Origin of the sequence: Glutamicibacter ardleyensis (assembly GCF_014644555.1) — a bacterium.
Classification (GTDB): domain Bacteria; phylum Actinomycetota; class Actinomycetes; order Actinomycetales; family Micrococcaceae; genus Glutamicibacter; species Glutamicibacter bergerei.
Genome location: NZ_BMKX01000001.1, coordinates 894650 through 952320 on the forward strand (window position 1 = coordinate 894650; position 57671 = coordinate 952320).

The window sequence follows — 57671 nt, forward strand, 5'->3', positions numbered from 1 at the left end:
GGGCGAAGCAGGCTTGTGTTCGTCGGTACCGTACCGGATACGTGCGGATCCCGGATCTCGAAGAAGAATGGCAGCAAGCCGTCGATAAGCCGATGGGTCAGCACAAACTATTGCGTAAATATGCCAATTACAGTGTTCTGGCGTTGGATGAATGGTTGCTGGATCCGCCTACAGGTGAGTTCTTAAGGTTCATTTTCGAGTTCATGGAGCGAAGGTATGACGCCGGGTCGACTATTTTCTGCACACAGTACTAGCAGTCGGACTGGCATGCCTGGCTGGGTGCTGGTGCGTTGGCTGACGCGATCATGGATCGCATTGTTCACAACACGATCTGGGTTGAGACCGGTGGGTTCAACATGCGTAAGGCGTATTCCAGTTCCGGGCAGTAGGAACGGGTCGCCGTTACGGTGAGATATGGGTTCAGAGCCGCCGGTTCACCGCGAGGGAAGCCGGTGGCTCTGAACGTGAATATTGGGTTGCTCTGAACCGCAAGAACGGGTGGCTCTGAACCGCAAGAACGGGTGGCTCTGATCGGGTCAAATATTCACTTTGGCCCCGCTTCAAAGCTGAATTCAGGGCTTACGGTGACCGTCGACTGACTTAGGATATGCGCTCAAGACCAACTGGATTAATTCATAGTCAGCCTTAGCGAACAGATCTTCAAGTTTGCTCCCCATCTTTTACGCATCCAGTGGTAGCTGCGCGATCAACGGTCACTGGCATTTTGAACGAAGATATTCTTCACGTCTCGCCTCCAATATTGCTCATGTCGGATGCGCTGACGGGCTTACTCGCACAAAGCCTTGGAATCAGTTTCGACCCACTAGGTTGGATTCAAGACCTACATAACAAGATACAGCCTTTCACAAGTTCAACTTTGAACCCATTGAGTCATCCGGTTCCGGCACTTCAATGTCCTCCTGACGCTGCTCTTCTTGCTCATCCAACCAAGCCCTGGGTACTGGTCTTGACCAAGAGGCAACGATATCTAGAAAACATGCCGTTTCGTTGTCCGCTTTATATACAAGGTTTCCGATACACCGGGGTACTTCGTTCCGGTATTGGTAGACCAACAATTAGGCTGTCAGTTCTATCTTCCCCACTCCGATGAACCTCCTTGGGCTCTTGCTTTAAAGCACTGACTCTCAGCTAGGAGAACCTCATCGTAGATTTTCTAATAACTATGAATCCATCAGCAACCAGTGCTTCCGATAGGCGGAACCGGACCCGCTGGCGATTAGGTCGTTGGCAATCGTGATGAATCAAGAATTTGACGGTAGTCCGACAGACAAAGAGTCAGTGGCTAGGACGACGGCTTCTCACAATCACCTAAGAATTCCCAATTGTTCCCTCACCCCCGGTCCATAGGTATGGATTAGTGATTTGGCAACGGGTATCGGCTTCGACCCTTCACTGGTTTTGTCCCTTCTAGGTAGATCCCGCCCCCACGGTTCGCGAATGACACAAGATCTGTCGCGGTAGAAAGAGAGAACGGTTCAAAGTAGAGGTCTTTAGAATTAGTTAGTGCTGCGACTACCATTCTTCGCCAAGACCTCAACTTTCTTGTCCTTTGGCAACTTCCACGGGACACGGACCGTCTGCTTCCCTGCGTTCCCCCTGATTCTTGCAAATTCACGTGACTCGTACTTACGAAGTCGACATGTACGAGCGTCGACGCCAGAATGATTCTTCAACGGCTTCAGCAGACCACCACAGTGAAAGTGACTGAGTATCAATTATTCCTGCACCTAAGTCTCACCCGTGTGGTGACTTCGACGGTTTCAGCGCAGACACGGTTCCACACGATGCTCCCCGAAATCGTCGAACGTATCGTCCCTACCACGAGCGATAAATCAGTGTTGCAGTCATAACACCAGCAGCAGACAGACAACACAATCGCTCCCGTTCCTGGACTGAACGACGTCTCAGAGTTCACCAGCGGCCTAGCCGGTGGTGTTTTGACCCTGGGTAAAAGAGGCTGCTGGCAAGGTGTCCAGAGTGAACGTCAATGGACGTCAGAGAATGTAGCCGACGTGGGGCTGGAGAATTCGCTTTGGCTCTTTGTATTAGATATGTTTCACGTGAAACAGAGACAGGAACAGTCGGTGCGTGGCTACGAGAATGCCAGCGGCCATACAAATCCAATCTACGTGGCTGAGGTTACCTACATAAAATTCAACTACGAAGAGCACTCCAAAGACCCCCACGCATCCTGAGGAGTTATTTAATATGCCGATGCCACTCGTCTCCCCGGTGAAGCCCAATACTGCACTTCTGCCCATTCGTTCTTGCCACGGGTAGATCAGTTTCGACAAATGGAAAATACGAACTGGCATATCCTCGATAGTTCTTTGCTCAACGAATGGTCAGCGAGGATCGCTCCCATTCACGTTGGAATCATCCCCACCCGGTTTGGTTGCAACAACTGAGATGAACCTGTGACTGCACCACGACAACGGTGATTATTCGGAGGAGTCAGAGTCAATTAGTACCCGCATTGAGGGCCGCCCATTAGCCTCATTTATAACTGTCGCTTCTTCAAGCCACGATGGACGGTAGCTCGAGGGAAATTACCCTGTCGAGGTAGCGCTTCAGGAGCAAGGCCTCCTGCTCGAAACTCTCACGCATATAATGCACTGATGGCTCCAGCACAGATCTAGTTCGAAACGATATGGTGCGTACACGTCAGTTATATCGTCGCTAACACGAGCGGGTATGCCAGGACGGTTGCGCGTGCTGTTTACTTACGATGGTCGAGTCCGTTGATTATTTGCCTCCTTGGTAGCCACCAAGATTGCAATTCAGCGCCATATGGTCACCACAGCGATATTCGGTCGCAGAGCCGCTTGGTATTCCCTGTTGGAGCCACCCTACGATCTGTTTCCGTCCGGTCAGCGGCACGCAACTATGACAAGTTGGCAGTTGTGCTTCTTGCACATCTAAATCGTACGGAGGGCTGTACAGAAACCTCATGCTGAATAGGTATCGGCGGCATGTGCTGTCGCATCGAGCCTAGGTTCTTACTGACCATTGCCCGTCAACTCGCCGTCGCAGCAATGACAGGATAGCTGGCAACAGGCTGATTAGTGGTCAAACCCAACTAGCAGGCCAATTATTCTTCTTGTCAATGCATCTTGAGTGCCTGTCCACGCAATGGCTAGCGGTTTCTCGGCATGAGGCACTCGTCAGAAACCAAGACGAGAGTGATGTTCCTGCAACACATGTACGCCGGGAGGGCTCTCTAGCTATGACAATCAATCCGGGAATCACCATAGATTGAGCATGAGAGTGATGCCCGGGCTATATCGCTTGAGCCAGGTCAGATCGTGCCCCCAAGCGAAACGGTGATGTTTGAGGGGGTACGGATGCGTATGTGTTTGCGATTTGCCGGTCATTCTACGACCTCCTCTCTTTGATCCCATCGATAAGGTGTATCTAGATGCGAGCCGTCCTCGACGGGTGCACTGCAGCTTGGTGGCTCTGATCTGCAATAACGGGTGGCGCTCAACCACAATATTGGTAGCTCTAAAACTTGCGCATATTCACCCACGTTTTCCACTGCATCAAAAGTCATGGCGATGCCCGCCAAACTACTGATCCATGACTAGGCGGCTACCCGCGCAACGGTACAATCCCGATATTTCCAAAGCATGTATCGTCCTCCCCGATCACCAACTGTGTGCCACCAACGATCACGTGTTGACATGATTATTAGACCCGCTGACAGGGACCATTTTGAGCTTCAGAGCCACACCAGATCTTCATTTAGATCCACTTTGTCTGTCTCCACTCCCCCACGCAGCAATATCTCAAGAGAGGAGCCGGCCACCAGATAGACAACAAATCGAGGCGAGGAGCATACTCCAATACCGCCTGAACGGGATGCCCGGACAGTATGGCCAGCCTCCCTAAGCATCTTGTCCCAAGGCGCTGTATCTTTGAAAGCCGCAACACAGTTACTAAGGACTCTGACGATTTCTGGAATGTGTCGTTGCATCCAGAAACTAAGAAATGAGAAGGCGACGACCACCGTCAGTAAACAGTACGAGCAACAGGACGCTTACCCACTCGCGTCGTCTACGTTACGAGTTAGGATGGCGTTCGATATCGGCTGGGCTCAAATATGCGGCGGACCAGTAGGTGCACCAAACGTGCGAATTTTTCGTGCATTAGCCTTTGCTCCAGAAAACAGCACCGTGGCCAAGTTCGTGCCTCCAAACCACTGACCATCATATCTAGATTATTGGTGCCCTGAACGAGAATTATGGTGGCTCTGGTATGCAGTAACTGGTGACAATGAAACCTTTGAAAATTTCGTCAATGGTAAAGAAACAACTTCGGCAAGAGAGGTAGTAGTTTCTGACCTCTTGAATAAAAATTGAAGTTTCTGGTCCAACCATTTATATGATTCCAACTGGAATCTTCTTCTACGGGCCTTTCTGTAGGTGGCAGACGTTTATTCGCAGGGCGCAAAAAAATAGCACCGACTTGACGGCCTCCTTGAGAGAGCCTCTGTGAAGAATCTTGAAGCAGTAAACGTGTCAGCAAGAGCTTCTTGAAAGCGGTCTAAACGGAGAACCCGAGCACCTTCTATTCCTTTCACGACCCAAGCATAGAAAACTAGAGCACCCTGGTCGCGCTACAGCGACCTTACGGGCCACCAGTGGGACGAGACCCTCCCCCTGAGCCTAGAAGCGGCTCAGTGACTCCTTAGGTGCCGATTCAGCAACTTTTTTGGTCGCAATCATTCTCCAGTAGAATCCGCAGTGGAACCCACGCACTATCGTTGCCAGCCAGAACCTACTTCACTTTTCCTTACTGATCTTGAACTCAGTTTTTAAACAAAGGCGGTCATGTTTCACGTGAAACATGACCATCATTGTTAGCTGAAGCCTATGATTTCTTAAGGTCCGGATCTAGAACTTCCATGATTCTGTTCAGGTCTTCAACGGACGCGAATTCGATACTAACTTTACCTTTTCGAGAGCCCAACTGAATCTTCACGCTAGTATCCAGTCGATCGGCCAGAGATGTAGCTAGGAAATCAAGCCGTTCGTTTCGCTGGGTTTCTCGTGGTTTGGCATTCTTCTTGACCGGCTTATCGCCACTGAGTGCTACGGCTTCTTCTGTAGCGCGAACCGACAGGCCTTCATTGACGATGCGTTGAGCGAGTTGTTCTATCGCTTCCCCATTGGACAGGCCGAGCAAAGCTCTTGCGTGCCCCGCAGAGAGGACTCCCGCCGCAACTCGTCGTTGAACCAAAGCTGGTAGCTTCATGAGCCGAATAGTGTTCGAAATCTGTGACCGCGAACGACCGATACGATCAGATAAGACCTCTTGTGTGCAGTTGAACTCTTCGAGTAACTGCTGGTAAGCAGCCGCTTCTTCCAGCGGGTTGAGTTCCGACCGATGTAGATTTTCAAGCAGCGCGTCACGTAAAAGGTCGTTATCTTGAGTGTCGCGGATAATGGCTGGAATCGTAGACAGGCCCGCGGCTTGAGTAGCGCGCCAACGACGCTCACCCATGACCAGTTCGTATGGGGCCTCATTTTCTTCTCTCGAAGGCCGAACAACGATCGGCTGAAGCAACCCGATTTCCCGGATGGAATGGATGAGTTCATCCAGTTGTTCCTGATCGAAGTTAGTTCTTGGCTGCTTACGGTTCGGATGGATCTGGTTAACATTGAGTTCAGCAAAACTTGCACCAGGAACGTCAACTAGTCCTGGAGAAGATTCTTCAATGTTAGGAATAGTCGCCTTCTTCGAGACAGCTGGTTCAGTTTCTCTTGGAGCCACAGACGAAGTTAAACCAGGCATGGCCGCACGAGTTTTTTTGCCATTTTTTGCAGGGGTGATCTTAGAGGCAGAAGACGAAGATTTCCGCCCCGGTTCAAAGAACATATCCACAGGGCGTGCAGATTTGGTTTTGCTTACTTGCGGTTCAGTAGAAGATGTTTCACGTGAAACTTCCTCAACAGTCTCAGGTGCAGCGCCTGTTGGTGAACTGGAAATCAGGGCACCTAGTCCCCTGCCTAAGCCACGCTTTTTCTCAGCCATTTGCCGGCACTCCTTCTCATCCAAATACTCAGCCATGACTAGTCTACTGTTTACTCGACAAACAAGGGGGATGTTGCTCGCCTTGATTGTAAGAAGTCTCGAAGAGTACAAATACAAAATTTTCTCGTTAAACAACAATAAGCGGGTTATTTCCCGCTTAAGTTGGCTCAAAAGCTTTCGGTTAGACCCGAACGGCTCTTTCCGCAATCTCTATGGCTGCCTCCATGTAAGACAGAGCACCTGTAGAGCTTGGATCGTAAGTAATGACCGTTTGTTGGTAACTAGGTGCTTCAGAGATGCGCACGGAACGTGGAATCACGGCTCCTAAAACTTGCTCCGGAAAATGTTCCCGAACTTCGTTAGCAACTTGAGCTGCAAGGTTCGTTCGTCCGTCATACATGGTCAGCAGAATCGTAGATACTGTCAACTTTGAATTCAAGTGCTTCTGAATCATTTCAATGTTCTTCAACAGCTGACTGAGACCTTCCAGCGCGTAATATTCGCACTGAATCGGAATCAGAACTTCTCTGGCAGCCACAAACGCATTAACTGTCAACAGGCCGAGGCTCGGCGGACAGTCAATGAAAACATAATCCAACCGCGGAAGGCCCTCGCGCTGTCGGGTTCGCGCGTAGTCGTCCAATGCTCGTTGCAACCGCTGTTCACGGGCAACCAGAGATACCAACTCAATCTCTGCGCCGGCCAGGTGAATGGTTGCAGGTGCAACTTGCAATAAAGGTAGTTCAGGGCATGTCGCGATGACGTCAGCCAACGGAAGATCGTTGATTAGAACATCGTAGATGCTATCCACTTCCGAATGATGCTCAATGCCGAGCGCAGTTGATGCATTACCCTGTGGATCAATATCGATCACAAGAACATTCAAACCGCTCTTTGCCAGCGCAGCCGCCAAATTAACCGTCGTCGTCGTTTTACCGACGCCACCCTTTTGATTCGAAATGGTCAGGTAACGAGTCTTCGGAGGAGTGGGAACCTTACGCTCAGAAATTGCTTCGCGTCGGCGGTGCTCGCTAGCCAATTGACTAGCAAGGGGCGAAGAAGAGTCATTAAAGTCAAAAACGTTACTCGACGAACCTTTAGCCTTGGACAAAGGTGAAACTCCTCCTCGTAATTTGATGCGTGCAATTTTCGCAGATAGTTAGACTTTGTTTCACGTGAAACACTCGAAAACAAACGTCTTAGCGTGTGTTCAATTTAGATGTCAAAAGACTTCAAAATTTTGCATCGTGCCGCATCGAAAGCTACTTAAAGACTAACGCCTAAGCCTTAGCCAACCTTGATTCGAACCACCGTGGTGACTTCTTCAAGAATGTCTTCACCCACAGTCAAAACCTCGGTTTTGGTGCCACCGAGCTTACGAATGACTTTTTGAGCCTTGTCGATTTCTTCTGCAGCCGAACGACCCTTGATCGCGATCAAGTCGCCCTTGCCATGCAGTAGTGGAATGGTCAAGCCTGCCAAGTTGCTCAGGGCTGATACAGCACGAGCCGTAACGTATCGAGCGTTGATCGTCTCGACCATCTGTTCTGCGCGTCCACGCATCACAGTAACGTTATCTAGCCCAAGATCATCAATAACCTCTGTCAGCCAGATGCAGCGACGCTCTAGCGGCTCAATCAGAGTTAGTTTCAAGTCTGGACGTGCGATGGCAAGGCATAGCCCAGGAAGCCCTGCGCCACTGCCTACGTCGGCCACTTCAGCGTCCTGCTCCATAAGCGATTCGATGATCGCACAGTTCAATACGTGGCGTGACCAGAGGCGTGGAACTTCACGTGGGCCAAGTAAGCCCCGTTCAATTCCGGAGGTCGCTAGGTGCGTTACATAACGCTTGGCAAGATCCAGTCGGTCGCCGAAAATTTTCTCGGCGGCTACGGTCTCCGCAGCTGTCAGGCTGAGGTCCTCAGTCATTGCATTGGTCCTTAGAACGTTCGAAACCGCGAATAGCGATGTACTTAGTTAGCTAGCGTCGAAACGACGATGTGGCGACGAGCGGATTCGCCCTCGGATTCCGAGTGCAAGCCGGCATCAGCGATTACATCATGAACAAGCTTGCGCTCATATGCGCTCATCGGTTCAAGATGTACAGCTTCTCCACTTTTGCGAGCTTGCTCGATGGCCTGTGCTGCAATCTCCTGCAGTTCCTCGGCACGGTTAGCGCGGTAACCAGCTATGTCCAGGACGAGCCGTGAGCGCTCACCTGTAGCGTTCAGGACGGCCAAACGGGTGAGTTCCTGTAGTGCATCAAGGACTTCACCGTCCTTGCCTACCAGGCTGTTCAGGTCAGTGGTTGCTTCTTCGGCAACGATCGAAATGTAGGTACGCCCACCACGAATTTCGATGTCAATGTCGCCATCAAGATCGGCAATATCGAGCAGTTCTTCGAGGTAATCCGCGGCAACATCGCCTTCGTCAATTACCTCGTCTGCTTGCTCATGCTGATCCTCTAGCTCTGTTGCTTCAGGATTTTCAGTTGCAGTCATGACTACCTCTTCTTGCGGTTCTTGCGCTTAGGCTGCTCGCGCTGGCCTTTAGGCTCTTCAATGGCTGGGGTCTCGGACTCGTCAACCTTCTTCTGCCCCACAGGAGGCAGGCCCTTCTCCGCACGGCGAGCGTTTAGTTCACGTTCTGCCTGGGAGCCCGGGGTTGGGTTGTTACGAATAACCCAGAACTGCTGTCCCAGGGTCCACAAGTTCGATGCGGTCCAGTAGATCAGAACACCGATTGGGAAGTTGATGCCACCGATACCGAAGACCAAAGGCAGGATGTAGAGCATCATCTTCTGCTGCTGCATGAATGGGCCCTGAAGAGCTTCTGCGCTCATGTTCTTCGTCATCAGCTGACGCTGGGTGAAGAACTGCGAGGCTGTCATTGCAAGGATCATGATGACAGCAACAACGATTACGGCCCAGTTGATAGCGCCGGAGTTAATGGTGCCCAAGAACGTCTCGGACAGGGGTGCTCCGAGAATCGAGGACTGGTCGAAGCTGCGGATGTGGTCAGCGGACAAGGCGCCGATTGAACGGCCGTCATCGCTGGCACGGGATGCTTCGTTGAGCACGCGGAACAGTGCAAAGAAGAACGGCATCTGCACGAGTAGTGGCAAGCACGAGGAAAGTGGATTGGTCTTGTGCTTTTTGAACAGCGCCTGCTGCTCTTGCACCATGGCCTGACGCGACATTTGGTCGGTCTTGCCCTTGTACTTTGCCTGGAGCTTACGAAGGTCAGGCTGTAGCGCCTGCATCGCTCGCTGACTCTTGATCTGCTTGACGAAGACCGGGATCAACAAGGTACGAATAAGCAGCACAAGGAAGATGATGGACAAGGTCCAGGTCACACCCGAGCCTTCATCCATACCAAGAATTGTGAACAGTTCGTGGAAGGCCCACAGGACCCACGACACGGCATACGTGAACGGAGTCAATATCGTGTCTAGAAAGTTCATTAGCGGTCAAGCTCCTTGTGGCCGCTATCCGCGGCGTCTTCATCGTCGGGAATCACAGGATGATTCAGAACTATGATCCTCGGCAGTTTACCTTCAGGCCAAATCCTTGGTCCTTCAGGCACTTGGTCTACACCGCCGTGGGAAAATGGATTGCACCTCAGAACCCGCCAAGCGGTCAAGACGATGCCTTTGATAGCGCCGTGTTGAGTCACCGCTTCGAGCCCATAGGCAGAACAGCTAGGAAAGTATCGGCATACATCGCCGTAAATTGGCGAGATGATTTTGCGGTAGATCTTAAGAAATCCAATTAGCAGGTTGCGTGGAATATCAATGATGAACCACAGCACCCCAGTACGCGGAGTTAAGTCCTTACGCATCAGCGAACTTCTGCTTTACGCTGTACAGATGCAAAGGCGGCAGTAACCTGGGTCCGTAGTTCGTCCCAAGTGAGCTCTGCAGCTCCGGGTAAAGCACGAACAACGATGTCCAGGTTCCCATCCACGCGCCTGAGCTCGTGGGCAACTTCGCGCATACGGCGTTTAGTCAGATTTCGCTTAACTGCAATTCCCACTGCCTTGGAGACAATAAATCCAAACCGGTCCCCCGCGGCCCCTTCGGGACGAGGACGTGCATATAGCACGACGTTCCGGCGTCCGCTTCGGGCGCCGGAACGTACAGTGACTGTAAGGTCTTGCGCTAGGCGCAATCGCTGATTCTTTGGCAACATTTTTGTTCTAGCCAGATCTAGTAGATTCCGCCAGAACTACGCAGCCAAAAGCTGTTTCGCAAATTTATGCGGAAAGCTCGGTACGGCTCTTGCCGCGACGTGCGGACAAGATTGCGCGACCTGCACGGGTACGCATACGAAGACGGAAACCGTGCTTCTTGGCACGACGACGGTTATTAGGCTGAAAAGTCCGCTTGCTCACGGTGACACTCCAAGAAATTTAAGTGATGCGCCGGACCCGCTACTAGCTAGCTGGATAACAACAGGCTGACGCTCGTTCTTTAAAAAATGTGTAATTTTGCGGGCTCTTCTAAAAACTGAGCAGGTCACAAAACGCACACATAGGACTAAATAACGATAGGAAAAATTCCGCCATAGGTCAAATTGGCGCGATTTTCAAGGACCCCTGTGCATATCAGAGCCCTACCTGTGAATAATCTACCCCAAAGTTGTGGATTACTTCATCGTTTATCGAAAGACAACTCACAATCTGGGATGAAAATCCATGTCACAACGCCCATAAAAACGGTATATTTCAAGGGGAAAGGCGTTTTCCACAGGCAATCAGCTAACTTTTTCCACCTGACTGTGCATAACCATGTGGATAGTGGTTAGAATCAGTGGAGATAACGTCGCCAAAACCGCGAAAGCGGGGCCCGAAACAGGGCTTTGTGTGATCAACATTGCATTAAATGATGGAAGTGGGGCGCCCTTAGTGAGCAGCGACGAGACCAATAGTATTGGGAGCTCCTGGCGTCAGGTCATTCGTAAGATCGAAGATGATGATCGAGTCAAGGCCCGTCATCGTCCATTTGTGTCCCTTGCTAAACCCCAGGGACTCATTGGTAGTACCCTGCTTGTTGCCGTACCTAACGACCTCACCCGCGATATTTTGCAAACTCAGCTACGCGAACCTCTCGATCAGGCGTTGCGTGAGGTCTTCCAAGACGATATCCGCTGCGCCGTCAGCGTCGATCTGTCCTTGGCTGAGGATGTCGAACAGCCAGCCGAACAAAAGGTCTCTCCAGCTCCGGTCCCAGCTCCAGTTCCAGAAACCCCTGGACCGCGACCGCAGCCTGCACCACAACCGACGCCACCATCAAACTCCCAAGAGTTTGGCCGGCTCAATCCAAAATACATTTTTGACACTTTTGTCATTGGGTCATCGAACCGATTCGCTCACGCGGCCGCGGTTGCCGTCGCTGAAGCGCCGGCCAAAGCCTACAACCCGCTATTTATCTATGGCGATTCCGGGCTAGGTAAAACTCACCTGCTTCACGCCATTGGACACTACGCGCGTCATCTCTACAAGGGGATCCGAGTGCGTTATGTGAACTCCGAAGAGTTCACCAATGACTTCATCAACTCAATCCGTGATGACGAAGGTGCCAGCTTCAAGCAGACCTATCGTAATGTCGATATTTTGCTCATCGACGATATTCAATTCTTGGCCAATAAAGATGCAACGCAGGAAGAGTTCTTCCATACCTTCAATGCATTGCACAATCACAACAAGCAGGTAGTGATTACCTCTGACTTGCCGCCTAAACAGCTGCAAGGATTTGAAGATCGCATGCGTTCGCGCTTTGAGTGGGGTTTGCTCACCGATATTCAGCCCCCTGAATTGGAAACCCGTATTGCGATCCTGCGCAAGAAAGCTGACGCCGAGAATCTTTCAGCTCCAGGCGATGTCATGGAATATATCGCCTCTAGAATCTCGACGAATATCCGTGAACTTGAGGGTGCACTCATCCGAGTGACCGCTTTTGCCTCATTGAATAACCAACATGTTGATCTGGCCCTGGCAGAAACCGTGCTCAAGGATTTGATCAGTGCTGACGGTGCTCAGGAAATCACGCCTTCAACCATCATCAAGCAAACTGCTGAGTACTTTGGGCTGTCTATTGACGAGCTCAACAGTAAATCTCGCACTCGAACCCTGGTGACGGCACGTCAGATCGCGATGTATCTGCTGCGTGAGCTGACGGATATGTCATTGCCGAAGATCGGCGCAGAACTTGGCGGGCGAGACCACACCACGGTTATCCATGCGGATCGAAAGATCCGTGAGTTGATGGCCGAGCGTCGCGCAATCTTCAACCAAGTGACAGAACTGACAAACCGGATTAAACAGAGTCAGCGCGAGCATTAAACCGGTAAATCACAGCTGTGGATAAGGCTGTGGATTACATGAAGACAACCTGAGTATAACTAGCACCTCGCGTGTGGACTCAGAAAAGCGTGACACTGAGTATCAACAGGACCATGGAACTCAGTGTCACTGCCAGTCACAGTTTGTTCACATGCACAATTGGTTCAAACTATGGGCTCGAGGGGCTTATCCACAGTATCCACAGGGGTTATTAACACTACTTCCTTTAAACACTTATTCATCCAAATAACGAGACCTCTCCCCCAGCGCTGGTTTTGAACTGCTTTTTGTTCATAAGCTCGTGGTTACACACACTTGGAAAGTTCCATGAGGGCTATTCGAAGAAGACGTGGCAAGATTAAGTGGAGATATCGTGTAGCTACCTGCTCTATGCTTAAGAACTTGGCGGGAAACAACCTTCTTGGCCTCACTTAAGACTTATGGGTTCCGAAAGGCGGATTTTTCGTGAAGTTCAGCGTTGAAAAGGATGTATTGGCAGATGCCGTTTCTTGGACCGCAAGGTCTCTAGCGCAGCGTCCACCATCTCCAGTACTTGCTGGCATTTTGATCACTACCCATGAAGGCATCGTTCGCCTTGAGGGATTTGATTACGAAATTTCATCCCACATCGAGATTCCTGCTGATATTGGAGAACAAGGCAAGGTCTTAATTTCTGGCAAGCTGCTTGCGGAAATTACACGTTCATTGCCAAATTCAACGGTGACCCTCGAAACTGATGGAACAAAGATCACCGTCTCCTGCGGTCGTTCACGATTCCACTTAGCGACCATGCCAGTTGAGGAATACCCTTCTTTGCCAGCGCTTCCAGAAGTTGCAGGCACCATCAATGGCCAGGCTTTCTCTGAAGCTGTATCTCAGGTCATTGTCGCGGCATCGAAGGATGACACCCTGCCAGTGTTGACTGGCATCAAGGTTGAAATTGAAAATGACCTGATCACTTTCCTTGCCACGGACCGCTACCGTTTGGCGATGCGTGAACTGAATTGGACTCCAAACCAGCCAGAAATTTCTACTTCCTTCTTGGTCAAAGCCAAAACCCTGAACGAAGTAGCTAAAACACTTTCTAGTTCTGGCGACCTGAAGCTTGCAATCAGCCCTACCGGGGAAATGATCGGTTTCGAAAGTGCTAACCGTCGGACAACCTCGTTGCTTATCAATGGCGATTACCCAAAGATTCGTTCGTTGTTCCCGGATAACACTCCAATTCACGCTACTGTCCGTTCTAGCGATCTGATTGAAGCGGTACGTCGCGTTTCTGTTGTTGCTGAACGAAACACGCCAGTACGTATGGCATTCACCGATGGACAGCTGACCCTTGACGCAGGCACCGGTGAGGACGCCCAGGCCGAAGAATCAATTGTTGCTTCATTGCGCGGAGAAGACATTACGGTTGCATTCAACCCAACCTTCCTCAGTGAAGGATTGAGCTCGTTCAATACTGATTTTGTTCGTTTTTCCTTCACCAGCGCTCCAAAGCCAGCAATGGTCACTGGTCAGAAGAAAATTGATGAAGACGACCAGGACCAATACCGGTACCTCGTTATGCCAGTTCGACTCCCAAACTCGAACTAGCAACAAGTTAGTGGTGGAATGCTAAATATTCCACTGCTTCGTAGCTTTCAGGATTCTCGGTGTATATCTCGCAGCTTTCCCTCACGAGCTTTCGCTCGTACGTGCAGGCCGACGTACAACTAGCCCCGGGCATCAACGTACTGGTTGGACCCAACGGCGTCGGTAAAACGAACATCGTTGAAGCCATCGGATATCTAGCGAACCTCTCCTCGCACCGAGTCAGCAACGATGCTCCGCTGCTTCACTTCGGTTCCGAACGTGCGCTGATCCGCGGCACGTTACACCGTGGAGCTCAGTCCACCTCCCTCGAGGTGGAAATTACTAGCGGAAAAATCAACAGGGCGCGGATTAACCGGGCCAATCCGGTACGCGCACGAGAGATTCTTGGGCTCGTGCGAACGGTACTCTTCGCTCCCGAAGATCTGTCCTTGATCAAGGGCGATCCATCTAATCGACGTCGTTTCCTCGATGAAATGCTGATCTCCTTAAGACCTATCGAAGCCGGCACCAAAAACGACTACGAGCGAATCGTGAAACAACGAAATGCGTTGTTGAAATCGATCAGAGGCAAATCAAAACTTAATTCTTCACAAGAGAACACCTTGCAGGCATGGGACATGCAACTGGCCACTTGCGGGGCCCGCCTCATTCGTGGCCGATTGATGGTACTTGCCCTACTGAGGCCCTATATGGAAGCGGCCTACGCAGATCTTGCCGATGGTAAGAAGCATGCCGATGCGGTTTATCGCTCATCGCTTGAAGGTGAGATTGACGAAAATTCTTTGCCGGTGAAAAATCTGCAGGGGTTGACCCAAGACGAAATTCGCGATTTGCTGCTCAGCGCCATCGAGGCAAACCGGGCACGCGAACTAGATCGCGGAATTTCACTATTTGGTCCACATCGTGATGATTTGACCCTGACTTTAGGGGCAACTCCTGCAAAAGGCTACGCCTCGCATGGAGAAACCTGGTCCTTTGCGCTCGCATTACGCCTGGCTGCTTACCGCGTCTTTGGTGATGACGATCCGCGAACTGGGTCCGGACCGATTTTGATCCTCGATGATGTTTTTGCAGAACTTGACGCTACCCGGCGGGACCGATTGGCGCATATTGTTGCCGGTGCAGAACAAGTATTGGTGACCGCGGCGGTGGCTGCCGATGTGCCTGAGGCCTTAAAAGGACATTTTTTCATGGTGAGCCCTGGTCAGGTCAGCGATGTCTGAGGAAGAACTCGACTCGGCCAAGGCGTTGCTCAATCGCATGCGCAAACTTGCCGAAGAGCGTGGTGAAACCAGAATTGACGCTGCCCGCATGGACCGCGTCAAAAAGCGTCAAGCAACGCGTCGCGGATTCGCTGCGCCGCAGGGTAAACCCGTTGAAGGATCCGCACGCGACCCACATGCTATCGGTGAAATCGTATCGAGAATGTCCAAATCTCGTGGCTGGAATACTCAAGTTGCGGTTGGATCCGTACTGGGCCGCTGGACAGAATTGGTCGGCGAAGACGTGGCAGCACATTGCAAGCCCGAGTCTTTTGAAGACACCGTCGTGGTTGTACGCTGCGATTCAACTTCCTGGGCTACACAATTACGCCTACTCAGCCATCAAATTTTGAAGAAAATTGATGCAGAGTTAGGTTCGGGAATCGTCACGGTTATCAAGGTTTTGGGCCCCAACGCACCCTCCTGGCGCCACGGCCTGCGTTCGGTTGCCGGACGAGGCCCGCGAGATACCTACGGATAAAATTGCTGGCACGGCATATGGCGCTGTAACGGAGCCGCTGGCTGGATCCCCCCTTACTGCTCCGCCAGTAACCGCTCTAAGTGATGATTCTGTGCCTACTACAGCCGATTTGATGCTCAGGATCCCTATATATTTCGCTAAACGCGGTAGAATTAGAGGCAGTGAGTGCGCGTCGTGTAGGTATCCCCCACGCACGTTGCACCAGACCATGGTTTTTTGTTGGCCCGCACGCAGGGGCGGCAGGGAATCGCGCACCAAATTCGAGGAGTTCGTAGCACAAGTGTCTACCGAAAACGCTTCACCGCAGGAGCCGGCCGAAAGCCAAGTACCCGCGGAATCGATGACTTCAAAAGTCGAACACACCTATGGCGCCCAGGACATTACCGTCCTCGAAGGACTCGAAGCGGTACGCAAACGCCCGGGCATGTATATCGGTTCAACCGGACCGCGCGGCCTGCACCACCTGGTCTATGAAGTTGTTGATAACTCCGTTGATGAGGCTCTTGCAGGCTACTGCGACACTATCGACATCACCTTGCAGAATGACGGCGCTGTCCGAGTTCAGGACAACGGGCGTGGCATCCCCACAGATATGCACCCGACAGAGGGTAAGCCAGCGGTAGAGGTCGTCATGACGATCCTGCACGCCGGCGGTAAGTTCGGCGGCGGCGGTTATGCGGTCTCCGGCGGTCTGCACGGCGTAGGTATTTCGGTAGTTAACGCGCTATCTAGCCGCGTGGACACCATCGTTCGGCAAAAGGGTTACGCCTGGCGGATCTCCTTCGGCAATGGCGGCATGACTACCTCCCCATTAACCCGTGGCGAAGAAACCGAAGAAACCGGCACCACCCAGACGTTCTACCCGGACGCCGGAATCTTTGAAACCACAGTATTTGATTTCGAAACCCTGCGTGCGCGTTTCCAGCAGATGGCCTTCCTGAACAAGGGCCTGCGCATCCGTTTGACCGACGAGCGTGTGGTTGAAGAGGTTGAGGCTGAGGTCGAAGACGAGCGCGAAAATCAGGTTGTTAAACCACGCGTGGTCGACTACCTGTACAAGGACGGACTGCTCGATTACGTCAAGCACCTGAACTCCGCGAAAAAAGTGGAATTGGTACATGACGAGGTCATTGCCTTCGAGGCCGAGGACACCACTCGCGGTATCAGCGTTGAAGTTGCTATGCAGTGGACCAATGCATACTCGGAGTCTGTGCACACCTACGCAAACACCATCAACACCCACGAGGGTGGTACCCACGAAGAGGGGTTCCGCGCCGCATTGACCGGCTTGCTTAACCGCTACGCCCGCGATAATAAGATCCTGCGCGAAAAGGATGACAACCTCTCCGGTGATGATGTCCGCGAGGGTCTGACCGCAGTTCTTTCGGTCAAGCTCTCCGAACCACAGTTTGAAGGCCAGACTAAAACCAAGCTGGGTAACTCGATGGCCCGTGGTTTCGTGCACGGTGTGGTCAACGAGGAACTTGGCGACTGGTTCGAGCGCAACCCGAACGTCGCCAAAGACATTATTCGCAAGGCAATGCTTGCCTCCCAAGCCCGAATGGCGGCCCGCAAGGCGCGTGACAACGCGCGCCGTAAGTCGCCGATGGAATCCTTCGGCATGCCGGGTAAGCTCTCGGACTGTTCCTCAAAGAACCCTGCCGAGTGTGAGGTTTTCATCGTCGAGGGTGACTCCGCAGGCGGCTCGGCCAAGCGCGGACGCGACCCACACACGCAGGCGATCCTGCCGCTACGCGGAAAGATCCTGAACGTGGAACGTGCGCGTTTGGACCGTGCGCTGGGCAATGCCGAAGTACAGGCGATGATCACCGCCTTCGGCACCGGCATCGGTGAAGAATTCGACATGGCTAAGCTGCGCTATCACAAGATCGTGTTGATGGCGGACGCCGACGTGGACGGCCAGCACATCACCACGCTATTGCTCACGCTGATCTTCCGCTTCATGCGTCCACTGATCGAACAGGGCTATGTGTACCTTGCAAGCCCACCGCTGTACCGCATCAAGTGGACTAACGCCGCTCACGAATACGTCTTCACAGACCGTGAACGCGACGAAGCGCTGGTCAAGGGTGCCGCGTCGAACAAGCGTATTCCTAAGGAAAACGGCATTCAGCGTTACAAGGGTCTGGGCGAGATGGACTACTCGGAACTGTGGGACACCACGATGGATCCGGCTCACCGCATTCTGCGACAGGTGGCCATGGATGACGCGGCCGCAGCCGATGAGGTCTTCTCCGTGCTGATGGGCGAGGACGTCGAATCACGCCGAACCTTTATTCAGCAAAATGCCAAGGACGTGCGCTTCCTGGATATCTAACGCGCCAACCGCAGCGAAACGATAACCAGCAACGAATTTTAGACTTGTAAGGGATGAAATGAGCGACGAGCAAACCCCGGGGAACGAACCGTTGGACGGGGAGATCGTGCCCGCACTTGAGGGACACGACAAGATCGACCAGATCGATCTGCAGACCGAAATGCAGCGGTCCTACCTTGACTACGCCATGGCGGTCATCGTGGGCCGTGCACTACCTGACGTGCGCGATGGACTGAAGCCAGTGCACCGCCGCGTGCTGTACGCAATGTACGACGGTGGCTACCGCCCGGAGCGCTCCTACAATAAGTGTGCCCGCGTGGTCGGCGAAGTGATGGGTCAGTACCACCCGCACGGTGACACCGCGATTTATGATGCGCTGGTCCGCCTGATTCAGGACTGGGTCATGCGTTATCCGCTGGCGCTAGGCCAGGGTAACTTCGGTTCCCCAGGTAATGATGGCGCTGCCGCCCAGCGTTACACGGAAACCAAGATGGCCCCGTTGGCCATGGAAATGGTCCGTGACATCAACGAGGATACCGTTGATTTTAAGGACAACTACGACGGCAAAAACCAAGAACCAACCGTGTTGCCGGCGCGTTTCCCGAACCTGTTGGTCAATGGTTCCTCGGGCATCGCGGTGGGTATGGCTACCAACATTCCGCCACATAACCTGCGCGAAGTCGCCGAGGGTGTGCAGTGGTACCTGGAGAACCCAGAAGTTACCCGCGAGGAACTACTTGCCGCGTTAATGCAGCGCGTCAAGGGCCCAGATTTCCCTTCTGGTGCCATGATTCTTGGCACCAAGGGCATCTCCGATGCCTACCGTACCGGCCGTGGCTCAATCACCATGCGCGCGGTAGTGAATGTGGAAGAAATTCAGGGCCGCTCCTGCCTGGTAGTCACCGAGCTGCCATATATGGCTAACCCGGATAACCTCGCGGTAAAGATCGCCGAGCTGGTCCGCGATGGCAAGGTCGCCGGCATCGCCGACATGCGCGATGAGACCTCGGGCCGTACCGGCCAGCGTCTGGTGATCGTGCTTAAGCGCGACGCCGTGGCCAAGGTGGTACTGAACAACCTCTACAAGCACACCGAACTGCAGTCCAACTTCTCCGCGAATATGCTCGCGATCGTTGATGGAGTGCCGCGCACCCTGCCACTGGATGGTTTCATCCGCCACTGGGTGACCCACCAGATCGAAGTGATTGTTCGCCGCACCAAATTCCGTCTGAAGAAGGCCGAAGCCGAGGCTCACATCTTGCGCGGCCTGCTCAAGGCCTTGGATGCTTTGGACGAGGTCATCGCATTGATCCGCCGTTCTTCGACCACCGAAGCGGCCCGCGACGGGTTGATGGAACTGCTAGATATTGACGAGGATCAGGCACGCGCCATTCTCGACATGCAGCTACGTCGACTTGCCGCCCTAGAACGCCAGAAGATTCAGGATCGTCACGCGGAATTGGCGGTGATGATTGCCGAGTTTAAGGAGATCATCGCCGATCCGCAGCGCCAGCGCACCATCGTCTCGGAAGAACTCGCCGAGATCGTGGAAAAGCATGGAGATGACCGTCGCACCAATATCCTCATGGGCTTTGATGGCGACATGAACGTCGAAGATCTCATTCCCGAAGAGGAAATGGTCGTCACCATCACCCGTGGCGGCTACGTCAAGCGCACCCGTATTGATAACTACCGTTCGCAGCAGCGCGGCGGTAAGGGTATCAAGGGAGCCAACTTGCGCGGAGACGATGTGGTGGAACACTTCTTCGTCACCTCCACACACAACTACCTGCTGTTCTTCACCAACCACGGCCGCGTCTACCGCACCAAGTGCTACGAATTGGCCGAGGCCGGACGCGATGCCAAGGGACAACACGTAGCCAACGTGATGGCTTTCCAGCCGGATGAGCACATCGCTCAGGTGCTAGATCTGCGCACCTACCAGGACGCGCAGTACCTAATGCTTGCTACTCGCAATGGTTTGGTCAAGAAAACGCGCTTGGAAGACTATGACACCAACCGTACCGCCGGAGTGATCGCGATCAACCTGCGCGAAGACGACGAGCTAGTCTCCGCACAGCTGGTCAGTGAATCCGATGATGTGATGCTGGTCTCGCGTAAGGGGCAATCGGTACGCTTCACCGCGACCGACACCGCCTTGCGTCCGATGGGGCGCGCTACCAGTGGCGTGACCGGCATGAAGTTCCGCGAGGGTGACGAACTGTTGGCCGCCGAGGTGGTACGTCCCGAAGCGTTCGTTTTCACCGTGACAAATGAGGGCTACGCGAAGCGCACTACGGTTGATGAATACCGTGTGCAATCCCGTGGTGGCTTGGGCATTAAGGTTGCGAAGCTCAACGAGGAACGTGGCGAACTGGTGGGTGCGCTAATCGTTGATGAAACCGACGAGGTACTCGTGGTGATGGCCTCGGGCAAGGTTGTTCGTTCTGCCGTCTCGCAGGTTCCTTCCAAGGGCCGTGACACCATGGGTGTCATCTTCGCAAAGCCGGATAAGAAGGACCACATTATTGCGGTGGCCAAGAACTCGGAGACCGAGCTCGAAGAGAATTCGGAGGAAGATGGCGTAACGTTGGACGCAGAAAACATGACAGATGAGTCATCTGCTGCGCCGGAAATCGCTTCGGACGTCCAAAACGATGACACCAATAACGGAGGTAACGCATGAGCACGCCCTCGACGCCTCGCCCAAGTGGCAGCGCCCCGAAGAGCGCAGCGCCGCGACCTACCCAGGTAAAGCGCCCAGCGCCAACCTCGAATGGTAACCGCCCAACTGGTGCCCGACCGGCGCCAACCGGACAGCCACGTCCTACCGGCGGGCCTGCCCGGCCTAGTGCAGGTGCACCGCGTCCCACCGGACAGCGGCCGCCACAGTCACAGGATCGCCTGGTTCGCCCGGCGCCTAAGGCTAAGGTCCGTAAAGCTCGACTGTTAGCGTCGAAGGTAGAGCCGTTCTCAGTCTTGAAGCTTGCCTTCTTGCTGTCGGTCGCCTTTGGTGTCATTACCGTGGTGGCTTCGGTAGCTATCTGGGCCCTGTTGGACCTGACCGGCACCTTTGACTCCTTCAACCAGTTGATGCGTGACGCGATTGGTGCCGAAGGCACTTTTGACCTGCGTGATGTGCTCTCGCTGGGCCAGGTTGCCTCGTACGCGACAATCATTGCGGTAGTCAACGTCGTGGTAATTTCGGTACTCTCGATGCTCGGAGCGGTGTTGTATAACATTGCCGCTTCGCTCGTCGGTGGCGTCGGAGTGACCCTCACAGACGACTAAGAACGTGCTAGTCGAGCCCGGGATTCATGCTGTGATGCATGACACCCGGGCTCGATTTGTATCTTCTTGCAAACCCCGGTAAAGTTTTATTTCGTTCCGAAGGGAACAAAAAAGGTAAGGGCGTATAGCTCAGGCGGTTAGAGCGCTTCGCTGATAACGAAGAGGTCCCTGGTTCAAGTCCAGGTACGCCCACTGAATCCTTACCAATGAGAAAGAGGGTAGAATGAAAAAGCTCCTGATTCTCGGGACTGTTGTGGCTGCTGCGGTAGTCATAATCAAGAAGGTAAAGGGTTCAACGGAAATCAAGGAAACCTGGCAACAGGTTACCGACAAAGTTTCCTAACGCTTTTCGGGGCCTTAGCTCAGTTGGTAGAGCGCCTGCTTTGCAAGCAGGATGTCAGGAGTTCGAATCTCCTAGGCTCCACAGAATAGATTGGCGGAAAGCAGCAGCTTTCCGCCTATTCTTTTCCAAAGGGTGAGCGTTGCTCATTATCGGAAGTGAAAGTCTTCCACAATTGAATACGGGGCCTTAGCTCAGTTGGTAGAGCGCCTGCTTTGCAAGCAGGATGTCAGGAGTTCGAATCTCCTAGGCTCCACATTTGAAGCAGTTCTAAGAGCGGTGATCGACTCAATGAGTCAGATCGCCGCTCTTTTTCATTTACGCTGTTGCGCCCTTAATCCGCAGGATCGCATCTGTTACGCCGTCAATAAATTGTTGTACTTCCGAAAGCTCGGATCAGGCTAACCAATCCCCAGTGCGCCAACTCGATCCGCCCTGCGACTTGAAGCACCCCGAAGATAGCGTCAATCGCCGCGCCAACTGCGCGGTATGCGGTGCGGCGTTCACGGTCCAAAGGCTGACAGACTCCGACCGACTCCGCCTCGAGCACACGTGCTTCGCGCTCATCAGACAGAATCGGCTCCAGAGCTGCCATGACCATCCTTTGCACACTCTGTCTGACGGACGTCAAAGGGATCAATGTCGAAGCCGGCGAAGCCCTGCAGCACCTTAGAGTAGCTCAGATTTGTCGGCATAGAGTTCATAGAATGACCTCGTTGAGACGTGCGCCTGACGGCGCACTTCCTGCACCGTCGCAGCGCTGTAGCCCGTCGTTGCATAAGCCTGAAGCGCAGTATCCGATAGTTGACGCCGACGCTGTTTATCGCGTTCGCTTTGGTCGCTACCGCGCCACAGTGGAACCTCGTCAGTTAAGTTCTCCATTCGGCAATCGTTTCAATGCAATACTCTTCGCATGGCTTACTTCGTGAAACCCGTGCACCGCAGCGCCGCGGTCATGGCACCCATCGCGTGCGATGAATCTTTGCCCAAAACGTGCGTGATTGGAGCCGGCTCTTCCGGCCTAGCGGCCGCCAAAGCGCTTTACCTTGCAGGTATTCCCTTCGACTGCTTTGAAAAGGGTAGTGAGATCGGTGGCAACTGGCTCTTGGATAATCCCAACGGTCAGTCTGCTTGCTATCAAAGCCTGGAGATCAATACCTCCTGTCCACGTATGGCATTCTCCGATTTTCCGATGCCAGCGGACTATCCCGCCTACGCCCGGCATGATCAGGTCCACGCCTACTTCGAGCAGTATGCGGCGCATTTTGGTTTCCGGCATACGATCACTTTCCGCACGAACGTAGTTGCGGTAACTAGGACTGAGGATGGACGCTGGAAGGTCGACATTGAGGGGCCCGAAGGCGCCCAGAGTCGTATCTACGAAGCGATACTCGTGGCAAATGGCCACCATTGGGACCCGCACTGGCCAGAACCCTCCTACCCCGGAACATTTACCGGCGAGCAGATCCATGCCCATGACTACCGCAGCGGCGATCAGCTAGAGGGCCGTGACCTACTTGTTGTCGGCGCAGGTAACTCGGCGATGGATATTACCGTTGCAGGGGCAGACCGGGCCAAGAGTGCCACACTGTCGATTCGCCGTGGTCAGTGGGTGATGCGCAAATTTTTGTTTGGCAAGGCAACCGATCAGATTGCGTTTCCGGGATGGATTCCTTGGTGGGCGACGAGATTACGTTTGCGTGTTGGGGCACTGGCTTCAGGTGGGCTGAAAAAGTATGGGTTGCCGAAACCGGCGCATGCCCCAGGCCAATCCCACCCCGTGCAATCTGAAGAAATCCGCACGCAGATTGCCGCCGGGAAGATTACGGTGCGCCCCGGCATCCGCCGCTTCGATGCGGATCACGTTGAGTTCACCGATGGCACGCGCACTCGAGCGGATTTGATCGTGTGGGCCATCGGCTATAAGGTCACTTTCCCATTCCTTGATTTCACGGTGATTAACCCCGAAGAAAATGAGCTTGCGCTGTGGAAACGTACGGTGCATCCGGACCTGCCAGGACTTTACTTCATTGGGCTGTTACAGCCGGTGGGCGCGGTCATGCCGCTAGCCGAGGCCCAGTCCGCGTGGATTGCTGATCTACTCAGTGGCGGATATTTCCCGCCCACTGAGGCGCAGATCCGTAAACAGATGATGACCGATCATGAGCGCAACAAATCCCGATTCTATGAGTCACCGCGGCACACCATGGAAGTCGACTTTGATTACTTCTTGTGGGATTTAGCCCGCGAGCGTAAGGCAGGCGCGAAGCGTGCGGAAGATAGGAGCAAACACCATGAGTTCGTTTCAACTAAATAACCGCGTTGTCGCAATCACCGGGGGCGCAAACGGCATCGGCCGGGCGACCGCGAAACTTCTCGCCGAGGCAGGAGCGCGGATTGCCATCGGAGACTATGACGTCGAAGCCGCGCGAGCTACGGCCAAGGAGCTCGGTGGAGCCGGTTTCTTTCTGGACGTCACCGATGCGCAATCCTTCACCGCATTCCTAGCCGATGTGCAAGGACAGTACGGACCAATCGACATCCTGATCAACAGTGCCGGAGTCATGTGGGTCGGAGAGTTTGAGCAAGAGCCGGAGTCGGCGTCCAGACGTCAACTCGAGGTGAACCTATTGGGAGTCATCCACGGCATCAAGCTGGCCACTCCAGGCATGCGTGCGCGCGGATCCGGTCACCTCGTTACCATCGCTTCGGCGGCCTCACTGCTGCCGACCCCCGGAGAGGCGACCTATGCGGCGAGCAAACACGGCGTGCTCGGCTACCTGAAGACAGTACGTGCAGAGCTACGCGGTAGCGGTATCCATGTTTCGGTGATCATGCCTACCGTCGTTGATACGGCGCTGGCCGCCGGCACAAGCACTGGATCAGCAGCGATGCTTCAATCTAGCGATATCGCACGAGCTGTCGCCCAAGTCATTGCCCGCCCACGATTTGAGGTCACCGTACCCGGGTACGTCGGTATCCTCCATCGCCTCTTAAGCCTGTTGCCACAGAGAATGCGAGACCTAATCTTAGGAAAGATGGTCCCTGATCAGGTTGCCTCGGTGGACCGCAAGGCTCGCTCGGACTACGAAGAGATTTTCCGACCGGGCCAACCGCCAGCCTGATGGCCACTGCGGACGCGTTCAGAACGCACCGTCCAGTAGCTCTGCAGTAGTTCCTCGCCGATCCGAAACCATGATCGGTCTTGAACCTGAGCATGTGCCGCGGAGGCAAAGGCTAGACGCTTGGCGTCATCGTAGATCAGGTCACTGACTCGATCACGAAGCTCGTTGAGGTCGCCCGGGGCATACAGCCAGCCTGTGCGCGAGGAATCCACCAGATCTAGCGGTCCTCCCCTGCCAACTGCAACGACCGGCACAGCGCAAGCCATGGCTTCCTGAATGGTTTGGCAGAACGTTTCCGAGGCGCCTGGATGAACAAAAACATCAAACGAGGCAATAACTTCCGCTAACCGGGTTCCGGAAAGGAAGCCGGTGAAGTGTGCGGTGGGCAAAATGCTACGCAATTCGTCTTCCAGCGGGCCCGAACCCACGATCACAAGTCTTGTATTCGGCAGTGAGCTCAAGACTCGTAGGTCAGCGACCTGCTTTTCGGCAGCAAGTCGGCCCACATATCCAATAATGCGTTCACCGGTGGGGGCAATAGCCTCGCGGAACTTTGCGTCACGCCGTTGTGGGGTGAATTGCACGGTGTCCACTCCCCTGCCGCTCAAAACAAGGCGCGTAACGCCCAGAGATTCGAGCTGGCGGCGCGAAAAAGTACTTGGCACCAACGTTAGGTCTGCAGTCGTGTGAATGGCTCTCACGTGATCCCAAAGCTTTTCGGTTAGCCACGGCATTTTATAGCGCGCGGCATAGGTCGGAACCTCGGTTTGATACATGGCAACGGAGGGTATGTTCAGTTCTTGAGCCGCACGTAGGGCACGCCAGCCTAATAAGAATGGGCTAGCCAGGTGCACCACGTCGGGTGCCTCTCTGGCCAAGATTCTTTTGAGACGGCCAACCCCTCCGGCAGCCAAGCGAACCTCCGGGTAATTAACCATTGCCACAGAGGGAACGGTAATGATCGGAAATCCCTTATATGAGCGGGGTACGCTGTGGCCCTTGAGCTCACCGGCCAACGAGGCTGCGGGAGTGATGACCACGGCGCTATGGCCGGTCAGCTCAAGATGATCAAGGGTCCTTAGGACCGAATTTGTAACCCCATTTACGTGGGGTAGGAACGATTCAGCAACGATGGCAACCTTCACAACTTCATGATGCGTGCCGCGGGTAACGCCGAGCTTAACAAGGCATACTGCGTTCATTAACTTCTCACAACGGAACCGACAAGTCCGTCGAAGAATGAACCAAACCCGGGATCAGATGTTTGTTCTCGAAGGATTCTCGGGAAGCCAATGTTAGTTCCTCAGGAGGCATAGAATCAATATAAAAAATTACAATAAACTGAATTTGACCAGCATGTATGTCGCTACGAGGATGTATATCTATAACTTGAGCTTACGCGCTCAGAGGCCCAGTTCAGGCAAGTCACGTAGAGCTTGTAAACTTAGCCGGTGACGTTCTTGTTAGCCGCGTTGGGAATACTCGGCATTTCAGCTTCTGGACCAATTATTGCGGCGTTTCCCGGCGTCCCGGTGATGTCCATGGCGTTTTGGCGCAATGGCGCAGCGGCCTTGCTCCTCGCAGGCCCGGCGATTAAGGAAAACCCGCGGCAGTACTTACGCTTCACTCGGCGAGAATGGTTTTACATTCTGGTTGCCGGTGGGGCGCTCGCCTTGCACTTCGTCTGTTTCATGTTTGCGGTCCGAATGACCAGTGTTGCGGCGGCTACCGCCTTGGTTTGTATCCAAGGCGTGTGGATTGCATTGTTTCAAGCGCTGCGCGGGGTGAGATATCGGTCCCCCGTGATAATCGGAATGAGCACCGCTATCGTTGGCGTTGTACTCATTACGGGTTTTGATTTGGGCCAAGGACTTACGGCGTTTATGGGTGACTTGTTAGCCCTTGCCGGTGGGGTACTCGCCGCGATTTATACGTTCGCAGGATCTGCGGCCCGGCGCACCATGAGCACCTCTCGATATACCTCGATCTGCTATGCCGTTACCGCGGTACTGTTGCTAATCATTTGCCTAGCTACAGGACAGCCTCTGTGGGGATTTGATGCCTGGGGTTGGGTTGGAATTATTCTGCTGACCGTCTGCGCGCAACTATTCGGGCACACTGCGATGAATCACCTACTCAGTGTGCTGGGGCCATTGACCGTTTCGACCCTGATCCTGCTTGAAATTCCCGGTGCTGCGTTGCTCGCCGCATTGCTCTTAGGGCAGGTGGTCCCGGTGGGCACATATATAGGTTTGGGAATCATCTTGCTTGGACTCGTATTTGTCGTCCGAGGCCAAGCGGCACCAAAACTTAGGGCTTAACTTTCCTCGACTAACGTTCGAACCTCAGCTATGTCAGCTTCGCGAGATTCGACAGGCTGCTGTGGTTCGGAAATTTTTGGTTCATTTTCCCAAGGGTCTTCCACCGGACGGGAAGCTTTCCACATGGCCACGATGAGAGCCACAATTCCTACGAACACGCCGAATGCTAAAAATTTTCCTGCTGCACTTTTCTTGCTCATGATTTCTCCCTTGTGAATCAATTTTTGTTCCCAGATACCTCCAGACTAGGCAGTTAGCCGATGTGAGACCAGTGTCCGCGAGTCTGACACCGGTGATGACGTAATTGTTTCACTCAGCGCGTACTTCAGCTTTGGCGGCCTTGGCCCTACTCATGGGAGAATGAAGCCATGACCGCAAACGCAACGCATAAAGCCACGATTCACACTACTTTGGGCGACATCGTCGTCGATCTTTTCGGCAACCACGCCCCGAAGACCGTAAAGAACTTCGTTGGCTTGTCGACCGGTGAGCAGGAATGGGTACACCCAGAGTCCGGTGACAAGAAGACCAACACCCCGCTGTACAGCGGCACCATCTTCCACCGCATCATTTCTGACTTCATGATTCAGGGTGGCGACCCACTGGGTCAGGGCTTTGGCGGCCCAGGCTACCAGTTCGACGATGAGATCCACCCAGAACTGAACTTCAACGATCCTTACAAGCTTGCCATGGCAAATGCCGGCATCCGCATGGGTCGTGGAACCAACGGTTCGCAGTTCTTCATCACCACCGTTGCAACCTCATGGTTGCAGGGCAAGCACACCATCTTCGGTGACGTAACCGATGCAGAATCCCGCAAGGTTGTTGACGCCTTGAACGCCGTTGCAACCGATGGCCGTGACAAGCCATTGGAAGATGTTGTTATCACCTCGGTAGATATCGAGACGCTGTAACTTTCAGTAGTAATAACTGCGGCTCCGGTGATTCCCTTGGGGAGTCGCCGGAGCCGCAGTTTTTTTAAACCACCACGATGAGATCAAGGTAGAAACAGATGTCTTACGGTCAAGTGACTCCCGCGGGGCAGTCGGCTCCAAGCTGCTATAGACACCCAGGAACGGTCTCATATGTGTCCTGCAATCGATGCGGCCGTCCGGTATGCCCTCAATGTCAGGTGCCGGCTCCCGTGGGAGTGCAGTGCGTCGAATGCGTCCATGAAGCGAATAAGAAGATCCCTTCTCAGCGGACCGAATTTGGTGCGCGGGCGCGCCAAGGTGTCCCGATAATTACTTATTCACTGATTGCGGTGAACGTTCTCGCCTACATTCTTCAATGGGTGGTCCCGGCGGCCACTGGCTACATGTACTTGGTCCCTATGTGGGCGGATTCAGAACCATGGCGCTTGATCACCAGTGCGTTCGCGCACTCCAGGGGCTCTATCTTTCATCTAGCGATGAATATGTACGGCATTTATCTCTGTGGAGTTTTCCTCGAGCCGCGACTGGGTCGCGCACGCTTTAGCTGGCTTTATCTACTGAGCACCTTGGGTGGATCCTTGGGTATTCTCCTGCTGAGTCCCCCACTGAGCGCTACTCTGGGTGCCTCGGGCGCTCTCGCAGGGCTCTTCTTATCCCTCTTCGTAGTTTTCCGCACCAACAAGCAAGTCCTACGTCAGATGGCCATTGTTCTAGTACTCAATGTGGTGCTCGGATTTGTGGTCTCGGGTATTTCTTGGCAGGGACACCTCGGTGGTGCTGTCGTTGGCGCACTGGCGGCCGCTTGCATTGTGTTGGTGCCACGTAATCCACAACGTACGAAGATTCAATTCTCTTTGTTGGGTGTCTTGACGATAGTTGTGGCAGTAGCGATATATCTTGCGGCTGTGGCCGTGAAGTAGCCGCTAAGTTAATTCGAACTCTTCTGCGTCTAGTTATCCACAAGTATTATCCACACTGTTAATAACTTACAACCATGTAACTCGCATCTGGGTAGCGATGGGACACCCCTTAGACGCCCATGATTTCGTGGATATGCCACTTCCGGCATCGAATACTCACAGCTTTACCCACAATTGTGGATAACTTTTAAACAGGCCCTGTAGATAGCCTTATTCCGAGACCCTGTGCCGATCCGTTTAGTTGTTCGAATTTTTAAACGAATCTCTGATATCTGTCGACTGAGTCACCATAAAGAAGATGTCCACACGCGTAATCCACAGTGTTAATAACTTACAACCATGTCATTCAACAACATGCAATTGGCGCTGACTTGGAATAATGAATAGTTTATACAGCCCCTGCTCACCTTATCCCCACCTGTGGATAAAGTTGTGAACAAGTAAATAAGAACGTTCTCCACAAGGTGTGTGGATAACCTGTTAATACTGTGGATATCTCACACTCTTTACAAAAAGAGCGGTCGAATCAGCAACACCGCAAAAATGGTCATAAAGATGCAAATGATCGCATCCAGAATGCGCCAGGACGTGGCGCTTGCGAAAATGCGGGACAAGAATCTGGAAGCATAACCAAGTGCCGTGAACCAACAGATGCTGGCCGCAATTGCACCGAGTGCGAAATACCATTTACCGTCGTGCTGTGCGACTGCTACGGAACCGAGCAGAATAACCGTGTCTACGTAAACATGCGGATTAAGCCAAGTCAGAGATAAAGCGGTCAGCGCAACCGTCCATTTGACGGTCGGTGCTGGAGAATTTGAAGTGCTTAGAATGCCAGGGGAGACCGCACGCTTTAGCGCAAGGATGGAGTAGCACAGCAGGAAAATAAAGCCACCAATCCGTGCATAAGTGAGGATCCACGGAGCGTGCTCAACGAGGGTGCCGATACCCATGACCCCGGCCAAAATTAGTACTACGTCTGACGCCGCGCAAATCACGACGGTGAGCAACACGTGTTCTCGTCTGATCCCTTGACGCAGCAGGAACGCGTTCTGGGATCCAATGGCGATGATGAGCGAAAGTCCTGTGGAGAATCCAAGGAATATTGGTGCGGGGATCATAGGGTAACGGTAAAAGAAGTCACTAACCGGTGTCTAACTTAAAATACTGAAGCTACATTAGTCTTGCTAATGTGAATTTAGATCTTGAACACCTCGAAACCTTGCTCGCGGTCATCGATGCGGGGAGCTTTGACGATGCTTCCATTGATCTCGGAGTCAGCCCCTCGGCTATTAGCCAACGGATTAAATCCTTGGAAAGCAGGTTGGGGGCAATCTTGCTGGTACGAAGCCGGCCGGTGAAGCCCACTGAGCAAGGAGCGCGGGTGTTGCGCTACGCGCGACAGATTTCTCTATTGGGCACCGAATTCAGTGAAGAGCTCATGCGTCACGAAGGCCGCGAAGGCAAGATATCACTCACTATCGGAGTTAACGCCGATTCTTTGGCTACCTGGTTCGCTCCGGTCTTCACCGCTCTGGCAAAGTGGCCACAGTTAAGTTGCGAGATTTTACGTACGGATGAAAATCTCACGGTCGGACTGCTTCGTTCAGGCAGGGTCAGCGCGGTGGTGACAAATAGCCAGGAAGCTGCGCAGGGGTGCACCATTCGACGTTTGGGGAGTATGCGTTACTACGCCGTAGCAGCCCCGGGCGTGGTGAGTGAGGCAAGTAAAGACGAGCTCTCCTCGGTGCCAATAGTACTTTTTGATAGAGAGGATCCGTTACAGCATCAAATGCTCGAGCGAATTGATCCCACGAAGCCGCGCCCAGTGGGAACCATCTCTTATGTTCCAGACTCGCTGCTCTTTGTACAGGCGATTCGCGCGGGTATGGGGTGGGGCATGGTTCCCGAACAACAATTAGCTATAGCACCCGAGCTCATGGTTCTCAACGAGCAATGGTTTATTGATGTGCCATTATTCTGGCAACGCTGGTCCGTTGACTCTCCAGCACTTGATCGTCTGGGGAATATTCTGTACACGGCGGCGCAAGAAAGCGGTATTGGTTTGCTACCCTAAGGGAGAGTCGGCGGTAGGCCGATTCCCGGACGAGGGAGCCGTACCCGGAACGATAGCTAAGACGGCCAGTAAGGTATCTGGCGTGTATTGGCTAATTCTCGTAATTTCCGGTCTTTTTGAAGCAGTTTGGGCTACCGCACTAGGCATGAGTTCTGGGTTGTCGAAGCTCGTTCCCAGCATCATATTTTTCGCCACACTTATTGTTTCTATGGGCGGGCTGGCGTACGCAATGAAAGAAATCCCCACCGGAACCGCATATGCGGTCTGGGTGGGGATTGGTGCTTCTGTCACGGTGATCTACGCAATTGCGACCGGTCAAGAAGCATTTTCTGTACTGAAAATGCTATTCATTGTGGGCCTGATTGGTTGCGTTATCGGCCTCAAAGCAGTCAGTGAATAACTACTATTTCCAGCCAGTTGTCATGAAGAAACCAACCATGGCAATACCAAAGCCAATGACAATGTTCCATCCGCCAATATTTGGGATCGGGAACAGGGTCTGCGAAATGTAATAAACGATAATCCAGACCAGACCCAGTAGCATCAATCCAAACATCACTGGCTTGTACCAGCTTGGCATGGGCTTATCCGCGGCATGTGTGCCCGGTGCGACCTGCTGGGTCTGTGGTTTGTTCTTGCGTCGTGGCTTAGACTCCGGCACTAGAATTCTCCCTCGGCTTCATCCGCATGTTGTAGTAAAAGGGGGAGACTTTCAGGTCTTCCCGGTAGTGTTAGGACAAGTAATGAACGAAAGTTCGCATCATTTTCCTGCGTAGATTCCATACTAGCGGTAATGTGCTTAGTCCTTGATTTAGGGTTCATGGAAAATTCGAAAGTTGAGTCCGTAGTGAATGCCAAACCGTCCAAAGGAGCACCACCAAAGTGAACCGTGTAGCGTCTGCACCCGGGCGAAGGATGGCCCGTGAAAAGCAAACATTTGGCAACCGGATTACCGGGTTCCTTGGTGAATTGCTGATTACCCTTGGCATTGTCCTCATGCTTTACGTTGTCTGGGAACTTTGGTGGACGAACATAGATTCCGCGAACGCACAGAAAGAAGTGACGCAGAATCTAGTTCAAGATCTGGGCGACGTGGTGATTCCCCACGAAGAAGTGGAAGAAGACATCGATTACGGTCCGGCACCGGTCAGTGAGGCCGCGCCAGGTGAAACTTTCGGGATCATGTACTTCCCAACATTCGGTAAAAAGGGCACGCATCACCCGGTGAGCTACGGCGTGCAGAGCTCGGTAATCGACAATCTGGGGATTGGCTATTATCCGAACACCCAGTTGCCCGGCGAAAAAGGAAACTTTGCAGTTGCAGCGCATCGGCAGACCCACGGTCAAGTTTTTTGGGACATCGACAAATTAGACGATGGCGATCATATCTACCTGCAAACCAAGGAAGGGTATTACACCTACACCTGGTTTGATACCGAAATTGTCACGCCATCTAATGGCGACGTGTTGCTCCCAACACCACACAAATGGGGTGTGGAACCCAAAAAATCGATTCTCACGATGACAAGTTGCCACCCACCATTTAGCACTCGAGAGCGCATCATTGCCTACTCCGAACTCACCGATTGGCAGCCGTTAGATGCTGGGCCGCCTAAGGAAATTCGGAAACTCGTTGTCGACGCCACAAGCTAGGGAGTAATAATGTACGCATGGATTTTTCGAAATCTGCCAGGACCAATCTGGTTACGCATTATTGAAGCATTAATATTGCTGGCCGCTGTCGTGCTATTACTAATGATGTACGTCTTCCCGTGGCTGTCGCAGTTCAGCCCATTTACCGACTCAACGATTGGCCAGAGTAACCCGTGAGCACCACCAAGATCCTCGTAATCGACAACTACGATAGCTTCGTTTACACCCTCGTTGGTTACCTCCAAGAGCTCGGTGCCCAGACTACGGTTCACCGTAACGATCAGATAAGTCTCGAGCAGGCCCAAGAGCTTGCAGCAGAATATGACGGTGTTCTTATTTCTCCGGGGCCGGGTGATCCCGCCGGGGCTGGCGTGAGCGTCGACTTGATCAAGTGGTGCGCAGGGCACGACAAACCGATGCTCGGTGTGTGTCTAGGGCACCAGGCGCTTGCTGAAGCATTCGGGGGAGTCGTGACGCATGCTGAAGAGTTGATGCACGGCAAAACTTCGTTAGTCAGTCACGAAGAACATCCGGTATTCAAGAACGTGGCGAATCCGTTTACCGCCACTCGATACCACTCACTGGCTGCGGTTCGCGATAGTATCCCGCAGGAATTGGAAATTATCGCGGAAACCGCTGGGGGAGTCATCATGGGATTGGCTCACCGCACCGCTCCATTGTGGGGTTTGCAGTATCACCCAGAATCGGTACTCACCGAACAGGGTTATCAGATGCTCGGCAACTGGCTGGAATTTATTGGACTGCAGGGGGCAGCCGAAAAGGCCGGCACCCTGAGCCCACTATTTAGTGGCGAGTAGTTAGTCGCCGCGATTACCACGGCCGTTGCCGTTCCCATTGCCATTGGTTGACTGTGGAGGCATCGACTTTTCGGTCCCCGGGGTTTTACTTTCCGTCGGTGGCGTTGACTCATCTGTTTCGTCAGAGCTCTGTGAGGTCTCTGGGGCCGTTGGGCTCTGGCTTGGGGTGGGTTCTGGCTGATCGACTGACACAGATACGGTCACAAAGGATCCCTGAGCAACCTCGGCGCCAGCGACTGGATCTTGCAGGAACAACGTCCCTGGTTCAGACTCGTCGGGAACTTCGACAAACTTCGCCAACAAGCCTACGTCTTCAGCGGTGAGAGCCTTTTCGGCTTCATCACGGGTCATTCCATTGATATCAGGCACCTTGACCATCCCGGTGGAAAGAATAAGATCCACGGTTGACCCGGCCTTAACCTTTGAACCAAGCTCGGGGCTAGTGCCGATCACCCAATCGGTAGGAATACTCGCGTGATTCTCCCTGCTGACGTCACCAACTTCTAGACCCGCCGCCCGAATTGCCTCGCGGGCAGCGACCTCGGACTGATTTTCAAGAGATTCTGGAATAACGCGATCTTCGGTCCCCTCGGAGATAAAAAGCTTGACCGTTGAATCCTTGGACAGCTGAGCCCCGTTATTCGGATCGGTACGCGTCGCCTTGTTTTCATCAACGTCAGCGCTAAACTCGCGCTCAACATCCACCTTGAAGGTTGCATCGTTGAGTAGTCGAGTGGCATCTACTTCAGAGAGATTCTTGACCTCGGGAACCGCGACGGGTGCCCGCTGTTCGGCCTCGGCCTGCAATGACCTAATCACTAAGAAGCTGGCGATACCCACCGCGACCAAAGCGATAATCGTCAACAGCCAAATCAGGCCACGGTTCGAGCGGTGTTCCCGAGGACGTTCGTCGCGCTCATCGGCACTGGAAGAGAACACCGGATGCTCGCTAGTGCGCGGATGCCGAAATGCTGCGGTTTCCTCCTGATGCTCATAGAAGGGCACCGTAGCAGCCACCATCGTGGCCGCCTCATCTCGGTAAGGAATACCGTTCTGAGCATCCTCCAACGCCGTTGCAAAGGCGCCAGCAGACTGGAAACGCTGGTCTCGTTCCTTAGCTAAGGATTTGAGCACCACAGCGTCATAGATTTCAGGAAGTGAATTGTTAACCTCGCTGGGAGGAACCGGGCTCTCCCCAACATGCTGGTACGCCACAGATACCGGAGAATCACCGGTAAACGGGGGCTGATGAGTAACCAGCTCATAAAAAAGGCAACCGGCCGAATAGATGTCGGAACGGTAATCTACCAGTTCTCCTCGTGCCTGCTCAGGAGAAAAATACTGTGCGGTGCCGACAACCGCCGCCGTTTGGGTCATGGTTGAGGAGGTGTCCATGGCTCGGGCGATTCCGAAATCCATGAGTTTCACGTGACCCTGGTCTGTCAACATTATGTTCGCCGGTTTGATGTCGCGGTGTACGACATTTTTCATATGAGAATGATCCAGCGCATCACACACACCACGGATCAGTTCTACCGCGTATTGCTCATCGACATGCTCATCTTTGAGCACCTGCCTCAGCGTGCGTCCAGAGACATATTCCATGACGATATACGGTGAGGTGCTCCTGCTATATTCGGTGGCAGGAAGCTCGCCAGTGTCGTAAACAGCAACGATATTTGGATGGCTGAGCCCGGCGACCGACTTCGCCTCGCGGCGGAATCGGTTGGTCACCATCGGATTATCTGCGGTGTCGTGGCGCAGGACTTTAACCGCTACCTGACGGGCAAGAGTATGGTCCGTCGCTAAATAAACGTCTGCCATCCCGCCACGGCCGATCAGCGACCGTATTTCATAACGGTCGGCAATCAGCCGAGGCAAACCGGGCGGCAATGCATCAAAATTACTCATGGTGCTTCGCTTGCGCCAGTTTCTTTAGGTGTTGCCGATTCGGTAGGGGTAGCAGTTGGTGTTGGTGTTGGAGTCGGAGTTTCGCTCGGAGTTTCTTTTGGCTCCGGGCCAAGCGAGATAATCAACGAGATTCGCGAACCAGGAGTGACCTTGGTGCCTTCTGCGGGGGTTTGTTTCAGCACGGTATTTGCTACCGAAGAATCGTGTTCTTCTCCACCCTTGGATACTGCAAGACCAGAGTCCTGCAACAGCTTTTGCGCGGCTTCGTAGCTCATGCCGGTAACCGCAGGAACATCAACGGTTTCTGGGGCCTTCGCGTAGCTCACCTTGACCGTAGAACCGGGTTCAACACTTCCGGTTGGTGAAACCGATAGCACCTCGCCAGGATTAGCTTCCGAGCTTTCCGTTGCAGAATCGCTGACCTCTAGACCCAGGGACTTCAGTTGTGCGATGACGGTATCAATATCCTTGCCCACTAAGTTTGAAGGCACGGTGACGGACTTGACCGTTTTTGTTGGGGCAGTGGTCTCTTCGCTTGGTGTGCTGGTTTCGTCGCTTGGTTCGGTAGTTTCAGCACTAGGTTCGGAACTTTCCACCGATGCACTGGTGCTGACCGGAGGGCTAGTTGGTTCGGTGTTCGAGGAACCCAATTTTGGAATGAGCCAAGCGCCCAAGGCAATCAATGCTGCCAAGACGATGACTACCACCAGTGGAATGATCCACGGGTTTCGTTTCTCGTCCTCATAGCCGTCTTGATTGTCCGCCTGATGCTCGTCAAAGCCTTCGTCATCGTAGCTCGCGGCCGAAGCACCTACAGCCGCGGCCCCCACAGCGGCTGGCGCCGAGACCGTAGGCATGGCGTTAGTCATCGGCGGAGCAGCGTTTACCGAGGTGACGGCTCGGGTGGCGTCTTCATCGAGATTAAGTGCCTGAGTAGCGTCATCGTGCACACCGGTGATGAGCATGCCGGGTACGGCGATGGTCGCGGTGTTCGTGTCACCCTTGCGTAGCGCCTCTGCGGCGTCTGCCAAAGCATTCGCGTTAGCTGGACGATCTGCCGGGTTCTTGGCGAGCATCGAAATGATCAGCTGACGAACGGGTGCGGGCAGCGAATCGGGAAGCGGTGGGGGAGCGTCGTTGACCTGCGCCAACGCGATAGCGATCTGTGATTCACCGGTGAATGGCCGACGTCCGGCAAGACATTCGTAACCGATGACGCCCAGTGCATAGATATCCGAGCTGCCCGTGGCGATCTGACCGGTGGCCTGCTCCGGAGCTAGGTACTGGGCGGTGCCCATCACCTGACCGGTGGCCGTCAGTGGAACCTGATCGGCCAAGCGCGCAATGCCAAAGTCGGTAATCTTCACAACACCGGTAGGCATCACCAGAATATTGCCGGGTTTCACGTCGCGGTGTACGAGGCCATGTTCATGCGCTGCGGCCAATGCACGAGCGGTCTGTGCAATCAGTGACAGCGTGCGATCCACGTCGAGCTTTCGCTCGCGTTCGATAATGGTCGACAGCGGTGGGCCAGGAACGAGTTCCATGACCAGATACGCAGAGCCCTGCTCCTCGCCGTAGTCGAAAACGCCCGCGATACCCGAGTGATTTAGCAACGCCGTGTGGCGCGCCTCAACGCGGAAACGAGTCAGAAAACTCTCATTGTCCGTGTATTCCTCTTTGAGGATCTTGATCGCAACTAAGCGTCCAAGAACCTGATCTCGGGCCTTCCAGACCTCGCCCATGCCACCGATCGCGATGCGGTCAGTCAGCTTGTATCGACCGCCCAAGGTGGTGCCGGTTACTGGCCTCACTTGTTGAACACCGCCTCTGTCATCTTCTTCATCAGTGACCCGGCCGTGTTGTGGCCAGTATCGTAATCTACTTGTTCAATGTTCACGGTGATCGCGACCTGTGGATCATCACCCGGCGCGAAGCCGGTGATCCAGGAATTGACCATCCCCGTGGTACCAATTTGTGCAGTACCGGTCTTGACCCGTAGGTCAACACCTGGCACCGCGGCATTCATTGCCGTGCCCGACTGCACGGGGCCCATCATCAATTCGGCCACCGTGTTGGCGACTTCCTTGGTAGTAGCCGTAGAGAAAGCCTTGGGCTTTGGATCTTCAATTACTCGGAGATCCGGGGCGATGACCTTATCAATCATATTTGGTTGCATGATTACCCCGTCGTTAGCGATAGCCATGGCGACCATATTCATTTGCAAAGAAGTCGTTTTTGTATCGAACTGTCCGATGGTGGACATGGCTAACTGTGAGGCAGTCATGCCAGTCGGGAAAACACTGGCAGTTACGGACTGCGGAATGTTTAGCTGTTGTCCAAATCCGAAGCGTTCGGTGACATCCTCATATGGTTTTGCGCCGAGCTTCTCGCTGATATTCACGAATGGCGTATTGCAGCTCTGGGTAAAGATGAATTCGAGCTTTGCCTGCGGTTGGCGGGCACAGATGCCGGCTTCAAAGTTTCGGAGTTTGGTATTCGTACCCGGCAAGGTGATGCGGGTCGGGTTATCGATTACCGTATTCAAATCATATTCACCGGATTCCAGCGCCGCCACGGTACTCAAAATCTTGAATGAGGAGCCTGGCGCTACGAGGTTTCCGATCGCAGGATTAATGTAAGGGCTCAAACCCTTGACGTTGTTCAGCTTCTTCATGTTTTCGGCAGCTTTAACCGTCGAGTGGACTGCAAGCTCATTGGGGTCAAAGCTCGGCTTTGAAGCCATAGCTAGAATGTCACCGGTTTTTGGATCCGTCACCACGATGGTGGCCCGCAATCCATCCGGGATCATTTCGTAGGCCTTCTTCTGCAGATCGCCATCAATGGTGAGCTCGACCGAAGCACCTTCGGCCTTCTTGCCGGTAAACATCGCGGTGAGGCGATCAAAGACCAGATCGGAGCTGCTGCCGGTCAGCCAAGAATTCAGATCTGATTCCAGATGGGTGCTGCCATTAGCCAGTGAGTAATAACCGGTGAGGTGAGCGTATTCCTCGGGATTGTTGTACTTGCGCTGGTACGTGAATTGACCGTCATCGGTGGGTACCGATTCCGCAATAGGTTTACCGTCTACCAAGATGGCCCCGCGCGGTAGATCAAATTCGCGGTAAAGCTGACGCTTATTCAGCGAATTATCGGCAAGCTTTTCGGCACTGAAGAACTGGATGTAGCTTAAGCCTGCAAGGCAGACAACGAACATCATGGTCAAAGCGACCCAGACGCGCTTAATGGCTTGATTCATACGTTCTTCACCGCCTTTGTAGTTATAGCTCCCGGAGTTGCAACCTCGTCGGTGGGTCCCACGCCGCCGAGCATTGGACGACGTGAATTATGCGAAATCATTAAGAGTAAGGCGACGATGATCCAGTTCGCGAGCAACGATGAACCACCGGCCGCCATGAAAGGAGTTGCCAAACCGGTCAATGGAATCAGTCGCGATACGCCACCAATAATGACGATGCACTGCAATCCGAGGGTGAAAGACAACCCAGCGGCGAGGAGCTTGCCGAAGGTATCTCGTGATCCCAAGGCCGCGCGTAGTCCTCGACTGATCAGCAACATATAGAGCAGCACGATTGCCGAAAGCCCTATCAGACCGATCTCTTCACCAAAGGAAGCGATGATCATGTCCGAGTTTGCAAGCGGAACACGGTAGGGAGAACCTTGACCCAGACCGGTGCCAAATAGTCCACCGTCGGCCATGCCAAACAGGCCTTCGACGATCTGCATACTGCCGCCGCGGGCCTGATAAATTTCCGGGGAGAATGCATTGAGCCAAACGTCGATGCGGCGGGTTACGTGACTCATCGTCATCGCGGCAAAGACGCCTCCGGCCGCAACCATCAACAGACCGATGAGCACCCAGGAGATTCGGGCGGTAGCCACATAGATCATCACGATAAACAGGCCGAAGAACAGAATCGAAGAACCAAGATCTCGCTGCACCACGAGTACACCAATGGACAATACCCAGGCCACCACCATTGGTGCCATATCGCGCAGTCGTGGCAATTGCAGTGGGCCAAGCTTGCGCCCAGCCATCAAGATGAGGTCACGGTTGGACGAAAGATAGCCAGCAAAGAAGATCGACAAGGTGATTTTGGCCAGCTCGCCGGGCTGCATAGAGAACGGGCCTAGCCGGACCCAAATGCGAGCACCGTTGATGGTCACGCCAAATCCGGGAATCATCGGCAAAAGCAGCAAGATTATTGATGCCAGCAATGCGATGTAGGTGAATCGGCGCAACATGCGGTGATCGCGGATCGCCCAGAGAACGACGGCTGCAATGATTACAGCGATGGTGGTCCATAGAAGTTGACGCATGGATTGATCCGTGGTTTTTGCCAAGTCAATCCGGTGAATCATCGCTAAGCCAAGGGAGTTCAAAGCTACCGTAATCGGAAGTATTACCGGATCAGCATACTTAGCGAAAATGCGTAACATGATGTGCATAAGGAGGGCTAGCCCAGCCAGAATTCCGGTTTGCACGAAGAAGTCGGTGTTGTCGTTCGCGTCCGAGCTACTTCCAACGAGGAAGAAGGCTGCGGCACCAACACTCAGCGCCAGTAATAGTAGAACCAGCTCCAAATTGCGTCGTGGAACCGGCGCGGTGTGCAGTTCGCTCATCGCATGATCTCCTGACAATAGGCTGGCGGAAGTGGGGAATTCTGATTACCGCCGTTAGTACCCGGCGCCTGAACAGGACAATTCTGTTTTGCCGTGACAAGAAGTTCTTGAATCATCATGGCCGCGTGTTCCTGGCTGTCGGCCAAAATTGCAGATTCCACGCGCTGCCGTGAATATTCGGGCAGGGCTTCAAGTGGAATACTGCTGACGGTGTCGACCTCAGACAACGAAATCGGTCCGAGCTCTTGTGGCACACCGCGATAGATGGCGACCTTGTCTCCAACGGCTCCCACATAGAACTGGGTTTGTGTCCAGAGGTAACCCCAGACGCCCAGTCCGATGATTAGCAAGGTGGCCATGGTCAACAGCAGTGGCATAAACCAGCGATGCTGCACGGGACGTGAATCCAATGGGTCAAGAACTTCACCGGCAGCTGGCGAACGGTGCGTAAGTAACGCGGCGGCTCGACGTTCACCGGTGTGCTGGGTGACCACAGGAATCTGGCCGGTCTGCGTCGCCAGTTGTGCGGCACCGACCAAAAGGTGTGGACGTTGCGAAATCTCGTGGCGCAACACGGATGCGCTTGCCTCAACATCGCCTTCGGCGGCGATGGTCAGCTGACCAGTATCTGGCGCCGGTTCGAAGCTGGCCGGACCCGCATCTTCGGTGTCATCTACTTCGATGACGTCAAAGAGCACGACGGTAACGTTATCCGGCGCTCCGTTACGTAGAGTAGTTGCTACGAGGTCGTTGACCGCCGCATTCATATCTGCAGTGCCACGCACAATTTGTTCGATGATGGGCACTGCCACCGCATCGGTCAAACCGTCTGAGCATAAGAGCCAGCGTTCTCCGGGTTGCGCTTCGAGCTGTAATACATCTACTTCGGGGGATGCGTCAGAATCGCCCAGCACACGCAGTAGTACGTTTTTATGTGGGTGAGTTTCTGCCTCGTGCGGCTGGATTCGACCCTCTTCAACGAGTCGTTGAACAAAGGTGTGGTCGCGGCTGATCTGTTCAAATTCATTATTCTTCAGGCGGTAGGCGCGTGAGTCGCCAATATGCGCCAGATGTAAGGTCTCACCGGAGAGAAGCACCGAGGTGACGGTGGTGCCCATGCCTGAAAGTTTCGGATTTGCACCGACAAGTTCGTTGAGCACCAAATTTGCTGCCTGAATTTCATCGGTCAGGGCATTTTGTGGATCTACCGTGTAGCGGCGGTCCAGATGCACCAGATCTAGCACCGTGGAAGCCGATGCCACATCGCCACCGACGTGACCTCCCATGCCGTCGGCCAGAACCGCGAGGTATTCGCCGGCATAGGCAGAGTCGTCGTTCTTTTTGCGTATGCGTCCGACATCGGACATGGCCGCAAATTTAAACTTTAAAGCCATTGGCTAGGCCTTCAATTCCAGAACAGTCTTCCCGATGCGGATTCGCTGTCCCGGTTCAACTGGCTGTGCACGAGTGAGCTGACTATCTCCCACAAAGGTGCCGTTGGTAGAGCCCAGATCCTCGATAAACCACCGTGACCCCTGAGGGAAAAGGCGCGCGTGACGGCCTGAAGCATAATCGTCTTCGAGAACCACGGTGGCGTCTTGCGCGCGGCCGAACATAATAGGTTCTCCCTGCAAAGGGATGCTGCGTCCGGCTAGTGGGCCCTCAACAATGTGTAAGGTGCTAGCTGCCTTGCGTGTGCTGACCTCAGGTTCGGCAAGTTCTGGATTCTTCTTCAAAGCCCTGGCGCTGGGTGCGCCGGTACGAGCTCGAGCACCAATTGCTAGGTCGCGGCGCATGGCGCCAACAATGCTCAAAACGAGTAACCAAATCAGGACGAGGAAGCCAAGGCGGAACAGGCTGAGTACGAGATCATTCATGCACGGCCTCCGTTGCTAGGCGTAATTAGGCGAAAAACTATCTTGGTCTGTCCAATAGTAATGATTGAACCGTCCAATATACGCGTCTGCGCGGAAATCTTCTTACCATCGACGTAGGTACCGTTGGTTGAGCCGAGATCGGTGACTACATAAGAGCCCGGAGACTTCTGCTCTACTCGAATATGCTGACGGGAAACTCCAGTGTCGTCTACCGGAATATCGGTGCTGGCCGAACGACCAAGCACGATCGAGTGGTGATTGAGCGCGAAACGCTGTCCATTGACTTCGACTACCGCTTGTTTCGGAAGTGGCGCGGCGGCCGGGGCTGCTGGCTTTGCGGTAGGTCGAGGTTGTGCGGTGGTTTGTGGTGTTGGCGTCGCGGCAACAGGCGTTGGTTCTGCCTTTGGCGCCTGGGGTTTCACGGGAGCAGAAGCGACCGGGTTTGCGCTTGAATCCTTCACGGATCCTGCAACTTCCACTTCGCCGGCCTTGAGTTCTTGAGAATTCACAAAATGAATCATGATCTTTCCCTGAACCGAGTATCCCTGGGCGACCGCGTGTTCCGCGGTGACCTTAGCCATCTCGTTGACTACTGGGGATCCCCATGCTTTGGCGGTGTCAAAATCTTTAGTACTCAACGACACGACGAAGTCGTTCGGAGCAAGGCTGCGACCTTCACTGATCGCGAGAATTCCGCGATCCATTTCATTGCGAAGCGCGGTAGTTAGTTCGACAGGCTTAATGTCTGCAGTGCTGTTACCACGAAAGAAGCTGGTGACGACCTTCTCTAAGCCTCGTTCGACATTATCGAGAAAGCTCATTACGTGTGCTCCTTTCCTGTAGTCCATGGCGTTTTTTGGCCCGGAATTTCAGTTCAATGTCCTTGCGACACAGAACGTCATTCTCGATCTTACTGTTTTCAGCTGTGCAATTCCCGGAAATATCCTTGAAGGAAAGGCAGGCAACTGATTCAACGTCCCAACTGGTCAAAAGGTTTCATGTGGTGCTGGGCACATGCGGTTGATTCGATTAGGTGAACAATAAAAACAACGTGTAAGCTATTTCTTGTTGCCGCGAGAGCGGGAATCATGCGCGAGTGGCGGAATTGGTAGACGCGCTGGCTTCAGGTGCCAGTGCTCGCAAGGGCGTGGGGGTTCAAGTCCCCCCTCGCGCACATGAGAAATGTCTCGGAACATCGTTTGATCGATGTTCCGAGACATTTGTTTTTAACTATTCACCGCGTCAATATTTTGGGTCTCGCCCCGAGTTGAGAAAAGTTATCTAGATTCCGCTTGACGCCGCGTGCGGCGGATCGTCCGGCTCGATTTGCGCCAATGGTGCTTGCCGAAGGTCCGTAGCCCACCAGCTGCACCCGTGGATCCTTGACTGATCCGGTACCTTTTCCCGCACGGTCTAGCTGAATGCCACCGTGGTCACTGCGCAGTTTCAGTGGGGCGAGGTGAGCTATGGCTGGCCTGAATCCCGTGGCCCAGAGGATCGCGTCAATTCGTTCAAATCGACCATCGGCCCAGCGTACTCCGTCGGCTTCCACCGTAGTGAACATTGGGTGGCGTTCATAAGCGCCTAAGTCTTTGGCTTCCTGTTCTTGGGCGCGTAGCGCAAGTCCGGTCACGCTAACCACGCTTTGTGGCGGCAATCCTTGAGCAACGCGTTGCTCAACCAAAGCTACTGCGGCAATCCGTGCTTCGTCGGAATCGAATGTATCTTCCCGCCAATTTGGGTCGGTGCGTGTTACCCATAACGTGTCGGTAATTGGACGTAGCGCACCAAGAAATTGCACGGCCGACGCGCCGCCGCCCACGACTAGGACTCGTTTGTTTCGAAAGTATTCGGGACCGGGGTATGCCACCGTGTGGAATTGCTCTCCGATAAATGTTTCCACCCCGGGGTAGTGCGGAAGGAATGGGCGTGTCCAGGTTCCTGTCGCGTTAATTAGGGTGTGAGCGCGCCAGATGTTCTGTGCAGTGTGAACGAGTAATGTGCCGGCGTCATCGGTAACGCTAGTTACGTTCACCGGCCGAATAATTGGTAGTTCATGTTCTTTTTCGTAGTCTGCAAAGGATTCGGGAACCGCCACATTGGCCCGGCGAAGGTCGAGTTTTGGTGGCATGGCGTCTGGTAGCTCGGCGACGCCGTGAACGTCTCGCATGGTCAATGCGTCCCACCGGTGTTGCCAAGCTCCACCGGGTGCTGTGTTTGCATCGAGCACAACGTGTCGCAGGCCTAAGCGTTTCAGGTGATAGGAAGCCGATAATCCGGCCTGTCCGGCACCGATGACAATGCTGTCCAAAATTTCCACGGTTAGCTTGTTTCCTTTACCGGCTCTCGGATTCCATCCCAATTCACGCTGGCTTCTTCGATCTTTTGCGCCAGTTGTGCCTTTGGAAGGTTAGCTCCGAAGGCGGGGTTTCCTGGCTGTAGGCGTGCACCATTTGCTAGCGAGCCAATGAGTAATGGGTCGAATCCAAGGGCGTCGATCAAGGAGGCCACCTTTGGAAGCTGATGCTCTCCGGCGATGGCAATAGCCTTGCGAGCGCTGCTGCCAGCGGACTTCGACTCTTCTTCAAGGTCGTGGTATCCCATGTGATTAAGCGCCTTGACCACACGGGAGCGTGGCAAGAATTCTTGCACAATTTCGCTGGTGGAGGTTAGTGGGTCACGCAGGTCCTCGCGGATTCCATCGGTCTCCCACCAGTAGTTCATCGTGTCGATAACTAGTTTGTCAGCCAGCTGAGCAACGGGCAGCGTGTGGTACTTACCCAGGGGAAGCGCCAGAATGACAATATCTGCGTTACTCGCGGCATCGGCCGAGGACATCGGTTGCGCTCCGGGGGTCAGTATTTCGACGGTCAACGCGATCTTCGCTGGATCCCCGGAGCCTGCGATGAGTACGCGATATCCGGCGGCTAACGCGAGCCGGGCCAGGGCTGTGCCGACTTTTCCTGCGCCGAGGATTCCAAGCGTGGTGCTCGAGTTGTTCATCGTGTGACCTTCTGACTTGCTGGTTGTTCGGCGAGCATTTCGCGGACTAACGGAATCACCTTGGTGCCGTAGAGTTCCACGGCGCGCAAGCGATCGCTGGCGGGCACGGCTCCACCGCTGTAGATCAGGTCAAAACGTCCGATATCCAGTGTGCCGATAGTCTTGGCAATTTTGCGCGCCACGGTTTCGGGCGAGCCAATGTAAAGCGAACCGTGGGCGGCTTCGGCTTCAAATTCCTCGCGGCGCATCGGCGACCAACCACGTTCGGCGCCGATCTGATCACGCATCTTCTTATAGTCTTCGAAGATGATTTCCTTGGCCTGCTCGTCGGTGTCCGCAATAAATCCAGGAGAGTGCAGGCCGACCGGGTGCGAGCTCTGGCCTAGTTGCGCGTTCGCACGGTGGTAGAGATCAATGTAAGGAGCGAAGCGGTCCGGGGCGCCGCCGATGACGGCGAGCATCATTCGGAAACCGTAGTTTGCGGTTCGAATGACAGATTGTGGGGAGCCGCCGACACCGACCCATGTTTTCAGACGCCCCGACTCGGTCTTCGGGAAGACATCTGCCTCGTTTAGGGAGGCGCGCGTAGTGCCCTGCCAGGTGACGGGCTTCTCATCGAGTAGCTTGTGGAAAAGGTCGATCTTCTCGTCGAAAAGTAGGTCATAATCGGCCATGTCATAGCCGAAGAGCGGGAAGGATTCGGTAAATGAGCCGCGGCCTAGAATCACTTCGGCTCGGCCGCCGGACAGCGCATCAACTGTGGCGAAGCGCTGGAAAACGCGTACCGGATCGTCTGAGGATAGGACGGTCACGCCGGAGGCAAGGTGAATATTGCTGGTTGCTGTCGCAATCCCTGCAAGAACTGTTTCCGGGGTGGTAATTGCGAACTCTGGCCGGTGGTGTTCACCTACCGCAATGACATCTATGCCCACCTGGTCTGCGAGGACTGCCTCCTCTAAGGTGGCGCGAATTGCCTGAGCGTAGGACACGAGCTGACCGTCCTTGCCACGCGGCACATCGCCGAAGGTGTCGATACCAAATTCGATGTTTTCGATGCCATCCATGTTCGAACCCCTTACCAGTCTTCATTTTTAATTGACACGTCAATCATATGCTTTTATGGTTGACATGTCAATAAATCGTGTTGACTCATCTAAAGTGCTCGCGAAACTCCCCGCATGCCTCAACTAAGAAATGCTCGCGAAACACTACCCACCATGAAGGTGAAAACCTCATGCTGAACAGATGGGACACGAGCTAACCTTGGCGACACGACGAGATATCACAAAGAAGGAAGCCCAGCTTTACGCCAGAGCCTCCAAAAAAGAAAAAGGCGTCATCTTGGATCGCATCACCACCGAAATCGGGTGGTCTCGTGCCAACGCCCGCCGCCAACTCCAACACGCACTGCAACGACGCGGACCGGCCATCAGCATCAAACGTAAACCGCGTGGCAACAAATACAGCTACGACGCGATACTGCTCCTTCAGCACGTGTATCTCGTGGCCGGCCAACCTTGCGGTAAATACTTAGCAGCCATCATGCAGATCGTGTTGGACAACCTGGAAAAGCATGCGGATAACGGCTCATTTAGCAAGGTCAGAGTCCGCTACACCCCACAAATACGTGCTGAGCTTTTGCGCATGAGCCCGGCAACTATTGACCGGTACCTTGCCCCTTTCAAGAACCGGTTGCATCCTGACGCGAAGTCTTCGACTCGGTCCTCAAAGAACCGGTTCAAAGACATCATTCCCATCATGACGCACATCAAACCAATCGATCATCAGCCAGGGATCATCATGATCGACACCGTGGCCCATTGCGGACACACCCTCAAAGGCGAATTCGCGTTCACACTCACCGTCACTGACCCGTTCACGGGGTGGACCATTAACGCTGCGGTGAAGAACAAAGCGTCGAAATGGATTGTTGAAGTCCTTGACGATGCCAAGTGTCTATTCCCCTATGAACTGGACAGAATCCATAGCGATAACGGAGCAGAATTTTTGAATACTGCCGTCCAAGCGTGGGTGAAAACCAATAATCTGCTGGCTACGCGCTCGCGCCCACGGCATTCGAATGACAACCCTTTTGTTGAGCAGAAAAACGGGGACATTGTCCGGAAGGACGCGTTCTATTACCGGTATGACACGCCTCGAGAGTTGGCGGTGTTGAAGGCTTTGTGGCCGTTGGTGAACGTGCGTAAGAACTTGTTCACTCCTACGACGAAGGCGGTGGGGTACAAGATCAGTCGGTCAGGGCGGCAGGTGCGGGCCTATGATGCTCCGTGCACGCCGGCAGACCGAGTGAGGCTTACTGGAGTGATGTTGCCACCGCAGCGCGAAGCGCTGGACCAGTTGTATTGGGATACGGATCTAGCCGAGCTGACCCGGCGGATCCATCAGTTACAGCAGGAACTTATTCGGCTCGCGGAGGCGAAGACGCAGGCTCAGGTGCAGGCACAGGTTTCGTAGTGGTTACGCGAGCATTTTAGGTGAGGCATGGGGTGTTGTTTTCGCGAGCATATTGACTTGAGGCACTACGTAAATAAAAGTTCGTAGGTTGCTCAGCGGTGCGTCTCACTGCAAAAAAGTGAAAATTTGGTCCCGTTCTAAACCCGAGCCAACCGAGCGTCCAAGCAGGACATAGAATCAAGGACAAAAGAAAGTGGGATGACATGTCAAAGGGTCCGAAGATCGTGGAGCTCACCGGAATAGTTGACCAGATCGGCGACAGGCTGATCCTGCGCTTGGACGAGGAATCGAGCAAGAGCCTGCCTAGCCGCGGACAAGTTGCCGTCCAATTAATCAACTCCCCAGAGACGGTCGTCGTAGAGCCCGATGGCCGAAGGGGGCATTGGATCCCGGGCGAAGTACTTGATCTTCACCCCGGGCAAAAGGTGAGCCTTTCGGTTACTATCGCCGAGTTTTGGCCGGAAGTTAAACTTCCGCAAGACCTTGCCGGTGCCTTGGCGGAAGCCGATGATCTGCATGAAACTTGGCTCGGGCTGACGCCCATGGCTAGGTGGGAGTGGGCACGCTGGGTGAAATCTACGCAAAGCCCAACGACCCGGGAGCGTCGAGTTCAGGTGAGCATTTCCAAGCTTCGTGACGGAAAGCGCCGACCGTGTTGTTTTGACCTGTCCTCGTGCACGGATCCAGAGGTTGCCAAAAGCGGCAAGCTTATCCAGTAGCTACTGAGTTCCGCCGCTTGACGCGCGCACCATGAGTTGGCTGGAGAGCTGAAGTTTCGACTCCTTCAAGGGTGTGCCGTCGATTAATTGGCGCAGTGCCTGGGCAGCCTGAACCCCGACACTATGTGCGTCGAGACGAACACTGGTCAATGACGGGTGTGAGGCGGTAGAAAACGGCAAGTCATCAAATCCAGTCACCGCTAAATCCTGCGGAACCCGAACACCTGTGGTGCTGGCAGCCTGAAGGACACCATACGCATGGGTGTCGGTGGCGCAGGCCAATGCGGTGATTCCGGATTCTTTCCAGACATCCCAGTGGGTGGCGAACGTGGCCGCAGCATCTCCCATTTCAATGGTTGAAGAGCTGACAGCTACTGCCGGAACCTGCATTCCGAGCTGTGCGGCGGCGCTTAAGAAGGCTTCACGTCTCATGCGTAGGGTGGCGGTACCGGTAGTTGCGTCCAAATAACCAACTTTGCGATGCCCCTGTGCGGCGAGGTGTGCGGCTACATCGTGGGCACCTTGGAGTACATCAAAGTTAACCGACGGGATATTTTCTGGTGCGTCTGGTGCGTCCAGTGCAATCAACGGCAACGGACTGGAAAGTTCGGATAAGAACAACGGCGTGGGCGCATGGACCAGTAGGCCGGCGGGCCGTAACCCGAGTAACCGTCTGATTTCGGTGGCGCTGGGGGATAAGCCGGCGTCGGTGACCGAAAGTAATAGCTGGTAATCCTCGCCAAGAACTCCGCGCACACCCGCAATGAGCTTTGCAAAGAACGGGTTTGAAATATCCGGGGCAACCAAGATGACCAGCGAACTGACCCCGCGGGCCAGAGAACTACCGATGCTATCTACGTAGTATCCGAGCTCGCGTATTGCTTCGCGAACACGTTCCTCATTGCGCTTGGAGACTCGGCCGGCGGACTTGCCATTGGCCACGAGAGAAACTGTCGCCGTGGAAACACCTGCGTGGGTTGCGACCATAGCGGCGGTGACCTTGCGCGCAGGGCGTGGTTCGTTCGGCGAATCAGCATTGTTCATGGCTCCATCCTAGTGTGCGAGCGGGTGTGCGCAAGCCGTTTAGTTAAGCGCTTGACTGCTTGGGTTTGAGCGGGAAGAATTAGGCTCAATAACCAACTAACTCCCGATATTTTGTTATCGGACGGACCAGGGGCGTACATGAGCACACCACGCAAGATCATCCTTGACTGCGATCCGGGGCACGACGACGCGGTCGCTATTTTATTGGCACATGGAAACCCGAAGATCGAATTGCTCGCGGTAACTACCGTCGTAGGTAATCAAACTCTGGAGAAAGTCACCGATAACGCGCTAGTGGTGGGCACTATTGCGGGAATTACCGGTGTACCTTTTGCTGCTGGATGTGCCCGCCCGTTGGTTCGCGAGATAGAAAACGCCCCGGAGGTCCACGGTGAATCCGGCATGGATGGTCCGGCGCAACCGGCCTCACGCATAGTGCTTGACGAGCGTCACGCGGTAGATCTGATTATCGAATTGATCATGTCTCATGAGCCGGGGGAGATCACCTTGGTTCCCACCGGAGCGCTGACAAATATCGCGCTGGCGGTTCGCCGCGAACCGCGAATTGTTGAGCGCGTACGCGAAGTGGTGTTGATGGGCGGCGGTTACCATACCGGTAACTGGAGCGCGGTAGCCGAATTTAACATCAAAATCGACCCGGAAGCCGCCCACATCGTCTTTAACGAAAAGTGGCCGGTGGTCATGGTCGGACTGGACCTCACCCACCAGGCCCTTGCCACCAAGGAAGTGGTGCAGCGCATCGAAAAGGTCGGCACGGGGCCGGCAAAATTCGTTCGCGAATTGATGGACTTCTTTGCGCAGGCCTACCTGGATCATCAGGGCTTTGATGCTCCTCCGGTACATGACCCTTGTGCCGTCGCCTATGTCATTGACCCAACAGTGGTGCGCACGCTGCGCGCCCCGGTCAGTGTTGAACTACGTGGGGAGCTCACCCTAGGCATGACCGTAGCCGATTTGCGTGCCCCGGCCGCCGAAGATTGCCATACCTCGGTGGCGGTTGATCTGGACCATGAACGCTTCTGGGATCTGGTGGTTGATTCACTCGAACGCATCGGTGAGGTCGATCTAACAGCGTAGTCTAGGCAAAATGTCTTAAATTGTGATGGCAGTCAATGCCAAAGCACCTACGGCATGCATAGACTGGAGATAAATACAGCTCAGGAGGCGAAGTGGCAGTCAAAACCCCGCACCAGAACGTAACTTTTGAATCGTCCGGAACGCAGGCGCACGGATATCTTGCGCTTCCCGAATCCGGTAAAGGCCCCGGCGTGATCGTCATCCAGGAATGGTGGGGACTGACCGACCATATCCGCGATATCGCAGACCGCCTCGCCGCCCAAGGTTTTGTCGCCTTGGCTCCAGACCTTTATGGCGGTGCGATCACCCATGACGGTGAAGAAGCCGGCCAGATGATGTCACAGCTGCCCGAAGAGCGGGGTGCCGAACTGCTCTCCGGAGCAGTCGACTACCTATTGGCGAGCGAGTCTGTCACCAGCACCAAGCTGGGAACTATTGGTTTCTGCATGGGTGGCGGTTTTGTCCTGCAGTTGGCAGCCCAGCAGGGTGAAAAAATTAGTGCCGCGGTTCCGTTTTACGGTGTCGGGCAGGGTGTGCCCAATGATTTCAGTGGCGTGCGCGCCGCGGTTCAAGGTCACTACGCGAACTTTGACGACTTGTACCCCGTCGCGGATGCCAAGGCTCAAGAAGAACAGATTCGCTTAGAATCCGGAGCCGAAGTTCAGTACTTTTACTACGACGGCAAGCATGCTTTCCACAACGATGAGAATCCTGCGGGAAACTACGACGCACAGCTTGCCGCCCTTGCCTGGCAGCGCGCCGTGGACTTTTTGCGACAAAAAGCCAGCTAAGCGCATAAAGTGGTAGGCATCACAGTTGGTGTCTGCCTCGAAATACTTACGAAGCAATCCCTATTCAAGGAGAAATAATGTCAGAAATCATCCTCGTTGGTGTTGACGGTTCCGAAACCGCACAGCGTGCGGCCCGCCGTGCAGCCGAGCTCGCAGTGAAGATCGACGCCGAATTGGTGGTGCTCACCGCACACGCTTCGGATAACACCGAAGTAGTTTCCATTGGTAGCGACACCTGGATCTTGGACGACGCAGAGCAGGCCCGCAAGCTGGCTCAGCGTGTGGCCAACAACGTGCGCAACGCCGTACCAGGCGTGAAGATCAGCGCCGCTGCCGGTCACGGCAAGCCAGGTGACGTGTTGATCTCCGACGCCACCGAGCGCGGTGCCTCGATGATCGTCGTGGGCAACGTAGGCATGAAGGGTCTGGGCCGCGTGCTCGGCTCGGTTGCTTCCTCGGTAGCCCACTCGGCTCCCTGCGATGTGCTTGTAGTCAAGACTGACGGCAAGTAGCAAGTAGTTTAATCTTTAGCTGCGGCGGGCACGGAGTAATCCGAGCCCGCCGTACCGCGTTAATCGGATCGTTCACGCCTCAAAGACCAGTAGGATTTAACCGTGCACACACTTCGAATTTCCTACGTAGCAGGCGTCACTCCGGGTAAGTGGATGGATCGGTTCACCGAACGCTACCCGCAGGTAACGCTGGCGGCGACCCGCTACGACGGTGAAGACATCCTTGAACTGCTGGCCAGCGACCAGGCTGACGCTGTGTTTGTGCGCTATACGGGATCCTCACCCAAGGACGACACCCGTCACTTGATTCCGCTTTACGATGAGCTCGAGGTCGTCTGCGCCGCCAAGGACCACGATGTTGAGTACTACGAAGAGAAGATCCCCGAAGCGGACGCCGCTAAATTTCCGCAACTTAACTTAAACGAATACCCCGAGGAAGTCGGCGGGGTGCCCACCGCGATGGAAGTTGTCGCCTCCGGGGCGCAGGTATTGCGTGTTCCACAGAGCATCGCCCGGCTCTATCAGCGCAAGGACGTGGTGTACCGGGAAATTGATGGTGGAAACACCACACATGTCGGCATCGCGTGGCCAACCGGACTTGAAGATTCCGAGCTGGTTGATGAATTTATTGGAATTGTGCGCGGACGCGGGGCAAATTCTTCGCGCCAAGCGTCGGTGCGTAACACCCAACAGGTAGCCAAAGAACGCAACGACAAATTGCGGGCTGCGGCGAAGGATAAAGCGAAATTGCGCGCCAAACAGGAAAAGAAAGCCAAGGCCAAGGCTCGCTCGGGCGGAGCAAAAACCGGCAAACGCCGGTAATTTCCTAGTCAGGTAAGCGTGCGACATGAGAGAGTGATCAGCATGGAGCAATTTGATACCCTCACCATGACCACACAGGGCGCAGCCCTCATCCTGACCGTCAATCAGCCCGCCTCAATGAACGCGCTGGCCTTGGAGGTTGTCGCGGACCTCGAACGCGCGGTGGACTACCTTGAAGCCAGCGAGTTTAAGCACCGCGGTGTGGTGCTCACCGGTGCCGGAGAGAAAGCATTTATCGCGGGCGCAAATATTGTCCAGATGAACTCCATGGACGCCGATGCGGCTTTGGCCTACGGACGCCGGATGCACGTGCTCACCGAACGTCTAGAATCTTTGCAGATTCCAGTGATCGCCGCCGTGAACGGTTTTGCCCTCGGTGGTGGCTGTGAACTCGCCTTAGCCTGTGACTTCATTTACGCCTCGGAGCGCGCCAGCTTCGGCCAGCCCGAAGTAACCTTGGGTCTGGTGCCAGGCTTTGGCGGTTCGGTTCGGCTACCGCGCCGAGTCGGTAACGCGATGGCGCGTGAGTTGATCTTCACCGGACGCCGAATCAAGGCCGCCGAGGCGCTACGCATTGGTCTGGTTAATCGTGTGGTGGCTCCTGAAGAACTGCTTGCTCAGGCGGTGGCAACCATCGATGAGCTGACCAAGGTTTCCCCGATGGCCGTAGCCAACGCAAAGCGTGCGATGGTCACCATGGATGCACTGAACGTTCACGACGGCCTAAAGATCGAAGCGCAGAGCTTTACCGAAGCGTTTAACACCGCTGACTCCGTGGAAGGCCGCGCCGCCTTTGTCGAAAAGCGCGCCGCAGATTTTCCCGGAAACTAACCATGCATTACGGGGCGCATCAGGATCAGTGGTTACGCTTTTATGCGCCGGAACAGGTTACCGCGCTTGGTGCGGTGATGATCATTCATGGTGGATATTGGCGCGAAAAATATACCGCGCAGCTCGGTGAAGCACTGGCCATGGACCTGGCCGCTCGAGGTATCCCCACCTATAACCTTGAATACCGGCGTGGGCCGGGCAGCGCAGCACAGATGCTGGCAGATGCCCGGCTCGCGCTGGCGCTGATCAAAGAAGAAGGCCCGATTACGCTCATTGGGCATTCCGCCGGCGGGCATCTAGCCTCGTTGCTTGCCGCGCATGAAGAGCGCGTCACGCAGGTCATTTCGCAGGCGGGACTATTGGATTTGCAGCTGGCTAAAACCTTGCGGTTGAGCAATGATGCGGTAGATGAAATGCTCGGCGACGCGGATTTATCCTCGGTGAACCCCGTGGAATTATGGCCGATGCCAGCACGTGTCGTAATCTTTCATGGACGGGCCGATGCGGATGTCCCGGTGAAAATTGCACGGCGTGCGGCAGACCATGCCGCGGCGCTGGGTCAACAACACACCCTGCGGATTTTTGACGGCGACCATTTCAGCTGGATCGATCCGTCAAGCCACCAGTGGGAGGCATGTGTTAAACAGCTGTACCCGCTGCATTACAAAGGAGCACGATGAACCCGACGGTCATTGGCGAGGCACTAGTCGACGTATTGGCCTCAGGAATCGCCCCGGCGCAAGAATTTGTGGGCGGAAGCCCGCTCAACGTTGCCGTCGCGTTGGCCCGCCTCGGGTACCCCGGTACGCTCATCACCCGTTGGGGACATGATGATAAGGGTGCGACCATTGAGCGTTTCCTGTCAGCAAATAACGTCAAATACCTTGGCGGTGCCGATGATGAGCCGACGGTGATTGCCCATGGAATTTTGGATCCAGCCGGCGGCGCGACCTTCGCATTTAACGCCTTCTGGCAAATGCCAACGGTGGGCCCGGAACTCGCCCAAGACGCCGAACTGGTCCACACCGGCTCCATAGCTACACTCTTCAGCCCGGCCGAACTGCTCCCGTTGCTGGCCGCAGCTCGCTCTCATGCCACCATCAGCTACGATCCAAATCTGCGTCCCTCGCTGGTGACAAACCATGGGCAAACCGTCGCAGAAGTTGAACGTTTTGTCGGCCAAGCAGACGTGGTGCGTGTCTCCGGAATTGACCTGAAATGGCTCTATCCGATGCGTTCGGTGCATGAGTCGGCTCGTGCCTGGTTGGCGATGGGCCCAGCAATCGTTGTGGCGACCGCCGGATCACGTGGATCCTGGGGCGTGGTACGTGCCGGTGAAGCCGAATACAGCGCCCCCTCGGTCGAGGTGACCGATACCGTCGGCGCCGGAGATACGTTTACCGCTGCTCTCTTATGCTGGCTTGCCGAACGTGGAATGATCGGCGCCGCAAACCGTGAAAAACTTTCTCGACTAGAAGCTAACCAGTTGGAACAGGCACTGAATTTTGCCGCTCATGCGGCGTCGGTAACGGTAGGCCGTGCCGGGGCGAACCCGCCGCACCGCGGGGAACTTTCATGATCAAGCTGATCGCCTCTGATCTAGATGGCACCATCGTGGACCGTGAGGGTAATATCAGTGAACGTACCCGTCGTGCGTTTCTAGACGCTCGAGATGCCGGTATTCACATCGTTTTTGTGACCGGTAGGCCGTTTCGCTGGCTCACGCCCATTATCGAAGCCTTTGGAGGTATGGGCACGGTGATCTGCTCTAACGGCGCCGTGCTCTACGATTTAGAACAAGACCGGGTCATCTGGTCGCGGACTCTCACCGCGGCTACCGCCAAACAGGCGGAGCAGATTATCTTGGAACATGAACCGAACGCGGCTTTTGCCGCCGAAACCACGCGTGGACTACACCTTGGCGCGAACTTTGCCGAACAAAATCGTACGTTGGGAAGCCAATCGGTCTTGGACCTGAACTCGGAAGCCATCGATCAAGAAGGTATCGTCAAGTTTTTGGCCAGGTCCAAATCTCTGCCTATTGATGATTTCTACGCTGCTGTGGCTCCCGAATTAACTCAACTACTCTCGGTCACCCACTCGGCCTTCGGGGTCTCGTTACTGGAGATGGCGCATGTAGACATCCACAAGGCCACCACCTTAGATGTGTACTGCCGTGAATTGGGGATCAGCGCCGATGAGGTGATGGCCTTCGGTGACATGCCCAACGACTTGGAGATGCTCGAATACGCCGGCCATGGTTATGCGATGGCCTCAGGCCATCCCTTAGCCCTAGCCACCGCGCAACACACCGCGGACACCATTGAGGCAGACGGTGTTGCACAGGTGATTGAGAAGCTGCTGAAATGACCTATGCATTCACACATCGCGGCATTCGATTCGGCGATGAAGAGAATACGCTCATAGCCTTTCAGCGGGCCTGGGATCTGGGAATCACTCATCTGGAGACGGATGTGCGCGCCTCCAAGGATGGAACCGTCTATGCCTTCCACGACGAAACGCTAGATCGGGTCACCGATGCTCAGGGGCCATTGCATGAGCGTACCGATGAAGAACTGGCCACGGTGCGAGCCGGAGGCCAACCGCTGTGCACGCTCCGCGAATTACTGCGCAGCTTCCCGAACGCTGTGCTTAATATCGATGTCAAAGATGAGCGGGTCATTGCCCCGCTGGCCAAGCTCATCGAGGAACTTGGATGTCACCAGCAGATCGCGCTGGCCTCTTTTGATAGCTCGCGCAGTGCCGCGGTGCAGCACCTAATTTCTGCCCCGGTCCGGCGCTCCCCGGGCATGCGACAGATGGCGCTTATTTGGCTATGTGCGACTCTTTTTGCGCGGATTCCACACAGTCTGGCTCAAGGGTTTTGGGCGGTGCAAGTGCCGTTGAAGTACGGTGTTTTACCCGTGGTTACACTCAGATTTATCAAGGCCGTACAGCGCGCTGGCTTGCAGGTCCATGTCTGGGTTATCGACGATGAGCCGACCATGCGCGCGCTGATCGAGAAAAAAGTTGACGCCATTATGAGCGATGACGCCGAACTCCTGTTGCAGGTCTTAGGTTAGAAATTGCAACCTGATCTGCATATAAGTCTGGCGCGGAATATTTAATTCCGCGCCAGACTGTTTCAGAATTTTTAACGTACCGACAGTGTATCTAAGACCAGCGGTGCGTGTTCTTGGAGTTGCGCCTCGCTTGCGTCAAGGAGCAACCGTAGCCAGGTTTCATGCTGGGATAGCGGCGCAACCAGACAAGCCGGCGCAATCAGATCGTAAAGCTCATCGGCGTTACCATAGGCAGCAAACTCTGCTAGGTAGGCAGCTAAAACTCGCATGACTCGTTCGTCATCGGTTCGGCAATTCCAAGCCTGAGTCATTGCAGCCAGCGGGGCGGCCAACGATGAGAATGGGTGAGCCCAGTGCGCGGCCGCAAAATTGATGATCCGGGCTTGCTGACCTTGCTCGGCGGGAACCACTGCCTGGGCTAAGTCGAAGGCCCCGTGTTCCAAGCTCAACGGGACCGGGCCACGATGCAAGGCCGCACAGGCGTCAGAGAGTGTGGAGACATGGCGGTGCAGCTCGTCGGCTTGCTGCGGATCCAGATGTAATGGATGTTGGGCATCGAGCGAGACATGCATGCTCAACGCCTGCTCAAATTGTTCTGCCAAGAACTGCGGATCTACCACCGGCATGCCCACGTCGAAGAAGGCCTCTTCGTTGCCCATCAGTGCAACCTGGAAGGAACCGAGCGAAGCCAGCGCCAGTTGCCAGTTTTCGACGCTGTCCTTCAAATCGGCCAAGGTATGACCAAAATCGGGGGAGAGCATATACCCGGCCACGCGGTCGATCGCCAACGGCATGACCACACGGTCCGGAAGCAATTCACCGGCGGTAATCGTGATGGCGGCCTCGGCCGTCAACCCGGGCGCGTTCGCGCTAAACACCAGATCTGCCGCGTCGGTTCCTACCAACGCCGAGATCTGATGCAGAGAAGCCGGCCAAAAATCCGGTCCTGCAACACGCTCGATGCCGTAAGCCGCACAGGCCTCATCGATCCAGCCGGCGGCATCTTCACGCCATTGCTCGCTATTCCATACATCTATCCACTGAGCCACATTCCTAATCGTAGTATGTCGTAGCAAGTGGAATCACTTGCTACGGTGGGGACTACGGCCATTCATTGCCCTCTTTCGAAGGATTTCGATCGTGAACGCTACCCGTCCGACCTACCGGCACCGTGACTTTAAGGCCGTCCTTTTTGATTTGGATGGCGTGCTCACTCCGACCGCGCTGCTACACCGCGCCGCATGGAATGAACTCTTCACAGAATTTTTCACCCAAGAACATCCGGGCGTGCCGCCTTATACGGAACAA

The 57671-nt window shown here is 54.4% G+C and carries 55 protein-coding genes, 4 tRNA genes, 1 pseudogene and 1 riboswitch (1 of these 61 cut by a window edge); of the genes and pseudogenes, 34 read left to right on the forward strand and 26 right to left on the reverse strand.

The window, feature by feature from the left end:
* A pseudogene (locus tag IEX04_RS04010) lies at positions 1-389 on the forward strand (ATP-binding protein); the annotation flags it as partial.
* Between the two features lie 4504 nt (positions 390-4893).
* On the opposite strand, the gene IEX04_RS04015 reads toward IEX04_RS04010, so the two are convergent.
* The 8 genes from IEX04_RS04015 to rpmH all read right to left on the reverse strand — a co-directional run bounded on the left by IEX04_RS04015 (position 4894) and on the right by rpmH (position 10449).
* A complete protein-coding gene (locus IEX04_RS04015) occupies positions 4894-6057 on the reverse strand; it encodes a ParB/RepB/Spo0J family partition protein (RefSeq protein ID WP_096257170.1) in 1164 nt (387 codons plus the stop codon).
* Positions 6058-6238: 181 nt separating this feature from the next.
* Complete coding sequence (locus IEX04_RS04020) at positions 6239-7168, reverse strand: ParA family protein (protein WP_096257172.1); 930 nt, start codon at positions 7166-7168, stop codon at positions 6239-6241.
* A gap of 176 nt (positions 7169-7344) precedes the next feature.
* Positions 7345-7986, reverse strand: a complete 642-nt coding sequence (gene rsmG, locus IEX04_RS04025) for a 16S rRNA (guanine(527)-N(7))-methyltransferase RsmG (RefSeq protein WP_188683888.1) — start codon at positions 7984-7986, stop codon at positions 7345-7347.
* A gap of 44 nt (positions 7987-8030) precedes the next feature.
* Positions 8031-8558 (reverse strand): Jag family protein, encoded by a 528-nt coding sequence (locus IEX04_RS04030; RefSeq protein WP_096257176.1) that lies wholly within the window; start codon positions 8556-8558, stop codon positions 8031-8033.
* 2 nt (positions 8559-8560) lie between these two features.
* Positions 8561-9520, reverse strand: coding sequence for a membrane protein insertase YidC (gene yidC / locus IEX04_RS04035; RefSeq protein WP_105676432.1), 960 nt, complete (start codon positions 9518-9520; stop codon positions 8561-8563).
* Positions 9520-9897 (reverse strand): membrane protein insertion efficiency factor YidD, encoded by a 378-nt coding sequence (gene yidD / locus IEX04_RS04040; protein WP_188683890.1) that lies wholly within the window; start codon positions 9895-9897, stop codon positions 9520-9522. Before yidD ends, yidC begins: the two co-directional genes overlap by 1 nt.
* Positions 9897-10247, reverse strand: a complete 351-nt coding sequence (gene rnpA / locus IEX04_RS04045) for a ribonuclease P protein component (protein WP_105676428.1) — start codon at positions 10245-10247, stop codon at positions 9897-9899. Before rnpA ends, yidD begins: the two co-directional genes overlap by 1 nt.
* A gap of 64 nt (positions 10248-10311) precedes the next feature.
* Positions 10312-10449: a 50S ribosomal protein L34 gene (gene rpmH / locus IEX04_RS04050; protein ID WP_096257183.1), complete on the reverse strand. Its 138-nt coding sequence runs from the start codon at positions 10447-10449 to the stop codon at positions 10312-10314.
* Positions 10450-10962: 513 nt separating this feature from the next.
* Between rpmH and dnaA the strand changes: the two genes are divergently transcribed.
* The 11 genes from dnaA (at position 10963) to IEX04_RS04100 (ending at position 21960) form a co-directional block, all read left to right on the forward strand.
* On the forward strand, positions 10963-12399 hold the full coding sequence (dnaA, locus tag IEX04_RS04055; RefSeq protein WP_105676422.1) for a chromosomal replication initiator protein DnaA: 1437 nt from the start codon (positions 10963-10965) through the stop codon (positions 12397-12399).
* 465 nt (positions 12400-12864) lie between these two features.
* A complete protein-coding gene (gene dnaN / locus IEX04_RS04060) occupies positions 12865-13992 on the forward strand; it encodes a DNA polymerase III subunit beta (RefSeq protein ID WP_105676418.1) in 1128 nt (375 codons plus the stop codon).
* Positions 13993-14051: 59 nt separating this feature from the next.
* A complete protein-coding gene (gene recF, locus IEX04_RS04065) occupies positions 14052-15215 on the forward strand; it encodes a DNA replication/repair protein RecF (RefSeq protein ID WP_188683892.1) in 1164 nt (387 codons plus the stop codon).
* A complete protein-coding gene (locus tag IEX04_RS04070) occupies positions 15208-15735 on the forward strand; it encodes a DciA family protein (RefSeq protein WP_105676409.1) in 528 nt (175 codons plus the stop codon). The genes recF and IEX04_RS04070 overlap by 8 nt, the downstream gene beginning before the upstream one ends.
* 340 nt (positions 15736-16075) lie before the next feature.
* The gene (gene gyrB / locus IEX04_RS04075; protein ID WP_096257309.1) at positions 16076-18073 is read left to right on the forward strand and encodes a DNA topoisomerase (ATP-hydrolyzing) subunit B; all 1998 of its coding nucleotides are present in this window, start codon (positions 16076-16078) and stop codon (positions 18071-18073) included.
* 58 nt (positions 18074-18131) lie between these two features.
* Complete coding sequence (gene gyrA / locus IEX04_RS04080; RefSeq protein ID WP_188683894.1) at positions 18132-20759, forward strand: DNA gyrase subunit A; 2628 nt, start codon at positions 18132-18134, stop codon at positions 20757-20759.
* A complete protein-coding gene (locus IEX04_RS04085; protein WP_105676401.1) occupies positions 20756-21364 on the forward strand; it encodes a DUF3566 domain-containing protein in 609 nt (202 codons plus the stop codon). Before gyrA ends, IEX04_RS04085 begins: the two co-directional genes overlap by 4 nt.
* A 118-nt stretch (positions 21365-21482) precedes the next feature.
* Positions 21483-21556, forward strand: a tRNA-Ile gene (locus IEX04_RS04090).
* A gap of 31 nt (positions 21557-21587) precedes the next feature.
* The gene (locus tag IEX04_RS18695) at positions 21588-21707 is read left to right on the forward strand and encodes a DLW-39 family protein (protein WP_229676983.1); all 120 of its coding nucleotides are present in this window, start codon (positions 21588-21590) and stop codon (positions 21705-21707) included.
* A gap of 8 nt (positions 21708-21715) precedes the next feature.
* Positions 21716-21788 (forward strand) — tRNA-Ala (locus IEX04_RS04095).
* A gap of 99 nt (positions 21789-21887) precedes the next feature.
* Positions 21888-21960, forward strand: a tRNA-Ala gene (locus tag IEX04_RS04100).
* Between the two features lie 108 nt (positions 21961-22068).
* Here IEX04_RS04100 and IEX04_RS04105 read toward each other — a convergent pair.
* Complete coding sequence (locus IEX04_RS04105; RefSeq protein ID WP_188683896.1) at positions 22069-22299, reverse strand: hypothetical protein; 231 nt, start codon at positions 22297-22299, stop codon at positions 22069-22071.
* A gap of 74 nt (positions 22300-22373) precedes the next feature.
* Positions 22374-22586 carry a TetR/AcrR family transcriptional regulator gene (locus IEX04_RS04110; RefSeq protein WP_188683897.1) on the reverse strand — a complete coding sequence of 71 codons (213 nt, stop codon included), beginning with the start codon at positions 22584-22586 and terminating at the stop codon, positions 22374-22376.
* A 43-nt stretch (positions 22587-22629) separates the two neighbouring features.
* Here IEX04_RS04110 and IEX04_RS04115 point away from each other — a divergent pair, with 43 nt between their 5' ends.
* Positions 22630-24021: a flavin-containing monooxygenase gene (locus IEX04_RS04115; RefSeq protein WP_229676984.1), complete on the forward strand. Its 1392-nt coding sequence runs from the start codon at positions 22630-22632 to the stop codon at positions 24019-24021.
* The gene (locus IEX04_RS04120) at positions 23999-24829 is read left to right on the forward strand and encodes an SDR family oxidoreductase (RefSeq protein ID WP_188683900.1); all 831 of its coding nucleotides are present in this window, start codon (positions 23999-24001) and stop codon (positions 24827-24829) included. Before IEX04_RS04115 ends, IEX04_RS04120 begins: the two co-directional genes overlap by 23 nt.
* Here the strand turns inward: IEX04_RS04120 and IEX04_RS04125 are convergent.
* Positions 24790-26031 (reverse strand): glycosyltransferase family 4 protein, encoded by a 1242-nt coding sequence (locus IEX04_RS04125; RefSeq protein ID WP_229676985.1) that lies wholly within the window; start codon positions 26029-26031, stop codon positions 24790-24792. The genes IEX04_RS04120 and IEX04_RS04125 overlap by 40 nt on opposite strands.
* Positions 26032-26280: 249 nt before the next feature.
* Here IEX04_RS04125 and IEX04_RS04130 point away from each other — a divergent pair, with 249 nt between their 5' ends.
* Positions 26281-27150, forward strand: coding sequence for a DMT family transporter (locus IEX04_RS04130; RefSeq protein WP_096257197.1), 870 nt, complete (start codon positions 26281-26283; stop codon positions 27148-27150).
* Here the strand turns inward: IEX04_RS04130 and IEX04_RS04135 are convergent.
* On the reverse strand, positions 27147-27350 hold the full coding sequence (locus tag IEX04_RS04135; protein WP_096257199.1) for a hypothetical protein: 204 nt from the start codon (positions 27348-27350) through the stop codon (positions 27147-27149). The two genes, IEX04_RS04130 and IEX04_RS04135, sit on opposite strands and share 4 nt — an antisense overlap.
* A gap of 168 nt (positions 27351-27518) precedes the next feature.
* Between IEX04_RS04135 and IEX04_RS04140 the strand changes: the two genes are divergently transcribed.
* Both IEX04_RS04140 and IEX04_RS04145 read left to right on the forward strand, forming a co-directional pair.
* Positions 27519-28064, forward strand: coding sequence for a peptidylprolyl isomerase (locus IEX04_RS04140; protein ID WP_096257201.1), 546 nt, complete (start codon positions 27519-27521; stop codon positions 28062-28064).
* Positions 28065-28294: 230 nt separating this feature from the next.
* Positions 28295-29005 (forward strand): rhomboid family intramembrane serine protease, encoded by a 711-nt coding sequence (locus tag IEX04_RS04145; RefSeq protein WP_229676986.1) that lies wholly within the window; start codon positions 28295-28297, stop codon positions 29003-29005.
* A 506-nt stretch (positions 29006-29511) separates the two neighbouring features.
* Here the strand turns inward: IEX04_RS04145 and IEX04_RS04150 are convergent.
* The gene (locus IEX04_RS04150) at positions 29512-30126 is read right to left on the reverse strand and encodes a LysE/ArgO family amino acid transporter (protein WP_096257205.1); all 615 of its coding nucleotides are present in this window, start codon (positions 30124-30126) and stop codon (positions 29512-29514) included.
* A 71-nt stretch (positions 30127-30197) separates the two neighbouring features.
* On the opposite strand from IEX04_RS04150, the gene IEX04_RS04155 reads away from it, so the two are divergent.
* Entirely contained in the window at positions 30198-31082 is an 885-nt protein-coding gene (locus IEX04_RS04155) for an ArgP/LysG family DNA-binding transcriptional regulator (RefSeq protein WP_188683904.1), read from the forward strand.
* 1 nt (position 31083) lies between these two features.
* Positions 31084-31152: riboswitch (guanidine-III (ykkC-III) riboswitch) on the forward strand.
* Between the two features lie 12 nt (positions 31153-31164).
* Positions 31165-31482: a DMT family transporter gene (locus tag IEX04_RS04160; RefSeq protein ID WP_188683906.1), complete on the forward strand. Its 318-nt coding sequence runs from the start codon at positions 31165-31167 to the stop codon at positions 31480-31482.
* Between the two features lie 3 nt (positions 31483-31485).
* Here IEX04_RS04160 and IEX04_RS04165 read toward each other — a convergent pair whose 3' ends face one another.
* Positions 31486-31743 carry a cell division protein CrgA gene (locus IEX04_RS04165; RefSeq protein WP_096257211.1) on the reverse strand — a complete coding sequence of 86 codons (258 nt, stop codon included), beginning with the start codon at positions 31741-31743 and terminating at the stop codon, positions 31486-31488.
* A 221-nt stretch (positions 31744-31964) separates the two neighbouring features.
* Between IEX04_RS04165 and IEX04_RS04170 the strand changes: the two genes are divergently transcribed.
* Both IEX04_RS04170 and IEX04_RS04175 read left to right on the forward strand, forming a co-directional pair.
* Positions 31965-32735 (forward strand): class E sortase, encoded by a 771-nt coding sequence (locus IEX04_RS04170; protein ID WP_188683908.1) that lies wholly within the window; start codon positions 31965-31967, stop codon positions 32733-32735.
* A 173-nt stretch (positions 32736-32908) separates the two neighbouring features.
* The gene (locus IEX04_RS04175) at positions 32909-33553 is read left to right on the forward strand and encodes an anthranilate synthase component II (protein ID WP_188683910.1); all 645 of its coding nucleotides are present in this window, start codon (positions 32909-32911) and stop codon (positions 33551-33553) included.
* Here the strand turns inward: IEX04_RS04175 and pknB are convergent, their stop codons facing one another.
* The 7 genes from pknB to IEX04_RS04210 are packed head-to-tail and all read right to left on the reverse strand — an operon-like array spanning position 33554 to position 42806.
* Positions 33554-35464 (reverse strand): Stk1 family PASTA domain-containing Ser/Thr kinase, encoded by a 1911-nt coding sequence (pknB, locus tag IEX04_RS04180; RefSeq protein WP_188683911.1) that lies wholly within the window; start codon positions 35462-35464, stop codon positions 33554-33556.
* A complete protein-coding gene (locus IEX04_RS04185) occupies positions 35461-37278 on the reverse strand; it encodes a protein kinase domain-containing protein (RefSeq protein ID WP_188683913.1) in 1818 nt (605 codons plus the stop codon). Before IEX04_RS04185 ends, pknB begins: the two co-directional genes overlap by 4 nt.
* Complete coding sequence (locus tag IEX04_RS04190; RefSeq protein ID WP_188683915.1) at positions 37275-38723, reverse strand: penicillin-binding transpeptidase domain-containing protein; 1449 nt, start codon at positions 38721-38723, stop codon at positions 37275-37277. Before IEX04_RS04190 ends, IEX04_RS04185 begins: the two co-directional genes overlap by 4 nt.
* On the reverse strand, positions 38720-40108 hold the full coding sequence (locus tag IEX04_RS04195; RefSeq protein ID WP_188683917.1) for an FtsW/RodA/SpoVE family cell cycle protein: 1389 nt from the start codon (positions 40106-40108) through the stop codon (positions 38720-38722). The genes IEX04_RS04190 and IEX04_RS04195 overlap by 4 nt, the downstream gene beginning before the upstream one ends.
* Positions 40105-41502, reverse strand: a complete 1398-nt coding sequence (locus tag IEX04_RS04200) for a PP2C family protein-serine/threonine phosphatase (protein WP_096257223.1) — start codon at positions 41500-41502, stop codon at positions 40105-40107. The genes IEX04_RS04195 and IEX04_RS04200 overlap by 4 nt, the downstream gene beginning before the upstream one ends.
* A gap of 3 nt (positions 41503-41505) precedes the next feature.
* Positions 41506-41985: an FHA domain-containing protein FhaB/FipA gene (locus IEX04_RS04205; RefSeq protein WP_096257225.1), complete on the reverse strand. Its 480-nt coding sequence runs from the start codon at positions 41983-41985 to the stop codon at positions 41506-41508.
* A complete protein-coding gene (locus tag IEX04_RS04210; protein WP_188683919.1) occupies positions 41982-42806 on the reverse strand; it encodes an FHA domain-containing protein in 825 nt (274 codons plus the stop codon). Before IEX04_RS04210 ends, IEX04_RS04205 begins: the two co-directional genes overlap by 4 nt.
* A gap of 269 nt (positions 42807-43075) precedes the next feature.
* Here IEX04_RS04210 and IEX04_RS04215 point away from each other — a divergent pair.
* Positions 43076-43159 (forward strand) — tRNA-Leu (locus tag IEX04_RS04215).
* A gap of 60 nt (positions 43160-43219) precedes the next feature.
* On the opposite strand, the gene IEX04_RS04220 is transcribed toward IEX04_RS04215, so the two are convergent.
* The 3 genes from IEX04_RS04220 to IEX04_RS04230 are packed head-to-tail and all read right to left on the reverse strand — an operon-like array spanning position 43220 to position 46052.
* Positions 43220-44305 (reverse strand): flavin-containing monooxygenase, encoded by a 1086-nt coding sequence (locus IEX04_RS04220; protein ID WP_188683921.1) that lies wholly within the window; start codon positions 44303-44305, stop codon positions 43220-43222.
* A 2-nt stretch (positions 44306-44307) separates the two neighbouring features.
* Entirely contained in the window at positions 44308-44988 is a 681-nt protein-coding gene (locus tag IEX04_RS04225; RefSeq protein ID WP_188683924.1) for an NADPH-dependent F420 reductase, read from the reverse strand.
* Positions 44985-46052: an LLM class flavin-dependent oxidoreductase gene (locus IEX04_RS04230; protein ID WP_229676987.1), complete on the reverse strand. Its 1068-nt coding sequence runs from the start codon at positions 46050-46052 to the stop codon at positions 44985-44987. The genes IEX04_RS04225 and IEX04_RS04230 overlap by 4 nt, the downstream gene beginning before the upstream one ends.
* 181 nt (positions 46053-46233) lie before the next feature.
* On the opposite strand from IEX04_RS04230, the gene IEX04_RS04235 reads away from it, so the two are divergent.
* Together IEX04_RS04235 and IEX04_RS04240 are read left to right on the forward strand one after the other, a co-directional pair.
* On the forward strand, positions 46234-47463 hold the full coding sequence (locus tag IEX04_RS04235; RefSeq protein ID WP_188683926.1) for an integrase catalytic domain-containing protein: 1230 nt from the start codon (positions 46234-46236) through the stop codon (positions 47461-47463).
* 203 nt (positions 47464-47666) lie between these two features.
* Positions 47667-48182, forward strand: coding sequence for a YdeI/OmpD-associated family protein (locus IEX04_RS04240; RefSeq protein WP_188683928.1), 516 nt, complete (start codon positions 47667-47669; stop codon positions 48180-48182).
* Here the strand turns inward: IEX04_RS04240 and IEX04_RS04245 are convergent, their stop codons facing one another.
* Positions 48183-49226 carry a LacI family DNA-binding transcriptional regulator gene (locus tag IEX04_RS04245; protein WP_229676988.1) on the reverse strand — a complete coding sequence of 348 codons (1044 nt, stop codon included), beginning with the start codon at positions 49224-49226 and terminating at the stop codon, positions 48183-48185.
* Positions 49227-49364: 138 nt separating this feature from the next.
* Here IEX04_RS04245 and uriH point away from each other — a divergent pair, with 138 nt between their 5' ends.
* The 9 genes from uriH to IEX04_RS04290 all read left to right on the forward strand — a co-directional run bounded on the left by uriH (position 49365) and on the right by IEX04_RS04290 (position 56363).
* A complete protein-coding gene (gene uriH, locus IEX04_RS04250; protein WP_188683930.1) occupies positions 49365-50324 on the forward strand; it encodes a uridine-preferring nucleoside hydrolase UriH in 960 nt (319 codons plus the stop codon).
* A gap of 92 nt (positions 50325-50416) precedes the next feature.
* Positions 50417-51115 (forward strand): dienelactone hydrolase family protein, encoded by a 699-nt coding sequence (locus IEX04_RS04255; RefSeq protein WP_096257239.1) that lies wholly within the window; start codon positions 50417-50419, stop codon positions 51113-51115.
* Between the two features lie 77 nt (positions 51116-51192).
* Positions 51193-51627, forward strand: coding sequence for a universal stress protein (locus IEX04_RS04260; RefSeq protein ID WP_188683932.1), 435 nt, complete (start codon positions 51193-51195; stop codon positions 51625-51627).
* 102 nt (positions 51628-51729) lie between these two features.
* Entirely contained in the window at positions 51730-52449 is a 720-nt protein-coding gene (locus IEX04_RS04265) for a LysR family transcriptional regulator substrate-binding protein (protein ID WP_188683934.1), read from the forward strand.
* Positions 52450-52491: 42 nt separating this feature from the next.
* Complete coding sequence (locus IEX04_RS04270; protein WP_096257245.1) at positions 52492-53280, forward strand: enoyl-CoA hydratase/isomerase family protein; 789 nt, start codon at positions 52492-52494, stop codon at positions 53278-53280.
* Positions 53281-53282: 2 nt separating this feature from the next.
* Positions 53283-53960 carry an alpha/beta hydrolase gene (locus tag IEX04_RS04275; protein WP_096257247.1) on the forward strand — a complete coding sequence of 226 codons (678 nt, stop codon included), beginning with the start codon at positions 53283-53285 and terminating at the stop codon, positions 53958-53960.
* Positions 53957-54859 carry a carbohydrate kinase family protein gene (locus IEX04_RS04280; RefSeq protein ID WP_188683936.1) on the forward strand — a complete coding sequence of 301 codons (903 nt, stop codon included), beginning with the start codon at positions 53957-53959 and terminating at the stop codon, positions 54857-54859. Before IEX04_RS04275 ends, IEX04_RS04280 begins: the two co-directional genes overlap by 4 nt.
* Positions 54856-55650: an HAD family hydrolase gene (locus IEX04_RS04285; protein ID WP_096257251.1), complete on the forward strand. Its 795-nt coding sequence runs from the start codon at positions 54856-54858 to the stop codon at positions 55648-55650. Before IEX04_RS04280 ends, IEX04_RS04285 begins: the two co-directional genes overlap by 4 nt.
* Positions 55647-56363 (forward strand): glycerophosphodiester phosphodiesterase family protein, encoded by a 717-nt coding sequence (locus tag IEX04_RS04290; RefSeq protein ID WP_096257253.1) that lies wholly within the window; start codon positions 55647-55649, stop codon positions 56361-56363. The genes IEX04_RS04285 and IEX04_RS04290 overlap by 4 nt, the downstream gene beginning before the upstream one ends.
* Before the next feature lie 71 nt (positions 56364-56434).
* Here IEX04_RS04290 and IEX04_RS04295 read toward each other — a convergent pair whose 3' ends face one another.
* Positions 56435-57412: a hypothetical protein gene (locus IEX04_RS04295; RefSeq protein WP_188683938.1), complete on the reverse strand. Its 978-nt coding sequence runs from the start codon at positions 57410-57412 to the stop codon at positions 56435-56437.
* 91 nt (positions 57413-57503) lie between these two features.
* Between IEX04_RS04295 and IEX04_RS04300 the strand changes: the two genes are divergently transcribed.
* On the forward strand, positions 57504-57671 hold the beginning of the coding sequence (locus tag IEX04_RS04300) for an HAD-IA family hydrolase (RefSeq protein ID WP_188683940.1). It continues 3015 nt past the right edge of the window; only the first 168 of its 3183 coding nucleotides appear in the window; its start codon is at positions 57504-57506; its stop codon lies off the right edge, out of view.

What these genes read in the sequence shown, in the direction of transcription:
- IEX04_RS04290 (WP_096257253.1), top strand. Translation starts at nt 55,647, where the DNA reads ATGACCTATGCATTCACACATCGCGGCATTCGATTCGGCGATGAAGAG.
- IEX04_RS18695 (WP_229676983.1), top strand. Translation starts at nt 21,588, where the DNA reads ATGAAAAAGCTCCTGATTCTCGGGACTGTTGTGGCTGCTGCGGTAGTC.
- IEX04_RS04105 (WP_188683896.1), bottom strand. Translation starts at nt 22,299, where the DNA reads ATGGCAGCTCTGGAGCCGATTCTGTCTGATGAGCGCGAAGCACGTGTG.
- IEX04_RS04235 (WP_188683926.1), top strand. Translation starts at nt 46,234, where the DNA reads ATGGGACACGAGCTAACCTTGGCGACACGACGAGATATCACAAAGAAG.
- IEX04_RS04225 (WP_188683924.1), bottom strand. Translation starts at nt 44,988, where the DNA reads ATGAACAACTCGAGCACCACGCTTGGAATCCTCGGCGCAGGAAAAGTC.
- IEX04_RS04015 (WP_096257170.1), bottom strand. Translation starts at nt 6,057, where the DNA reads ATGGCTGAGAAAAAGCGTGGCTTAGGCAGGGGACTAGGTGCCCTGATT.
- IEX04_RS04270 (WP_096257245.1), top strand. Translation starts at nt 52,492, where the DNA reads ATGGAGCAATTTGATACCCTCACCATGACCACACAGGGCGCAGCCCTC.
- gyrB (WP_096257309.1), top strand. Translation starts at nt 16,076, where the DNA reads ATGACTTCAAAAGTCGAACACACCTATGGCGCCCAGGACATTACCGTC.
- IEX04_RS04205 (WP_096257225.1), bottom strand. Translation starts at nt 41,985, where the DNA reads ATGAATGATCTCGTACTCAGCCTGTTCCGCCTTGGCTTCCTCGTCCTG.
- IEX04_RS04210 (WP_188683919.1), bottom strand. Translation starts at nt 42,806, where the DNA reads ATGAGCTTTCTCGATAATGTCGAACGAGGCTTAGAGAAGGTCGTCACC.
- IEX04_RS04260 (WP_188683932.1), top strand. Translation starts at nt 51,193, where the DNA reads ATGTCAGAAATCATCCTCGTTGGTGTTGACGGTTCCGAAACCGCACAG.
- IEX04_RS04245 (WP_229676988.1), bottom strand. Translation starts at nt 49,226, where the DNA reads ATGAACAATGCTGATTCGCCGAACGAACCACGCCCTGCGCGCAAGGTC.
- IEX04_RS04190 (WP_188683915.1), bottom strand. Translation starts at nt 38,723, where the DNA reads ATGAATCAAGCCATTAAGCGCGTCTGGGTCGCTTTGACCATGATGTTC.
- IEX04_RS04140 (WP_096257201.1), top strand. Translation starts at nt 27,519, where the DNA reads ATGACCGCAAACGCAACGCATAAAGCCACGATTCACACTACTTTGGGC.
- pknB (WP_188683911.1), bottom strand. Translation starts at nt 35,464, where the DNA reads ATGAGTAATTTTGATGCATTGCCGCCCGGTTTGCCTCGGCTGATTGCC.
- IEX04_RS04285 (WP_096257251.1), top strand. Translation starts at nt 54,856, where the DNA reads ATGATCAAGCTGATCGCCTCTGATCTAGATGGCACCATCGTGGACCGT.
- IEX04_RS04240 (WP_188683928.1), top strand. Translation starts at nt 47,667, where the DNA reads ATGTCAAAGGGTCCGAAGATCGTGGAGCTCACCGGAATAGTTGACCAG.
- IEX04_RS04230 (WP_229676987.1), bottom strand. Translation starts at nt 46,052, where the DNA reads ATGGATGGCATCGAAAACATCGAATTTGGTATCGACACCTTCGGCGAT.
- IEX04_RS04275 (WP_096257247.1), top strand. Translation starts at nt 53,283, where the DNA reads ATGCATTACGGGGCGCATCAGGATCAGTGGTTACGCTTTTATGCGCCG.
- IEX04_RS04085 (WP_105676401.1), top strand. Translation starts at nt 20,756, where the DNA reads ATGAGCACGCCCTCGACGCCTCGCCCAAGTGGCAGCGCCCCGAAGAGC.
- IEX04_RS04195 (WP_188683917.1), bottom strand. Translation starts at nt 40,108, where the DNA reads ATGAGCGAACTGCACACCGCGCCGGTTCCACGACGCAATTTGGAGCTG.
- IEX04_RS04125 (WP_229676985.1), bottom strand. Translation starts at nt 26,031, where the DNA reads ATGAACGCAGTATGCCTTGTTAAGCTCGGCGTTACCCGCGGCACGCAT.
- IEX04_RS04120 (WP_188683900.1), top strand. Translation starts at nt 23,999, where the DNA reads ATGAGTTCGTTTCAACTAAATAACCGCGTTGTCGCAATCACCGGGGGC.
- rnpA (WP_105676428.1), bottom strand. Translation starts at nt 10,247, where the DNA reads ATGTTGCCAAAGAATCAGCGATTGCGCCTAGCGCAAGACCTTACAGTC.
- IEX04_RS04070 (WP_105676409.1), top strand. Translation starts at nt 15,208, where the DNA reads ATGTCTGAGGAAGAACTCGACTCGGCCAAGGCGTTGCTCAATCGCATG.
- rsmG (WP_188683888.1), bottom strand. Translation starts at nt 7,986, where the DNA reads ATGACTGAGGACCTCAGCCTGACAGCTGCGGAGACCGTAGCCGCCGAG.
- IEX04_RS04030 (WP_096257176.1), bottom strand. Translation starts at nt 8,558, where the DNA reads ATGACTGCAACTGAAAATCCTGAAGCAACAGAGCTAGAGGATCAGCAT.
- IEX04_RS04200 (WP_096257223.1), bottom strand. Translation starts at nt 41,502, where the DNA reads ATGGCTTTAAAGTTTAAATTTGCGGCCATGTCCGATGTCGGACGCATA.
- gyrA (WP_188683894.1), top strand. Translation starts at nt 18,132, where the DNA reads ATGAGCGACGAGCAAACCCCGGGGAACGAACCGTTGGACGGGGAGATC.
- IEX04_RS04110 (WP_188683897.1), bottom strand. Translation starts at nt 22,586, where the DNA reads ATGGAGAACTTAACTGACGAGGTTCCACTGTGGCGCGGTAGCGACCAA.
- uriH (WP_188683930.1), top strand. Translation starts at nt 49,365, where the DNA reads ATGAGCACACCACGCAAGATCATCCTTGACTGCGATCCGGGGCACGAC.
- IEX04_RS04280 (WP_188683936.1), top strand. Translation starts at nt 53,957, where the DNA reads ATGAACCCGACGGTCATTGGCGAGGCACTAGTCGACGTATTGGCCTCA.
- yidD (WP_188683890.1), bottom strand. Translation starts at nt 9,897, where the DNA reads ATGCGTAAGGACTTAACTCCGCGTACTGGGGTGCTGTGGTTCATCATT.
- IEX04_RS04150 (WP_096257205.1), bottom strand. Translation starts at nt 30,126, where the DNA reads ATGATCCCCGCACCAATATTCCTTGGATTCTCCACAGGACTTTCGCTC.
- IEX04_RS04135 (WP_096257199.1), bottom strand. Translation starts at nt 27,350, where the DNA reads ATGAGCAAGAAAAGTGCAGCAGGAAAATTTTTAGCATTCGGCGTGTTC.
- yidC (WP_105676432.1), bottom strand. Translation starts at nt 9,520, where the DNA reads ATGAACTTTCTAGACACGATATTGACTCCGTTCACGTATGCCGTGTCG.